Origin of the sequence: Labrys miyagiensis (assembly GCF_030160835.1) — a bacterium.
Classification (GTDB): Bacteria; Pseudomonadota; Alphaproteobacteria; order Rhizobiales; family Labraceae; genus Labrys; species Labrys miyagiensis.
The window spans coordinates 1-54,170 of record NZ_BSPC01000027.1 but is presented as its reverse complement, the minus strand read 5'-3'; the positions used below and the strand labels follow the sequence as shown (position 1 = coordinate 54,170).

63 protein-coding genes, 1 tRNA gene and 3 pseudogenes are annotated in these 54,170 nt (G+C 58.1%); 34 read left to right on the top strand and 33 right to left on the bottom strand.

What is annotated here, in order from left to right; all coding sequences use genetic code 11:
• Positions 1-34: 34 nt before the first annotated feature.
• The 3 genes and pseudogenes from QQL24_RS36660 to QQL24_RS15965 all read left to right on the top strand — a co-directional run bounded on the left by QQL24_RS36660 (position 35) and on the right by QQL24_RS15965 (position 3,041).
• Complete coding sequence (locus QQL24_RS36660; RefSeq protein ID WP_431310693.1) at positions 35-295, top strand: DUF982 domain-containing protein; 261 nt, start codon at positions 35-37, stop codon at positions 293-295.
• Between the two features lie 1,489 nt (positions 296-1,784).
• A pseudogene (locus tag QQL24_RS36655) lies at positions 1,785-1,871 on the top strand (hypothetical protein); the annotation flags it as partial.
• A gap of 930 nt (positions 1,872-2,801) precedes the next feature.
• Positions 2,802-3,041: a hypothetical protein gene (locus QQL24_RS15965; RefSeq protein WP_284313279.1), complete on the top strand. Its 240-nt coding sequence runs from the start codon at positions 2,802-2,804 to the stop codon at positions 3,039-3,041.
• A 360-nt stretch (positions 3,042-3,401) separates the two neighbouring features.
• On the opposite strand, the gene QQL24_RS15960 is transcribed toward QQL24_RS15965, so the two are convergent.
• Positions 3,402-3,734 carry a hypothetical protein gene (locus QQL24_RS15960; RefSeq protein WP_284313277.1) on the bottom strand — a complete coding sequence of 111 codons (333 nt, stop codon included), beginning with the start codon at positions 3,732-3,734 and terminating at the stop codon, positions 3,402-3,404.
• Positions 3,735-3,912: 178 nt separating this feature from the next.
• On the opposite strand from QQL24_RS15960, the gene QQL24_RS15955 reads away from it, so the two are divergent.
• From QQL24_RS15955 to QQL24_RS15935, 5 genes are all read left to right on the top strand, one after another.
• Positions 3,913-4,962, top strand: coding sequence for a zinc metalloprotease (locus QQL24_RS15955; protein WP_284313275.1), 1,050 nt, complete (start codon positions 3,913-3,915; stop codon positions 4,960-4,962).
• A gap of 8 nt (positions 4,963-4,970) precedes the next feature.
• On the top strand, positions 4,971-5,393 hold the full coding sequence (locus QQL24_RS15950) for a peptidoglycan-binding domain-containing protein (RefSeq protein ID WP_284313273.1): 423 nt from the start codon (positions 4,971-4,973) through the stop codon (positions 5,391-5,393).
• A gap of 520 nt (positions 5,394-5,913) precedes the next feature.
• A complete protein-coding gene (locus tag QQL24_RS15945) occupies positions 5,914-6,150 on the top strand; it encodes a hypothetical protein (protein ID WP_284313271.1) in 237 nt (78 codons plus the stop codon).
• Between the two features lie 16 nt (positions 6,151-6,166).
• Positions 6,167-6,352: a hypothetical protein gene (locus QQL24_RS15940; RefSeq protein WP_284313269.1), complete on the top strand. Its 186-nt coding sequence runs from the start codon at positions 6,167-6,169 to the stop codon at positions 6,350-6,352.
• Positions 6,353-7,600: 1,248 nt separating this feature from the next.
• Positions 7,601-7,771 carry a hypothetical protein gene (locus QQL24_RS15935; RefSeq protein WP_284313267.1) on the top strand — a complete coding sequence of 57 codons (171 nt, stop codon included), beginning with the start codon at positions 7,601-7,603 and terminating at the stop codon, positions 7,769-7,771.
• Positions 7,772-7,800: 29 nt separating this feature from the next.
• Here QQL24_RS15935 and QQL24_RS15930 read toward each other — a convergent pair whose 3' ends face one another.
• A complete protein-coding gene (locus QQL24_RS15930) occupies positions 7,801-8,340 on the bottom strand; it encodes a recombinase family protein (protein ID WP_284313265.1) in 540 nt (179 codons plus the stop codon).
• Between the two features lie 151 nt (positions 8,341-8,491).
• Here QQL24_RS15930 and QQL24_RS15925 point away from each other — a divergent pair, with 151 nt between their 5' ends.
• Positions 8,492-8,866, top strand: a complete 375-nt coding sequence (locus tag QQL24_RS15925) for a hypothetical protein (RefSeq protein ID WP_284313263.1) — start codon at positions 8,492-8,494, stop codon at positions 8,864-8,866.
• 149 nt (positions 8,867-9,015) lie between these two features.
• A tRNA-OTHER gene (locus tag QQL24_RS15920) sits at positions 9,016-9,097 on the top strand.
• A 374-nt stretch (positions 9,098-9,471) separates the two neighbouring features.
• Here the strand turns inward: QQL24_RS15920 and QQL24_RS15915 are convergent.
• The 5 genes from QQL24_RS15915 to QQL24_RS15895 all read right to left on the bottom strand — a co-directional run bounded on the left by QQL24_RS15915 (position 9,472) and on the right by QQL24_RS15895 (position 13,023).
• Positions 9,472-9,696: a hypothetical protein gene (locus QQL24_RS15915; protein ID WP_284313262.1), complete on the bottom strand. Its 225-nt coding sequence runs from the start codon at positions 9,694-9,696 to the stop codon at positions 9,472-9,474.
• Between the two features lie 1,094 nt (positions 9,697-10,790).
• Positions 10,791-10,967: a hypothetical protein gene (locus tag QQL24_RS15910; RefSeq protein WP_284313260.1), complete on the bottom strand. Its 177-nt coding sequence runs from the start codon at positions 10,965-10,967 to the stop codon at positions 10,791-10,793.
• Between the two features lie 601 nt (positions 10,968-11,568).
• The gene (locus tag QQL24_RS15905) at positions 11,569-11,874 is read right to left on the bottom strand and encodes a hypothetical protein (RefSeq protein WP_284313258.1); all 306 of its coding nucleotides are present in this window, start codon (positions 11,872-11,874) and stop codon (positions 11,569-11,571) included.
• 364 nt (positions 11,875-12,238) lie between these two features.
• On the bottom strand, positions 12,239-12,493 hold the full coding sequence (locus tag QQL24_RS15900) for a hypothetical protein (RefSeq protein ID WP_284313256.1): 255 nt from the start codon (positions 12,491-12,493) through the stop codon (positions 12,239-12,241).
• Complete coding sequence (locus tag QQL24_RS15895; protein WP_284313255.1) at positions 12,493-13,023, bottom strand: hypothetical protein; 531 nt, start codon at positions 13,021-13,023, stop codon at positions 12,493-12,495. Before QQL24_RS15895 ends, QQL24_RS15900 begins: the two co-directional genes overlap by 1 nt.
• 398 nt (positions 13,024-13,421) lie before the next feature.
• Between QQL24_RS15895 and QQL24_RS15890 the strand changes: the two genes are divergently transcribed.
• Positions 13,422-14,153, top strand: a complete 732-nt coding sequence (locus QQL24_RS15890) for an SOS response-associated peptidase (RefSeq protein WP_284313254.1) — start codon at positions 13,422-13,424, stop codon at positions 14,151-14,153.
• 56 nt (positions 14,154-14,209) lie between these two features.
• A complete protein-coding gene (locus QQL24_RS15885; RefSeq protein ID WP_284313253.1) occupies positions 14,210-14,449 on the top strand; it encodes a hypothetical protein in 240 nt (79 codons plus the stop codon).
• Positions 14,450-14,507: 58 nt separating this feature from the next.
• Here QQL24_RS15885 and QQL24_RS15880 read toward each other — a convergent pair whose 3' ends face one another.
• Both QQL24_RS15880 and QQL24_RS15875 read right to left on the bottom strand, forming a co-directional pair.
• Complete coding sequence (locus tag QQL24_RS15880) at positions 14,508-15,011, bottom strand: hypothetical protein (RefSeq protein WP_284313251.1); 504 nt, start codon at positions 15,009-15,011, stop codon at positions 14,508-14,510.
• Positions 15,004-15,240 (bottom strand): hypothetical protein, encoded by a 237-nt coding sequence (locus QQL24_RS15875; protein WP_284313250.1) that lies wholly within the window; start codon positions 15,238-15,240, stop codon positions 15,004-15,006. The genes QQL24_RS15880 and QQL24_RS15875 overlap by 8 nt, the downstream gene beginning before the upstream one ends.
• Before the next feature lie 284 nt (positions 15,241-15,524).
• Here QQL24_RS15875 and QQL24_RS15870 point away from each other — a divergent pair, with 284 nt between their 5' ends.
• A complete protein-coding gene (locus QQL24_RS15870) occupies positions 15,525-15,770 on the top strand; it encodes a DUF982 domain-containing protein (RefSeq protein WP_284313248.1) in 246 nt (81 codons plus the stop codon).
• Between the two features lie 69 nt (positions 15,771-15,839).
• Here the strand turns inward: QQL24_RS15870 and QQL24_RS15865 are convergent, their stop codons facing one another.
• Positions 15,840-16,031, bottom strand: coding sequence for a CsbD family protein (locus QQL24_RS15865; RefSeq protein WP_284313247.1), 192 nt, complete (start codon positions 16,029-16,031; stop codon positions 15,840-15,842).
• Between the two features lie 120 nt (positions 16,032-16,151).
• Between QQL24_RS15865 and QQL24_RS15860 the strand changes: the two genes are divergently transcribed.
• Complete coding sequence (locus QQL24_RS15860; RefSeq protein ID WP_284313246.1) at positions 16,152-16,550, top strand: response regulator; 399 nt, start codon at positions 16,152-16,154, stop codon at positions 16,548-16,550.
• Between the two features lie 123 nt (positions 16,551-16,673).
• Positions 16,674-16,886 (top strand): hypothetical protein, encoded by a 213-nt coding sequence (locus QQL24_RS15855; RefSeq protein ID WP_284313245.1) that lies wholly within the window; start codon positions 16,674-16,676, stop codon positions 16,884-16,886.
• 141 nt (positions 16,887-17,027) lie between these two features.
• On the opposite strand, the gene QQL24_RS15850 is transcribed toward QQL24_RS15855, so the two are convergent.
• On the bottom strand, positions 17,028-17,234 hold the full coding sequence (locus tag QQL24_RS15850; protein WP_284313243.1) for a hypothetical protein: 207 nt from the start codon (positions 17,232-17,234) through the stop codon (positions 17,028-17,030).
• Positions 17,235-17,599: 365 nt separating this feature from the next.
• On the opposite strand from QQL24_RS15850, the gene QQL24_RS15845 reads away from it, so the two are divergent.
• Positions 17,600-17,914: a hypothetical protein gene (locus tag QQL24_RS15845; protein ID WP_284313242.1), complete on the top strand. Its 315-nt coding sequence runs from the start codon at positions 17,600-17,602 to the stop codon at positions 17,912-17,914.
• A gap of 479 nt (positions 17,915-18,393) precedes the next feature.
• Entirely contained in the window at positions 18,394-18,756 is a 363-nt protein-coding gene (locus QQL24_RS15840; RefSeq protein WP_284313241.1) for a hypothetical protein, read from the top strand.
• A 253-nt stretch (positions 18,757-19,009) separates the two neighbouring features.
• Here the strand turns inward: QQL24_RS15840 and QQL24_RS15835 are convergent, their stop codons facing one another.
• Entirely contained in the window at positions 19,010-19,186 is a 177-nt protein-coding gene (locus tag QQL24_RS15835) for a hypothetical protein (RefSeq protein ID WP_284313240.1), read from the bottom strand.
• Positions 19,187-19,693: 507 nt separating this feature from the next.
• Between QQL24_RS15835 and QQL24_RS15830 the strand changes: the two genes are divergently transcribed.
• Positions 19,694-19,924, top strand: a complete 231-nt coding sequence (locus tag QQL24_RS15830) for a helix-turn-helix domain-containing protein (protein ID WP_284313239.1) — start codon at positions 19,694-19,696, stop codon at positions 19,922-19,924.
• A gap of 92 nt (positions 19,925-20,016) precedes the next feature.
• Here the strand turns inward: QQL24_RS15830 and QQL24_RS15825 are convergent, their stop codons facing one another.
• A complete protein-coding gene (locus QQL24_RS15825; protein WP_284313237.1) occupies positions 20,017-21,162 on the bottom strand; it encodes a hypothetical protein in 1,146 nt (381 codons plus the stop codon).
• Between the two features lie 669 nt (positions 21,163-21,831).
• Between QQL24_RS15825 and QQL24_RS15820 the strand changes: the two genes are divergently transcribed.
• On the top strand, positions 21,832-22,068 hold the full coding sequence (locus QQL24_RS15820; RefSeq protein ID WP_284313236.1) for a hypothetical protein: 237 nt from the start codon (positions 21,832-21,834) through the stop codon (positions 22,066-22,068).
• Here the strand turns inward: QQL24_RS15820 and QQL24_RS15815 are convergent.
• Complete coding sequence (locus tag QQL24_RS15815) at positions 22,065-22,586, bottom strand: hypothetical protein (protein ID WP_284313235.1); 522 nt, start codon at positions 22,584-22,586, stop codon at positions 22,065-22,067. The two genes, QQL24_RS15820 and QQL24_RS15815, sit on opposite strands and share 4 nt — an antisense overlap.
• A gap of 739 nt (positions 22,587-23,325) precedes the next feature.
• Between QQL24_RS15815 and QQL24_RS15810 the strand changes: the two genes are divergently transcribed.
• Entirely contained in the window at positions 23,326-23,709 is a 384-nt protein-coding gene (locus QQL24_RS15810; protein ID WP_284313234.1) for a c-type cytochrome, read from the top strand.
• Positions 23,710-23,859: 150 nt separating this feature from the next.
• A complete protein-coding gene (gene cyoE, locus QQL24_RS15805) occupies positions 23,860-24,795 on the top strand; it encodes a heme o synthase (RefSeq protein ID WP_284313346.1) in 936 nt (311 codons plus the stop codon).
• Here cyoE and QQL24_RS15800 read toward each other — a convergent pair.
• Positions 24,776-24,961: a hypothetical protein gene (locus tag QQL24_RS15800; RefSeq protein ID WP_284313233.1), complete on the bottom strand. Its 186-nt coding sequence runs from the start codon at positions 24,959-24,961 to the stop codon at positions 24,776-24,778. The two genes, cyoE and QQL24_RS15800, sit on opposite strands and share 20 nt — an antisense overlap.
• 363 nt (positions 24,962-25,324) lie before the next feature.
• Between QQL24_RS15800 and QQL24_RS15795 the strand changes: the two are divergent.
• Positions 25,325-26,082: pseudogene (locus tag QQL24_RS15795) on the top strand (DUF2189 domain-containing protein).
• Between the two features lie 140 nt (positions 26,083-26,222).
• Here the strand turns inward: QQL24_RS15795 and QQL24_RS15790 are convergent.
• Genes QQL24_RS15790 through QQL24_RS15770 form a run of 5 tightly spaced genes read right to left on the bottom strand, consistent with a single transcriptional unit; the run spans position 26,223 to position 30,743 of the window.
• Positions 26,223-26,624 carry a cytochrome C oxidase subunit IV family protein gene (locus QQL24_RS15790; RefSeq protein WP_284313232.1) on the bottom strand — a complete coding sequence of 134 codons (402 nt, stop codon included), beginning with the start codon at positions 26,622-26,624 and terminating at the stop codon, positions 26,223-26,225.
• Between the two features lie 9 nt (positions 26,625-26,633).
• The gene (locus QQL24_RS15785; RefSeq protein ID WP_284313231.1) at positions 26,634-27,353 is read right to left on the bottom strand and encodes a heme-copper oxidase subunit III family protein; all 720 of its coding nucleotides are present in this window, start codon (positions 27,351-27,353) and stop codon (positions 26,634-26,636) included.
• A 13-nt stretch (positions 27,354-27,366) separates the two neighbouring features.
• Positions 27,367-28,071, bottom strand: coding sequence for a cytochrome c oxidase subunit 3 (locus QQL24_RS15780; protein ID WP_284313230.1), 705 nt, complete (start codon positions 28,069-28,071; stop codon positions 27,367-27,369).
• Complete coding sequence (locus QQL24_RS15775) at positions 28,068-29,837, bottom strand: cbb3-type cytochrome c oxidase subunit I (protein ID WP_284313228.1); 1,770 nt, start codon at positions 29,835-29,837, stop codon at positions 28,068-28,070. The genes QQL24_RS15780 and QQL24_RS15775 overlap by 4 nt, the downstream gene beginning before the upstream one ends.
• A 21-nt stretch (positions 29,838-29,858) precedes the next feature.
• Positions 29,859-30,743: a cytochrome c oxidase subunit II gene (locus QQL24_RS15770; protein ID WP_284313226.1), complete on the bottom strand. Its 885-nt coding sequence runs from the start codon at positions 30,741-30,743 to the stop codon at positions 29,859-29,861.
• Between the two features lie 246 nt (positions 30,744-30,989).
• Between QQL24_RS15770 and QQL24_RS15765 the strand changes: the two genes are divergently transcribed.
• Positions 30,990-32,348, top strand: a complete 1,359-nt coding sequence (locus QQL24_RS15765; RefSeq protein ID WP_284313224.1) for a transposase — start codon at positions 30,990-30,992, stop codon at positions 32,346-32,348.
• 364 nt (positions 32,349-32,712) lie between these two features.
• Here QQL24_RS15765 and QQL24_RS15760 read toward each other — a convergent pair whose 3' ends face one another.
• The 4 genes and pseudogenes from QQL24_RS15760 to QQL24_RS15750 form a co-directional block, all read right to left on the bottom strand.
• Complete coding sequence (locus QQL24_RS15760) at positions 32,713-33,573, bottom strand: DUF2189 domain-containing protein (protein WP_284313223.1); 861 nt, start codon at positions 33,571-33,573, stop codon at positions 32,713-32,715.
• A 222-nt stretch (positions 33,574-33,795) separates the two neighbouring features.
• Positions 33,796-34,491, bottom strand: coding sequence for an IS6 family transposase (locus QQL24_RS15755; RefSeq protein WP_284313345.1), 696 nt, complete (start codon positions 34,489-34,491; stop codon positions 33,796-33,798).
• Between the two features lie 54 nt (positions 34,492-34,545).
• Positions 34,546-34,821: pseudogene (locus tag QQL24_RS36650) on the bottom strand (cation transporter); the annotation flags it as partial.
• A 62-nt stretch (positions 34,822-34,883) separates the two neighbouring features.
• Entirely contained in the window at positions 34,884-35,264 is a 381-nt protein-coding gene (locus QQL24_RS15750; RefSeq protein ID WP_284313222.1) for a carboxymuconolactone decarboxylase family protein, read from the bottom strand.
• A 1,472-nt stretch (positions 35,265-36,736) separates the two neighbouring features.
• Here QQL24_RS15750 and QQL24_RS15745 point away from each other — a divergent pair.
• The gene (locus tag QQL24_RS15745; RefSeq protein ID WP_284313221.1) at positions 36,737-36,859 is read left to right on the top strand and encodes a hypothetical protein; all 123 of its coding nucleotides are present in this window, start codon (positions 36,737-36,739) and stop codon (positions 36,857-36,859) included.
• A gap of 399 nt (positions 36,860-37,258) precedes the next feature.
• Here QQL24_RS15745 and QQL24_RS15740 read toward each other — a convergent pair whose 3' ends face one another.
• Positions 37,259-38,215, bottom strand: coding sequence for a hypothetical protein (locus tag QQL24_RS15740; protein ID WP_284313220.1), 957 nt, complete (start codon positions 38,213-38,215; stop codon positions 37,259-37,261).
• A gap of 2,472 nt (positions 38,216-40,687) precedes the next feature.
• Between QQL24_RS15740 and QQL24_RS15735 the strand changes: the two genes are divergently transcribed.
• Positions 40,688-40,945: a hypothetical protein gene (locus QQL24_RS15735; protein ID WP_284313219.1), complete on the top strand. Its 258-nt coding sequence runs from the start codon at positions 40,688-40,690 to the stop codon at positions 40,943-40,945.
• 216 nt (positions 40,946-41,161) lie between these two features.
• Here the strand turns inward: QQL24_RS15735 and QQL24_RS15730 are convergent, their stop codons facing one another.
• Entirely contained in the window at positions 41,162-41,404 is a 243-nt protein-coding gene (locus tag QQL24_RS15730; RefSeq protein ID WP_284313218.1) for a hypothetical protein, read from the bottom strand.
• Positions 41,405-42,119: 715 nt separating this feature from the next.
• Between QQL24_RS15730 and QQL24_RS15725 the strand changes: the two genes are divergently transcribed.
• From QQL24_RS15725 to QQL24_RS15710, 4 genes are all read left to right on the top strand, one after another.
• Entirely contained in the window at positions 42,120-42,431 is a 312-nt protein-coding gene (locus tag QQL24_RS15725; protein WP_284313217.1) for a DUF736 domain-containing protein, read from the top strand.
• A gap of 835 nt (positions 42,432-43,266) precedes the next feature.
• Entirely contained in the window at positions 43,267-44,121 is an 855-nt protein-coding gene (locus tag QQL24_RS15720) for a DUF932 domain-containing protein (RefSeq protein WP_284313216.1), read from the top strand.
• 309 nt (positions 44,122-44,430) lie between these two features.
• On the top strand, positions 44,431-44,610 hold the full coding sequence (locus tag QQL24_RS15715; RefSeq protein WP_284313215.1) for a type II toxin-antitoxin system RelE/ParE family toxin: 180 nt from the start codon (positions 44,431-44,433) through the stop codon (positions 44,608-44,610).
• A complete protein-coding gene (locus QQL24_RS15710) occupies positions 44,607-44,918 on the top strand; it encodes a helix-turn-helix domain-containing protein (RefSeq protein ID WP_284313214.1) in 312 nt (103 codons plus the stop codon). The genes QQL24_RS15715 and QQL24_RS15710 overlap by 4 nt, the downstream gene beginning before the upstream one ends.
• Here QQL24_RS15710 and QQL24_RS15705 read toward each other — a convergent pair.
• The 3 genes from QQL24_RS15705 to QQL24_RS15695 all read right to left on the bottom strand — a co-directional run bounded on the left by QQL24_RS15705 (position 44,878) and on the right by QQL24_RS15695 (position 46,504).
• Positions 44,878-45,306, bottom strand: a complete 429-nt coding sequence (locus tag QQL24_RS15705; RefSeq protein WP_284313212.1) for a DUF2312 domain-containing protein — start codon at positions 45,304-45,306, stop codon at positions 44,878-44,880. The two genes, QQL24_RS15710 and QQL24_RS15705, sit on opposite strands and share 41 nt — an antisense overlap.
• A gap of 69 nt (positions 45,307-45,375) precedes the next feature.
• Positions 45,376-45,834 (bottom strand): hypothetical protein, encoded by a 459-nt coding sequence (locus QQL24_RS15700; protein ID WP_284313210.1) that lies wholly within the window; start codon positions 45,832-45,834, stop codon positions 45,376-45,378.
• On the bottom strand, positions 45,827-46,504 hold the full coding sequence (locus QQL24_RS15695; protein WP_284313209.1) for a ParA family protein: 678 nt from the start codon (positions 46,502-46,504) through the stop codon (positions 45,827-45,829). Before QQL24_RS15695 ends, QQL24_RS15700 begins: the two co-directional genes overlap by 8 nt.
• 407 nt (positions 46,505-46,911) lie before the next feature.
• Here QQL24_RS15695 and QQL24_RS15690 point away from each other — a divergent pair, with 407 nt between their 5' ends.
• From QQL24_RS15690 to QQL24_RS15680, 3 genes are read left to right on the top strand one after another with little or no spacing between them, the layout of a single operon-like run.
• The gene (locus QQL24_RS15690; protein WP_284313208.1) at positions 46,912-47,280 is read left to right on the top strand and encodes a hypothetical protein; all 369 of its coding nucleotides are present in this window, start codon (positions 46,912-46,914) and stop codon (positions 47,278-47,280) included.
• Complete coding sequence (locus tag QQL24_RS15685) at positions 47,270-50,953, top strand: LPD7 domain-containing protein (protein ID WP_284313207.1); 3,684 nt, start codon at positions 47,270-47,272, stop codon at positions 50,951-50,953. The genes QQL24_RS15690 and QQL24_RS15685 overlap by 11 nt, the downstream gene beginning before the upstream one ends.
• Positions 50,954-50,955: 2 nt before the next feature.
• Positions 50,956-51,513, top strand: coding sequence for a phospholipase D-like domain-containing protein (locus QQL24_RS15680; protein WP_284313206.1), 558 nt, complete (start codon positions 50,956-50,958; stop codon positions 51,511-51,513).
• Between the two features lie 137 nt (positions 51,514-51,650).
• Here QQL24_RS15680 and QQL24_RS15675 read toward each other — a convergent pair whose 3' ends face one another.
• Entirely contained in the window at positions 51,651-52,076 is a 426-nt protein-coding gene (locus tag QQL24_RS15675) for a type II toxin-antitoxin system VapC family toxin (protein ID WP_284313205.1), read from the bottom strand.
• Complete coding sequence (locus tag QQL24_RS15670) at positions 52,073-52,327, bottom strand: FitA-like ribbon-helix-helix domain-containing protein (RefSeq protein WP_284313204.1); 255 nt, start codon at positions 52,325-52,327, stop codon at positions 52,073-52,075. Before QQL24_RS15670 ends, QQL24_RS15675 begins: the two co-directional genes overlap by 4 nt.
• Positions 52,328-52,330: 3 nt before the next feature.
• Between QQL24_RS15670 and QQL24_RS15665 the strand changes: the two genes are divergently transcribed.
• Entirely contained in the window at positions 52,331-52,549 is a 219-nt protein-coding gene (locus QQL24_RS15665) for a hypothetical protein (RefSeq protein WP_284313203.1), read from the top strand.
• 69 nt (positions 52,550-52,618) lie between these two features.
• Positions 52,619-53,095, top strand: coding sequence for a hypothetical protein (locus QQL24_RS15660; protein ID WP_284313201.1), 477 nt, complete (start codon positions 52,619-52,621; stop codon positions 53,093-53,095).
• Between the two features lie 66 nt (positions 53,096-53,161).
• Here the strand turns inward: QQL24_RS15660 and QQL24_RS36645 are convergent, their stop codons facing one another.
• Positions 53,162-53,755 carry an AprI/Inh family metalloprotease inhibitor gene (locus QQL24_RS36645; protein WP_431310695.1) on the bottom strand — a complete coding sequence of 198 codons (594 nt, stop codon included), beginning with the start codon at positions 53,753-53,755 and terminating at the stop codon, positions 53,162-53,164.
• 17 nt (positions 53,756-53,772) lie between these two features.
• Positions 53,773-54,170, bottom strand: a 398-nt coding sequence (locus QQL24_RS15655) for a hypothetical protein (RefSeq protein ID WP_284313200.1), incomplete at its 5' end; no start/stop codon positions are given.

The following is a 54,170-nucleotide window of genomic DNA, read 5'->3' as shown; positions in this document are numbered from 1 at the left end:
GAACCGGGAACCACGTCGAGCGTTGAAGTCTGCTATGTTTCGATCGATGCAGAAGTTGCCGTTCGAAAGGCCGGTGTATTTCACACGGCAGGGCAGCCTTGTTGAGCGCGTGAGCAGCGTCGATGAGGCTGCATATTATCTCCTGCATCGCTGGCCAAATCCCTCCGGCACTGCACATGAGGCGGCCCGTCGGAAATGTCGCGAAGTCCTGGCGAAAACCTGCGGAGAAGGAGCTGCGCGGGAGGCCTTTATTGTAGCGGTCGCCGAAGCCGGCATGACCATAGTGGAGCGATGACGGAGCTAGTTATTAGTGAGAGATGGCGTCATCCAGCGCCTTGAGCTTATCGCTGGTGTTGGATCCAGTGAGCCCGCACAGAACGCGAGTTTCGCCGTGCTTGTGTTCTGGCGTTTGGGGTAAGTGTTACTGGTGAGTGGCGCCGTGCCCAAGAGAATGGCGCCTTTGACACTGTCCCATTGACACAACCCCAATCTGTCCGGCCTCCGGTGCCCGTCTGCCCATAATCCACTTGGCGTTTGGTGGGAGCGCACCAGAGAGCTCCAACTCGATGCGCTCCCGGACTAGGCTGAGGTCTCGTCCCTCGCCGGTGTTCACGGCAATGAACAGAGGCAGAGGGGACTTTCCATGAATAGGCGCCCAAGGTTTCCCATGACTGACAGCCTGTCGGGCGGATCAACGTTTCATACCAGCTATCGGTTCCATATCGAGTATGGAAAGAACAACGGCTAGTGTCCGCAAACTCCATCTCCCGTGAAGATCCTACGCGCCCAGAGGCGGTCATTTTGACACCATCCGCCCAAAAACTAAGGCGCAACGATGCTGGCGCGACCATTTCCTATCTCTTTCGTGCCGTGACGGATTCCTTTGGCGAATTCCCGGGAAACGGACGCGATGGCGCCTTGGCGGATCTTCGCACTTGCCTGTTCGTATGTGCCAAGATTGGTGCCGCACCTGCATAAGATCGTGTCGTCAGGCAAAGGCTGCTCTGGCAGGTTGATGTCACCGCTCCCACACCGGCGACAAACGAGTTTAAGGTACACGATTAAATTGTCGGACATGTTGCGCTCTCTCGATTTTTATTCTTGTGGATAGATGGTTGCATAGACAGCTTGGCCTTGACAATTCATCCTTTTTTGTAGGCTGAGGGCACCTAAACGTTTTCAGGAGGTAAGTCTATGGAACGACCTTTTGATCAGTGGCTACTTGACCGCGCCAAACAGGCAGACACCACTATTGTTGGTTGCCTCCACCAGATCATTAGTGCCTACTGCGCCGAAAGAACGCTTAGACCGAATGAAGAGATCAACCGAGTTGTCCTAGCGTGTAGAGATGCCTCACCGAATACCAACTTGGCAAACCAAGCCTTCAATGAATTGGAAGCTATTTTCTTCAGCCAACACGAGAGATAGCTGGATACATCTGACGCCGGCAAAGCTGGAGGAGAATAGTGCCGGCTCCGCTCAAGCCCCAGCCTGTTGAGACGGTGAGCGGGGGCAGGGGGCGAGGATGCGGACGTCAGCGCCGACGAGGCGTTTGACGAATAGTTTACAGGGTAGGGCGGTCTCTCTCCGCCCTACAATCGCTGTCCGCTCTGATCTCACCCGCAGCGGGCAGACGACTTAGCTAGATGCGGAGTTTTGCGGCTATTTTCTCAATCTCGCTCGGCTGATCGCAAACAGCTATATTTGGGATATGTGTTAGCTGACTATCTGGAGAAGCCATGAAGACCTTTAGCTTGACCGATCTTGGTAACAAGTCAGGGTAAATTGCGGCGGCAGCGAACATAGAGCCGGTCGCGATCGCAAGCCGGGGCGTTCGAAAGTATGTCTTGATCCCGGCAGATCAATACGACCGCCTTTCGCAGAGCCCAATGAAGCGGCGTGTCGTGAATATGGACGACCTGTCCGACGAAGGCCGGGGATTTTACATCGAGGCACTGACCGCAACCCTCGCGAAGCTTGGGGACGAGAAATGAGCATCGAAGACATCAAGACCGGTTCCGTCATCCGCTATTCCTACCTCCGGGCACGCGACACGGATCGTGGGGAAACAGAGGGGCGGAAGGACCGCCTGTTTGAGTGATGCTCGTTATTGCGCGCGAAAGGCGAGAAATAGCAATGTTGTATCCGATCACGAGTCAAGCCCCGACAGGCAAGACCCGTGCCCTGGCCATCCCACAGATCGAGGCTCGCAGTGTCGGTTTGGAGATCCCAGCGTGGATCGTCAGCGAGCAGAATGAAGACTATTTGCCGAAGTCCTACTCTCTCATTTCCAGGGAGCCGCTCGGGCGATTCTCGAAGAAATTGACGCAATCGATTGTCATTACGGCCCGGGCCTGCCTGAGGGAAGGAGGGCATCGCCGCATTGGTCGCAGTTAAGTGTAAGATATCATTGATTGAACCAAGTGAAATAGACTACATAGTAGTGCTCTTTAGATTGGCCGCGAGTGTTGCATACATCCAACTCGTGAAGTGTATTTCGGAAGTGAGAATATGATTTCGACAGGTGGCAAGATGTTACTGCAGCGAACGAAACGGGGCCGCGCCGCGGGGAACATTTATAAATCGGGGCGGTGTGTTTTCGCCGAGGACAGCCCGTACTTCTGCGCCTTCTGAAATCCTACAGCCCTTGTTGTTCTAGCGAATTCCGGCTCAGCCGATGTTCCTTTGCAAAGGCAGACCCGTCGCTTGGATGCGGGCGCGTTAAGCAAATATTGATGGAAGATATTTGACCATGACGACTTGCCTTTTCCAACCGAAGTGCCTCTTCGAGAAGTGAGACTATGAGCGCAGACGATGACCAGGAGCGGATCTACCAGGCGCTGCAAAAGATCCTCGAGGGCTTCTTCGAGGGTCAGAACGTCCAGGGCGACGAGCGGCTTGAGTATCTGCGACGGCTGAGTAGATCCTGGGTGGCGCGGCCGCCAACGGCTGCCCCGTCGCGGGTAAAGATCGGCAGCGAGGCCGATATCAATCGGATGTGGGCAGCCCACGAGAAGGCCCAACGCAAGCCCAAGAAATAGCCCGGAACCGTCACGGCGGCGGCTCGGACTCTTCTTTTGGATGTGAGGGCGAGATGCCGGACGAGGCGGATGTGATGGGCTAGGGCGCGAACCGGTAGTTGAGGCCCAGCCGCACTATGTGGCTTGCGAATTTTGTCGAGGCATTTGAAGAAACCTTCCAAGCAACCAATCCTCCGCCGCTGGTTCAAGCGCCAAAAGTGGCCCGACTTCCGCGGAAGCTAAAGCCGGGCCTGGCCGCTGATTGGAAAGGCGAAGTAAGCAGCGGTTGTGTCGGCCATAAGACAGAAGTTGGGCTGAAGAATTAGGGAGAGATGGGACATAAGGTCCCGAGAAATCTCCGAGCTAGCTTATGGCGTGTTGTCAGCCGTCCAGGTCGAGTTGCGTCATGCTATAAAGTTCACGCCAGATCTGCGTTGTTATGTTCGGGTGAAAACCATGGCCCGCATCACCTACTATGTCGTCGTCCCCTTCATCCGTATGCCCGACGGCGAATTGCTTGGCCTGCAGGCCGAAGATGCGCCATCCCAAGCCCACGCAGAGATGCGGGCGTTTAGTCGAACTGGTGCACTGAGAGGTGTTGATACGATCGTAGGCGCCGTTGCCTTCTCCAGATCCGGCGATCCTAGCACCGGTCGTTTCGAAGACGCTGTAATCCTCGCGCGTTACGGCGAGACCCCCGAAGATCTGCAGCAAGGCGGTTGGTGATCCAAGCTCGTTGTCGCGAGACGCCAGATAAGGTGGGCGGACAGCAAGCAGGCATCAACGATCTGAGTACCTTTTTAATGAGCTCGAATAGTGCTTTTGATGAATTACCCGCTCACCGGCTTCACATGCAATATATCGCGGCTGGCTGATTGGGAGGGTGGCGCTCATGGGCGTCTCCTCGACGAAGCCGAACAAGGCCTCCGGTGAGGAGAATGGGATCATGACGCTCATAGTCGACAAGATCGGGGCGGCGTTCCCCCTCGACGGCTATGACAACGGGCCTGATTACGGCAAGTATCAGATGGTTCCGCTCGACGGCACCCGAACGCTCACCATCAAGACCGACAAGCTTCCCGTCGATGTCGAGGTTTCGAAAAGCAATGCGCGGGCGATCCTGATCGGCAGGTTTCGCAAAAAGGATGGCAGCCCGATACCGGGGATCGAACCGTCGCGCATGGCGAACGATACCGTGTTTAGAATTCCGGCCGGCACCGAAGCGCAATTTGACGTCAAAGGCCAAGCTTTCGCCAACGCCTTTATCTCCGTCAACGAGGTCAGCGGCGGCGATGACATCACCTTTTCGGACGGCATCATCATCGGCGTCAAACCGAAGATCACCAAGAAAGTGGCGTTTGTTTATTTCTCCGACATGCGGGGCGACGTGAAGAGCCTGTTCACCGCCAAGGGCATCAATCCGCGCGATGTCATGGCCAAGGCGAACACCTCGTTTCTCAGCCAGTTGAATTTGGAGCTCCAGGAACTCGAACCGGGCAAACCTATCGACGAAGTCAAATCGGCGCGCGACTTTGGCAGCCCCATCAACGTCGACGCGATCATGGCCCCCGAGAAGGATAAAGCCTCATTTGTGATGACCTCGGAAGTATTCACAAATTTTCCAAGGCTATTTCCCAGAACGCATTTCGTATTTCTGCTGACGAGACCAGTCACCAGCAAGTCTCAGTCGGATGTCATCGACGTCAACATCAGATTTGCGACCAATACGAATGTGATCTTCTTTACACCTTCCACCTCGAACGTGGACGAGACCATGAAGGCGTTCATGCATGAAACGGGCCATGCTTGCGGCGCCCAGCATGTCACCGCCCGGGCGTCCATCATGTTTCCTCACCTCGGACCTTCCCTGACCATGCGGTTTCTCGGCGAACATATCGAGTCGGTCCACAATGTTGGGCCCGTGTTTCCTCTGGCGATATGAGGTCGGCCATGGCGCTTCGTGCTTACATTTTCCAGGGCGATATGGCTCTCGAGGCGGCAGCCGTCGCCAATCCATCTCATATCCTGGAAGGTCATGCTGGCGAGCATGTCGGCAAGATCCAGGAGGCGCTCATCATGCTCGACGGCGCCGTCATCGCCGATGCCGAGCGGCTCACGAAGTTCTACGGCCCTACGACGTCGAAGGCGGTGCTCAACTACAAGACCAAGCGAGGCATCATCAACAGGTCCTACCAGAATGCCGCGGACGCCATTGTCGGCATCATGACGATGAAGGCGCTGGACGACGAACTCTTTCAATTCCAGCAATCTGCCGATTTCAGTGACAACGGCTGCAAGATCTGCGGCCTGCACGGCAGCCACCGCAACGTCCTGGCCGTCAATGTCCTGAAGCGCATCAGCGCCCAGGCGTGATGGGGCTGACCGCGCGGGATAGCATTCCATTCGGACAAACCATCAATGGCGCATCCGCATCGTTTGGGCGGAAGCTGGCTCCGAGCCGGGTTTTGGTCTTGTGCAGGATACTGCTCTGTTTGAGGGATAATCCGGCAGCGCAGAAGGGGATATGTTTGCGCAATCGATGGCCTCGCCAACCAAGGTCATTGTTCTGGAGCGAGATGGACTTGCCCAACCCGGTTCGCTGCACGCGAGCCGGGTTTTTGTTGCGGACGGTGCCGAGGAGATTGGCAGGCCGTTTCAGAATGGAGACTGCTGCACAGATATGCCTTGGCCTCGAGCCTTATGGTTTGACATCCTTACATTGAGAAGCCACGAGCTGCTGTCCCGCTGACCGATCGCGCAGATCACCAAGTGGATTTGCGGGGCGGATGCAATTGCAGACCTTAGCTGGCAGGTTAAGAAAATATTGGTGGAAGATATTTGACCATGACGACTTGCGTTTTCCAACCGAAGTGCCTCTTCAAGAAGTGAGACTATGAGCGCAGACGATGACCAGGAGCGGATCTACCAGGCTCTGCAAAAAATCCTCGAGGGCTTCTTCGAGGGTCACAACGTCGAGGGCGACGAGCGGCTTGAATATCTGAGACGGCTGAGTAGATCCTGGGTGGCGCGGCCGCCAGCGGCCGCACCGTCGCGGGTAAAGATCGGCAGTGAGGCCGACATCAATCGCATGTGGGCCGCTCACGAGAAGAAGCAACGCAAGTCCAAGTAGCTCGAAGGATGGAGAAATGATGGGTTTGTGGAACGAGCTCTACCAGCTCTCGATCGCGCCGCTCCCGACGGGCGTGTTTGTGTTCTTCGCGCTCACCACCCTCGTCGAGCAGGTGCGCATCAATCGGCTGGAGAAGGTCCGAGACGACCTCGGGCGGCGGCTGTACGAACTCGAGGAGAAACTCGGCATCGACCGCCGCTAGGATGGAACCGATAGCCGGCGCAAGGGTTAGACCTTCGATGGGTCGCCATCATGGGAAACCCGATGTCGGCATGGGAGCGCGGCAACAACGCTCTTTGCGAACCGTCGACACCGGCATTCCTAGAAGTCTCCTCTGCCACCGTGTTCCGTGCTTTGAGCGCCGGCAAGAGACGAGATGGCATAGCCTGTCAGGGGAGTCCGCTCACGCCCTTCCGACACCCTGCGGGCTCCCCACCCTATCTGGGTCATTTCCCCCGGTTAGGGGACTCGCCCGCTCCGAGGGCAGACCTCCCTGGCGAGTCCCCTTCCTGGTAACGAAAGGTCCGATGTAGTTTGAGGACTTCTCACCAAACGATCACGACACCTCGCGCTCCTCAACGCGCTGTCGAAGCCCCGCTGACAGCAGGAGGTGGCCCGACTTCCGCGAAAGCTAAAGCCGGGCCTGGCCGCTGGCTGAAATGGTGAAGTATCCAGCGGTTGTGTCGGCGATAACACAGAAGCTGGGCTGGAGAATTAGGGAAGAATGGAACAGGACGCAGCTGCTACTTCCACCGCACCATCTCGGTAGTATTGTGAGGTGTACACAATTTAACCGTGTAACACTTGGGTAACGGTTCACCGTGCATATTCGCCTGCGACGGCTCGCCAGGTCGTCTATCTGGCAAATAAGGTTTTGCCTAACTCGGCTCACCTAAGAGCCGGGTTTTTCTTTTTTCCCTGTCCACGGTCATGGGCTCGTGGGATCGCAGGACGGCAGCTACCCTGGCTCGTCCACGACCAAGTCTGCATCGTTCTGCACCGTCCACTGCACCTGGCGGTCCGTGGGACTGGGCTCACACTTGAGCCGAGCTTCAATCAAAGTCGCCGCATCCAAGCCAATTTATCGAAAATTCAGGCACGGGCCACTTCTCCCCAAATCTGCAATAGCCTCCCCACACATCCAGCTTGCAGCCGTTCGTCCCAAGCGTGCCGACGATCGGTTCCCCTTGACCTATGTCAAGGCGGGGTCTTGCTCGATAAGCCACCTTCTCCTCAGCGTCTCGTTTTTTGCAGCCGAGCTGAAAGGAGCGACGTAGGACTATGCCGATCGCAGACATTTTCATGCTGTTGTTGATCGTTGGAGGGACGGCAATCTTTGGCGTGACCCTCTCAATCACAGGCTGGCGCAACTGACGGCGAAAGGGCTCAGTTTCCGTGGGAGATCGACGAAGCACTGAATGTGTCGCCAATTACCTGCAAAGGAGGCGATATGGAGCAAGCAACAAACGACGCCTTCTGCGATGGCGAGATTGCTCGTTGGACGGGATATTCGGAAGACGCGAATCCGTGCGATCCAGATATCGATCGAGGCCACTATCGGCGCTGGAGTGAGGGTTGGCACAGCGCAGACAACGATCTGGACGACGCCGACGGCGATTAACGGAGCGGCCTGGGTTTCGAGGCGCAGGGCTAGCCCACAACGCGGTATACACTCGCCCTCCCAATCCCAAGCCGCTTCGCAATCTCCGTGGCGCCGAGCCCGCTATTCTGCAGGTCTTTCACCTTCGCCGTATCGATGCTCGGCTTGCGCCCCTTGTACACCCCAGCAGCCTTCGCCTTGGCGATGCCCTCCATCTGGCGCTCCTTGCGCAGGTTCGTTTCGAACTCCGCGAAGACGCCAAGCATATCCAGGAAAGCCTTGCCCGCGGCCGTGCTGGTGTCGATCGGCTGCTCAGTGGCCTTGAGCGCCACACCCTTAGCCCTCAGCGCGTGAACGATATCCTGCAGGTCGCCGATGCTGCGCGCCAGGCGATCGATGCGCGTAACCATCAGCGTGTCGCCTGAACGGAGAAAGGTGAGAAGCGTATCGAGCTCCGTTCTGCCCTCCCGGGTCGTACCGGAGCGCTTCTCCTCCCGGATGACTTCGCAACCGTTTTTGCGGAGGGCCTCGATCTGAATTGTCAGATCCTGATCAATGGTACTGACGCGTGCATAGCCATACGTGGTCATTCGCTGGCATCCGTCTCGTTTGATTCCAGACCCTTTCTCCATGCCGTCTCGTAATACAAAAGTAAACCCAAATGAGACGCAGAAAGTGTCTCATCTGATTGTCTCGCTGGGGTATACTCATAAGAGATGGATCCAATAGCACGTGTGGCTATTGAGCAGCGATGCGGAATGGGCTCGATACTGCAGCGATGACGCGGAAGAAGATCCCGATAAGAGGCAAATGTCAGTTCTGCGAAGCTATGATGGGGTGAAAGGCATGGCCCGCATAACGTATTACGTTGTTGTTCCCTTCGTCCGTATGCCCGATGGTGGGTTGCTTGGTCTCAATGCCGAGGAAGCGCCATCACAAGCGCACGCAGAGATAAGGGCGTTCACTCGGATTGGCGCCTTGCGGGGCGTTGATACTATCGTCGGCGCCATTGCCTTCTCGCGGTCCGGTGATCCCCCAACCGGTCATTTCGAAGATGCCGTAATCCTGGCGCGTTATGGCGAGACGCCTGATGATCTGGAGCGAGGCGGCTGGTGACGGATCTTTTTGGTGAGACGCCAGAAAAGAGGTAGGGCCTGCAACCGGGCAGTAGCGATGCGAATATCCTTATAATCACAGCAAATAGTTCTTTTGAACAATTGCGCCCTTCCAAGCTTTGAATGCAATATTCCGCTACTGATTGGTTGGGAGGGTGGCGCTCAAGGTGAGCATACGGTACAAACCGTGCCCCGGAAACGGTGATGTGTTCGATTCCATCACCCTCCGCCAACAGCTTTTTGTCGAAATCATATTGCCTCGAACTACGGCGCCTCTAGACAGTCCTATTTTTGCTCGATAGGAATTCAGTGTGTTCGGATCGAGCTAAGATTGTATAACCAAAGCAGAAACCAATGGCCCATTGCCCTCCAGACAGTGAGGCTACCGCCCGGCCCCGAGCCGGGTTTTATTTTGATGCAAGGGCTTGTCCGAGCCGTTCCTCCGCCTGACGCCGCGCCTTGTCCGTCGGTTCGATCCTGTGGCGACCGCCAAAGGTCGGCGCGCGGGCGGAGGAGCGCCTGCGCGCCACCCCATAACGACTAAAACGTCGATCGGGCCGCTGGTCGAGATCATCGTAGGGCTGAGATAAAGACCCAACTATTAGCCTACCGCCACCGTGCCTCGGAGAGGCCTTCATCCGAGTGGAATACCAGCGCGCGCAAGCTGCCGAGCGGGATCTCAAGGACAGGCTCCTCGCGCCGGTAGGCCTGGAGTGGTGGGCCTATCACCAGCCAGCGCCCGCGCAAATGGGAGTTCCAGATCTCGGGGAAGTCCATGCCGTTGCGCAGCATATCATTGCATTGGTCGGCCAAGGCCGTCACCTCTTTCATCGGTCGTCTCCGTGCCCTGACCTAGAAGGATGCGACGAAGGCGTCCCGACTGCTTGATCTATATCAAAAATAGATTATCGCCCTTGGCAGACGCGTCCTTGGGCGCACCGCCTTGGTCATTCTGCGGAGGTCGCGATGATTGGGTCATGCCTTCGAAAACACGGTCATTGATTTTGAAGGCGATAAGTTCTTTTCTATATGACAAAGTCGCAGCAACGGCGATCTAAGCTAAAGGCGACATGCACATGCATGTATTTTGGGCAAACGCTGTCAAATACTGGCCCAGAGATGTCGAATTGATCGAAGAGGTTTCGTTACAGCAATTTTCGGAGTGGTTGTTGCTGCGCGTTGAGAGGTTGCCCGATCACCTTTTGCAGCGAATTCGAGATTTAGAAAGTCTGAAAGGCGGTCTCACCCCGATCCTCAGCGAAATGCGGGGAGGCGATAGCCTCTGGCTTTGTCAAAGCCGGCTTCGAGAACCACTTCAGGGTCACGAGGGCGTAGCTCTGGTTCGGGATGATCAACCGGTGGTCTACATCCGCGTGCTGAATTATTAGGATCAACGGAACGAAAGCCGAGGAGAAGCGCCGATGCGATTTTGACTAGCCAGGCAGCCAAGACTGGCCAGGCGACTGATGTCCCAGCAGGCACCCCAACAGGGCGCTGAATTTGGTGATCATTCGCACCTTGTCGACGCCGCGTGCTCGGTACGCAGCCGCTCCTCTGCCTTGCGACGCGCCTTCTCGGTGGGCTCGATCCTGAAGCCGCCGAACTGGTCCTCGAAGGTCTGCGCCGCTTCAAAACCTCTGCGTGGACGCAGCGACCTCAGGGATAGCGGGAGGAAATTGCCCCTCCTTCGGGAAGGTGCCGCCACCAGTCCCTTGTGCAGGCTGTGGCTCCCGATAGCCTGCCTCATGTATGCTTGCCTTTATGACTCTAGCAACTATCCGCCGACTTGGTACTTGTTCACCTTGAGAGCAGAAAGTACGTTTTCTCTGAGCCAAAAATGGCTCTTGCCCAAGGATGAAAGAAGTATGCTCAAGAATATTATTGTGGCGGGTGCAGTGGCCCTCGGTATCCTCGGCCTCGGCTTCTCAGCAACGGCCGCCCAAGCGGCCCCCAAGCCCCACCACCACGGTGGACATCACCATCATGGTGGTCACCACCATCATCACGGTCATCACGGTCATCACGGTCATCACCATCACGGTCATCACCATCACGGACATCACCACCATCATGGTGGTCATCACCACCACCATGGTAGTCATCACCACCACCACAAGGGGAAGTAATCTGTATGGCGCGGCTCGTGATGTGTGGGAGATTGCGCAGCACGAGCATCTTCAAACATTGTCCCGCTCCTAGCGGTGATCGCCATCCCCCCGCCCGCCGTGGGGTGAAACTACGGCCAGAGTTGGCCGCGGCAACCGCACTAAGCCCGCGCGGCACTCCCCGGCGCCCCGGCCGCTCTTCCGGAAAATCACGGCCGGAGCTGGCCGCCGACTTTGAATGACGAAGTAGCTGACGGTTGGGCTAGCTTAGCACTCCGGCGCCACTCCCTCCCCATTTCTTGCGATAGACGCCCTCCCATCGAACTGGCAACATTCCTTGCCAGGAGGATTGGCCATGCAGCTGTACGTGCCAGGGCTCTATGAAGCCCTTATCGAAATGCTGGCGGCTGGCAGGGCTGCAGAGGCCGAAGAGTGTCGACAAAGAGATCCTTGTTCAGCTGAGAGCGTGGGAGAATGACGCCTTGGTGCTGGGGCCAGACCTTGCGGCGTTGCTATTGGCACTCGATGGCCCCTCGGAAAAGCGGCCGGACTTCCGCGGGAGCTGGGATTAGCCCTGGCAACTCAAATTGAGAATTGCTCAATGGACACCTGAGCCGAACTTTGCTGCCAACCTTTCGACATGCTCGCGAGCCATAACCGCTATGCCGAGCACGGCGTTCGCATTATTCAACCAACTCGTCCAGGCAGCATCGTCACGTGTGAGAGCGAGGACCTTCGGATCGAGGAAGATAGACTCCACATCATCAAGTTTAGCAGATGCGATGTCGAGTTCGCTTCGAAGCCCTTCACCTAGTTTAGCTTTTAACTCAGCAATCTTTTCTCGCTCGGAAGCGCAAAGAGATCGAAGCGTGTCGATATGCAGTTGAATAGGCGCCGCTGACATAAATGGCTTTCCATGATTGGCGCTCGGGTAGAATTATCACCTCAGCATAACTGAAATATTGGCGCTCGTGGTGCTGCCTTCGTGCGGCGGCTATCCCATATAGTCCTCTGGCCACATCTGCACCCCCGCACTGAGGTCAAGCCAACTCGGCATCTGGATCGAGCAGCCCTTGTGCCCGCACCGGCAACGCAATGCCCGGCGTAGCCTGTTGCTCGAGGCGCCCGGTCCCCACCGGATGACGTACGGCGCGATGGCTATTGGCCGACGGTGCCCGCAGTGGTCGCACGTCGCCCACACCCAACCGCCATTGCGACGCTGAAAGTAGCTGAGATTTGGAACCGCCTGGTCGCTCAGGTTTTCCCACTCACGGACCATCTGGCAGCGCCACCTTCGTTCGGGTGAGGTATCGCTCCCGCCGCCCGCGCGAGTAGCCGCGGGAGACGTCGACGGCGAGCCTGGCTATTTCGGCGGCCAAGTCGTTGATCTCGGTTTGCTGGTGATGCATCGCCAGGAGCAGCACGCGTACAGCCGCACGTGCATCGCCGTCACAGGCAGCGATTGCCTCATCCGTCATGTTTTCGAGATCAGCGGGCGCCGGCTCTTGGGCCGGCTTGGCCATTACTTCACGACACGAATATACTTGCCTTGGGACGGGCGCGTAGGGTCGCGCCAGTCGCGCGGCCGCGGGCCTACCGGCTCGTCGGGAGGGCCATTCTCCCATGCGGCTTCATCTTCCCAGAAGCCCGGGGGAGTCGGCTCAAAGTGGAATTCGCGCTTCATCCGTTCGATCGATTTTTCCAGCCGGTACTGCAATTCGGCTACATCCTCCTCGATCATTGGCGAGTTGTCAGGATCCAGCTTATGAAGGTCAAGCATCAACCGATCGAGAGCATCATCTTTTTCCATAGCCCGTCTTACGAGCAACCGCAGAGCGATCAGCGGATCACCCCCGGCTTGATCAAGGCGCTCCCGCACGATGTCCTCGAAGCTCATGCCGGGATTGTATTTGTCCAACGCAGCAACATCGTTCCCGCTGAGCAAATCGCCCTTTCGAGCCTTATATTGCGCAAGCGTTTCCCCAGGATTGATATCGCTGGGGGATTCCGGAATAGGCTCCGGCCTTTCGGGGATAGCTACCTTCGCCGCCATGTTCGCCTCCATAGCAAATCCATTTTCGCGGAGGCTAAACCCGACTGCCCATCCGAGTCGAGTCTTTTGTTCTTTTTTTGTTCACGGTGCGGGGGCTTGCGGAACGCGGTGCGTTCGTGCTTACGGCCCTAACATTAGCTGGTTTGCCGGCCGCTCCTAGCGCCTCATCTGCCACAGACGTTCGGCTGCGGCACCTAGGCCCACCAAAAGGCTAAGGACCCAATCCACTCTCACTTGATGAAAAACCATCGCAAACAGAAGCTGCCCAATCAGGGCGCCAATGAGTCCGGTGCAGAAGTAGGACAAAACGGATTTCACAGTCCGCGAATTCATAGCCGTTGCTTCCGCTTTAGAGACCAAGATAGTCTCCCATCACAATAATGGTGGGAGATCGAGCAATGTGCAATCTCTTCGGCCAGCGGATGACACAGGCGGAAATCCGCCTCTTGGGAGACGTGATCCGCGACACGATCAACTGGCCTGATGCGGTCGACATCTACCCCGATTACCCATCGCCGATCGTGCGGACGGGTGCCGATGGCGTGCGGGAACTGGTGACAGCGCGCTGGGGCATGCCCTCACCGAATTTCCTCTTGGAAGCCAGCGTTCTGGCCCGGGCCAAAAAACTGGCTGCCCAGGGTAAGCCCGTCAATATGGAGGAACTGCGACGGCTGGAACCAGATGGGGGCGTGACGAACATCCGGAATCTTGCCTCACCTCATTGGCGTCGCTGGCAGAGCGTTGAAAATCGCTGCCTGGTGCCGATGACGTCCTTCTCCGAATATTCGGACATCGAGACCAACGAGAAGGGCCGCAAGGCGCTGAAGTGGTTCGCACTCGACGAGACCCAGCCTCTCGCCTTCTTTGCCGGCATCTGGACGAACTGGACCAGCGTGCGGAAGGTCAAAGAGGGGCCGGTTACGATCGACATCTTCGGCTTCCTGACGACCGATGCCAACGCCGTTGTGAAGCCGCACCACGCCAAGGCGATGCCAGTCATTCTGCGCGACAAGGAAGAATTCGAGGTGTGGATGCGGGCGCCATGGGGTGAGGCAAAGGCACTGCAGCGGCCGTTGCCGGATGATGCGCTGGTGGTGTTGCCTTCTCGCGCGGTGGTGAGTGGGGCTTGATCTGGCCGTGGCCTAGGCTTGCTGGAGGCCTAGTTTAAACTAGACTGGGGGTAGAAATGTTTTTCCTGAAAACGTGTCGCATAGTCGCCATCCTCGCTTTGGCGTTCGGATGTCTTCAGTTCGCCTGGGCGCTCTCGCTCGTGACAGGGGTGCTTTTGCCCGACCCGAACGTCCCCCACCCACCTATGGGGCAGGTACTCGACAGATCGGTCTACATGATATTGTTCAGCTTCGTGCTGGGAGCACTGGCTGAGATGGGTATGGCAATCGTCAGCATGGAGCGTGGCAAAGGTTAATCTCAGGAGATTGCTTTAACTTTCCTAGGCCTGATGGAGGGCTTGGTGGAGGCCTAGTTTAAACTGGACCAGGCTTCTTTATATAGTCGAGAAATTCGTCAACCTGCTTAGGTCCCCGTTTATAATCCTGCACGGCTGGGGAAGGGGGCGGCCCACTACCACCACCACCACCACCTCCTCCTCCTGCTCCTCCTACTCTTTGGGCCAGGCTGAAATTAGTTTCGGCGTCTTGGATAATTAGAATTCCCTGCTTAAGAAGGGTTTGTGCCTGATTCGATCTGTAGACCTTCTCATAGGTCGTTAGGGTCGTTATGAGCTGCTGGCAATCTTCTTCACTTTGCGGTTTAGCCGCCCCATCGATGTAGCCCGAGATGCGCGCTCGAACCTCCTTGACCTCGTCCTCCATTACCTGATCTTGCGCTGCCCAACTCGCTTTGGCGTACTCGGTGAGAATGCCTCCTCCGAGCCCGGCCAAGAAGCTGATGGTGGCGATCATAGCGCTCAGCTTCGTTATCTTAGGTTCCGGGGCGTTGGTCCGGGATTTGGCCTTGGGCTCAGCCATTGCTTCTCCCCCTCCCCATGGCTCTTTTGATGGCTGCGTCCATCGCGGCGTTGCACTGGGTGGCGATCAGTCGGTTGTCTGCGAGCTCCTGGAGAGCCAGGCACACCTCTGCCTCTGTCCAGCCGACGCGCATAGCGGTCTCGATGACGATGGTGGTCGCAGCCTCCATGTCCTCCTGGCATTCGAGGAGGCGATCGGAGATAGCCGTCTCTCGCTTGGGTCCACGCATGGCCTGCCGCCACTGCTAGGCTATTCCTAGTCTCTGCGCGCTATAATAGCGCATGGCAGAGCCCCGCGCATCACGCTCTCTTTCTCTCCAAATCTGTCCTACGCCCAGTCCCCTCAACTAGCCGCCTGTTCCACCCCAAGGGGTCTAGTGCAGGCAGCGCGTTGATGCTTGGCGCAGCGCTCGCCAGCGCTCCGGCGCCCTTTTCAGAATTACCGCCGGAGTTGGCCGGCAGCGCTGAGAGGAACCGAAAAGCTCAGGCGCCGTTGAGTCTTCGGAGGCGTGAGATGAATGCAAAGCCGTTCGATCACCCGGTGAAGTTCATGGCAACCAATTCGCTTGTCAGGCACATCACGAGCACCGACGGGGCTCTGTATTTCCTTGAGCACAAATGGCCATACGTGGAGGGCCAGGCCCACCAGCGTGCCGTTCAGATCTGCCGAGAAGTGCTTGGGGGACGAGGCGGCGCGGAGAAAGCCAAGCAGGCCTTCCTGCGTGCGCTCGAGGAGGGGCAATTCGATCTGGTGGAGTGATGGGGCCGCAGGGCACGGCCCGCAAACGAAAGCCCCGGCCGGTTAACGGTCGGGGCTTGCACGTACAGCTTAGGCCTTGTCGACAACATCCTTGACGGCGTCTTTGACCTTGCCAACGGCTTCTTGAGCCTTGCCCTTAGCTTTCTGCGCTGCGCCCTCGGCTTCCAAATCTTTCCGATCCGTTGCTGCGCCAACGCCCTTCTTGACGCTGCCGGCTACCTGGTTGGCAACGCCTTTGATTTTATCGGTGGTACTGCTCATGTTTAGACCTCGTAAAATTACGGCACGGCCAACAACCTAGGCTGGTGGCCTTTGTTCCCACCTGCGCCAGTAAAATCAAACTCTTATGGAACGACTTCATCCCCTACGGGTTTGCCTTCCATGGCTGAGAAAGCGACCCAAGCAGAACACGTTGTTTTGCTCGTCGAGGATGAGCCGATCGTTCGTGCCGTTATGGTGGAATTCCTCTCTGAGCAAGGCGTCGAAGTGGTGGAAGCTGAGAACGCCGATAAGGCCCTCGAGGTTTTGAATCGCCGCTCTGATATCAAATTGCTATTCACCGACATCACCATGCCAGGCAGTATGGACGGCGTAGCTCTTGCGAGAGAAGTACACCGGCGTTGGCCGGAAATGCTGCTTATGTTGACATCCGGCGGCGCCAGCGTAACCAGAAATGAGATGCCGGCGGCCAGCGAATTTATCCCTAAACCGTATGACTTCGACAAGCTTGCAGAGCGAATTTATGCCCTGATGCGAAAAATTCCGCGCTCAGAAAATTGAGAAAAGATAGACGAATGTTTGCGGAAAAAATCTGCCTTCAGACCCTCTTGTCAAACTCGCGATTTTGAGGAATCAAATCTGCTTGTCAGCCAATTGAAAGGTCCGTTGACGAGAGGTGCAGCGATGAACGCAGATCATCCGATTCAACAATCGAGCATCCTAATTTACAAAGAGGCCGGCGAATGGTGGGTGTGTGTGAGCGAGGCAGGCCAAGAGCCCTATAGCCAAGAGTTCCACAGTCCCGAATTCGCCGCCAATTATGCCGAAGGCCAGCGCATACGGCTTGGGCTGGACAAGGTTGAAGATCCCGCTCCAGATGATCGAATGCCACTCTAGGCTTTGAGACTTTCACTGCAAATGCTGGCTTCGACGACAGCCACTTAGCATCGCTGAGGCCTGAAATTTCTTATGCATATGCACCCTGCGCCGTAGCGCAGCCCTGCCCCGGTTTAATCGGCCGGGGCTCCGCCTGATCATTCACAGACCAAATGATTGCTCGCTCTTGACCCAGCGCGTGATCACATCGACGTCGGTCAGACTCACATCGGGATGGGCCTTGCGAAACTGGATCTCCGCTGCCTTCGAGAATTCGTTGACCTGGGCCGCGGGCGCGGCTTCCGGTAGTTTGATCGTCGAGGTGAAGATTAGCGTCCCAGCTTTGAACACTTGAAATTCCATGTGCATCGATGCCGCCTCCTCGGGCCTCAAAGAAATGGGTCGCGCCTGCGCCACCGAGCCACAGCTTGTTTGATAGCCTCGGCGATGTCGCTGTTTGCCTGGGAAGAAAGGATCTTATGATCGGCGAGTTCCACGAGCGCCAGACAAATCTCAAGCTCTGTCCAGCCGGCGCTCTTGGCAACCTCCACAATGTGGTGAACTGCGGGCACCCATTGCGAGGATGTCGACGACGACAGCGCAGCCGATGACTTTCCATGCGACGGGGAAGACGACGGCGAGCCTGGGTATGTGCCGCCGGAGTGGCCGGCGACGCTGGAAGAGGTTACGATGTGCGGCTTTGGCGCCCCCAGGTCCGAGAAGGTGCAAGCAAGATGAACAGCTCCCAAAACTCCGCAGAAGCCGCCGACACCAGCTATGCCGACACACAGCGTGCTTTGGCTTGTGCTGCTCGCATCACGCCATTCGATGCCGCCGCCTTCCTCGCCATGCATCGCGCTGTCAACGAGACTGTCACGGTCGACGGCGAGGACGCCATCTACATCTACATGGGCGAAGCGACGGGTGCGCCCAACCTCATCGAGATGTGGGCGGCGCACGACTGGAAGGAGCGTACGCCGGATTGGGTGGAGCAGGTCCGGGTGCTCCTTGATAAGGAGAAGAGCGCCAAGGTAATCGAAGGCTCCTAATGAAACCCGGACGCGGACTTCCACGGCTTGCGCCGCTGCCTTCGGGCGGCGGCTTCTTGTATTCGGAGGTCGGGCAAAGGACGCGATTGGCCTCGTCGCATCGTCTCCTAAATCGTTGGCCATCTCACAGACGGCGACCGTCGCTCAAGTAAATATCTCCAGATATTTCATTGTGTTGTGAGCTCTGACCTATCAGATAGCCATACCACTCCGAATACAGAATCGAATGGTTATCGAAATCTGATGGTTTAAGGGGAGGTGACTTACTAATTTTAAAAGACTCCTTTCAGATAGATATGCCGCCCATTTTTCAGATATCTGATTTTTTATTTTCAAATTAATCGTCCTTTATTTTTTGATGGATCGCCAATAACACGTTTTATTGGTCAGAACGGCATTATCTGTCGGAACTTTTCCTTCCCCTGGGCATTTACCTCTTGCACCCTATGCGGGTGCCCGCTCCAAGAAGGGAGGCGAACATGTCTCGATTACTGCAGGTTGGCATTCTGTCCGCAGGCTTGGTCCTTACGACCTCTGCATTAGCAGCCCCAGCCGCTCCGATTACGCCCTCTGGCTCGAATTCAACCATCTCGATCCGATATCACGGCGGCTACTGCCCTCCAGGTTCTAAGCTGACCAGCCAGGGCGGCTGCAAGGTTACGGATTGGACCAGGCATCATCCGGCGCAGAACCCGAACCGCTATAACCGCTATAACTACGGCAACGGTTATTACGACGAAAACCGCTATAACTATGGCAACGGTTCTTACGACGAACAGAGGCTACCGCTGCGTGCCTTCGGGTTCAGGCGCTCCGAACCAGATTACGGTTACGATCAATAAAGGCCCTTCAGCTCACGCTCTGAGCACAAAACATCACCTTGGATAACGGAAGTATCAGCTTCCGTTATCGAAATCGGCTGGCTCTCTATTTTCAGATCGCTTCTCTCGGCACTCCGCACGACGAGCCGAGCTAGCTTGGCTGAATCACCAATCGAGACGGCCCGACCAGTTGGTGGCACTGCCGACCTGGAGCCGTCACTCGGCTGGACCGGGCTGGAGGCAGCCGATGGCAGGTGCCGCCACTGCTTGGACGTCAATCAAGCTCTGAGGAACCATGCACGCCGCCCATAACCGGAACATCTGTCGGTTCGACTGGGTATTGATCCTCAAGCCATATTTTAACGCGCTGGGCGCGGGCAAAGCCGAAGGCAAAATCTTTGCTGTCGAAGGTGTGGACGCTGACAGGACCACATTCGTCATCGACGGCCACAATCCATCGCCCTGCTTCCTCCTGGACTGAGACAGAATTTCCGAGCTGTTCTGAGTTTGTGGCTGTCATAGGATCGTGAGTACCCGTCGCTAGGAACTGCGGCCTAAGTATCTCAGACAGACCTGAAAAAACAGTTAGGCAGAGGGATACTGCTCGACGCGCCGCAATGCCTCAAACCCCCGTCGGAGTTACGATCCCGTCACGATGCGGTGGCGCTTGGTACGCTGCGACTTTCTCCTTTTGGCAGCCTCTGGCTATTGACTACCTCGAATTAGTCAGCCTCGTGGCTCAGGCGGGCAGCGTGGACGGTCATTATCGATTGGGTGGATAGCATCGACAGTGGGAGGCACAGATCATCTGTGAGCGCGATGAAGACCTCACCTTTTCGCGGGATATGTTAAAGCAGTCCTTGCCAGATAATAGTTTGCCCCTCTTGCAACCTTATGTAGGAAATTCTGTTATCCAGGCAGCGAACAATTCCTTCGCAGAGGCAAGATCGACGTACCCATGCCAGAAAGCCAACCTCATATAAACCAGCTATCGGTTGTCGTGAGCGTTCATAGCAAGCTCAACGGCGAAGGTTTAACTACGCGTGATCTAGCAGCAGCGACTGATATCCCCGCTGCCATGCTCCATCGTCTTTTTGCAGGCTTTGAATGCCCAAAAGAGGCCTATTTGGCGTTGTGCAAATGGTTAGAAAAAGATCCCTCGGATTTCTTCGAACGACAGGATGAATGAATTAGCTGGCGGGCCTTAGCTTACTGAATGCACTGCCTTAAAAAAGCTTTGGGACTTTGCGAATGCTCAAAGTGATTATTGCATCGTTCGTATCAAAGAGGTCGATAGCGCTTGCGGTCACGTTTCGTCATGCTTCGTTCATGCACGTGCTTCGAACGTAACTCATCGAGCGAGTAATCATGAAAACGCAATTGCGCGCTCGGCGGTCTTAAATGTTCATCGACTACAACGAGGTCGTGGAGCTCATTGCTCCTGGCCAGGATGAGGGTGGCCCCGAACGTTGGGGTGACATGCGGTGGGGAGGAACAGTCGAAGAAATGCCAATGTGGCGTGCCGTACTCACTGTCATCGTCGATTGGGCAGGCTCCCATCGACAACTGGAGGCCCAGATTGTTGGCACACAAGGAAATTCGTTGATGAACCTTGCGGCGATCCAGGCCACCTACGATCGGGACGATTTCCCAGTGAAACCAAATTTGGTTCGATCTGACGCCTAGTTTGGCGGCCATGACATTGTGACGCTTGCTAAACTGGTGACACACTGCAGCTGTGATGCCCCAAATGTCGCCACAGGCGCGGGGATCCGTGGCCGGATTAGAAGCCGGTCGGAGGCCCGTCTCCTCCTCATACGTCAGCCGATCGCCATAGGTCAGACCGTCGGTGCCCGGCACCGGTGCGTCAAGAGACACGCTTCCAAATTGGTCGAACATGAGGTTATGGGCGCGAAGGAAAGCCTTGGCCTCCACTTTAATCCGATCGACGCTAAGTGTCCCCTCCAGCACGGCGAGAAGGATTTCGGCAATCACGTCGTCACGCACAAAATCCGGCAAGCCGCGGCTCACAGCCGCATTCACCCTCGCGTAGACAGCATTCTGGTTTAGCTTTGCCGGCCCTTCGCCGAATGCCTTATTAGCAGCCGCCCTGTTCTTAATGACCCAATATAGCTTTCTGCGCTCGACGTTGATGGCCTCTTTATGCGCATCCCACCAGGCTTTGTGCGATGCCTTGTTGGCTCTGTTCCATCGCGTTTTGGCCTCTCTTACCTTGTCAGGATTGGCATCCTTCCAGAGCTTACGCCGCACATTCTCTCGTTCGATGTTTAGTTGCCCCCAGCGACGTTGGTATTCTTTCATGCGCTCTGGATTTCTGGCCCTCCAAGCTGCATTTCGGGCCAGCCGCTTAGTCCGCCTTGCCTCGAACTCCTCAGGGGTTATCTCTGATCGTTTCTTTGTGGCCATACTGCGCTCCTTTTTGGATTGCGCACAGAGCTCACCGATTACGCTGGTGTCGAAGCTTTCTCGGAAAGGCCTCCGAATCACGCGTGTGAGCGTGCGCCAGAATTCATCAGTATTCATAGGAGTGCGTGAGCAATCAAAGGCAAAATGCGCTAGTTATGCACCGAATTCGCTGAGAAATTCGAACCAGTCAGAGTCGATTTGGTTGAGCCCCGTGCACGCTATAGCGTGCAAGTTTGAACTCAACGACAAACCAAGACAGCCATCATTATTTTTAGCTGTGCGCCATTTACGTTGCTCTATCTAAAACACAATCAGGAAATTAAGGTCGACAGCCTCCCTGATGGAGCAATCTGATCCCTTATGATCCGCGTAATGTCTTGAAATGGAAGTCATCTAACGATGAGCTAATTCAAGGGTTGCTGAATTTACATGCTTCCTCGGTAATGCTGAATTCCCTGGAAGCAGGAGGCCCGGCCCCCGCGTTCCAACGGGAGCCCCCCAGGTCTAGCCGGGTCTCCTCTTTTTCCTGATGACTCCGGCCGGAGTGGCGCGGAACGCGTGGGAATGACGCGACGAGTCGCAGTCTCCATAAATAATCACGCGGAGGTTACTGCACGCCGTCTTGTTGCAATCAGAGCTTGCTACTACTTTCGAGGCATGCCCGATTCTATGACTGAATTCGGCATTGATGTTGCGCGGGGTTACTGGCGCAAGATCATCGCATCGACGCCCATCTTCCTGTCAATAAATCACGAAGCAAATGCATATACTGTTTCTCAGATCGCCGCAGATGCCCCTGCCCCGTTGATGGAGAAGGAACGTTATCCATATGGTGTCAGGAAGGGATATGCCCAGGAAGTATTCCGATTTCCTCAAAATCGCGCTCCGACAGCCGGCAGCTCTTAGGAGAGTGTAAGCGCTGCCCCCTGCGTCCAAATCGCATCAGCCTGGGCACTCGTCATGCTGTTCGCGTGCAGGAAGGCTTCAACGAACGGGTGGTGTCGGTGAAACTCCTGCGTACCAGTCAGCAGCATGGTGGCGGGAAACTGCTGATCTGCTGGCATGGAGGCGATAAAGGCCGTGAACTTCGCCGGCATTGTGCCGGTCAGCGCCGCTTGGGCCTCCTGCTGCGTGATGATTCCGTTCAGAGCAGCCACCGCGAAAAACTGCCAGCGCGTCAGGATTTCGGGAGGGCCGGGCGTCAGGAACGTAATAACCGCAGGATCATCGGGCGCGAGCCACTCTTTGGCATAGCCAACCTGCAGGTTGGCATAGACGCCGGTTATTGCGCCGGCGCTGTTCCTCTGAACGTAGGGCATTAGTTCTTGCCCCTCGTATCGACCCAACCATAGGTCGGAAATGCCGACCGTCGTTGAGGTCGCGGCACTATTTCTGATGCGTATCTGGCTTGATGTATTGGTCATGATTGCAAGTCTTGCCGGAACACGGTTGGCGCCGCTTTGAGCTACCGTCGTATACCCTACTGAGAGCCATCGCGGACCGCCGGTTGTCGGAGGACATCTAGCTGTGAGAATCTGAACTGAGCGATATCAACGAGTTAAGCAAAAACAGGTAATTTGAGAAAATCCATTTAATCTGAGAAAGAGCTTGGCTAAGGACATCTTATCTGAGAATCAGGACACCTCACGAAATTGGCCGATCCGATGTTTCTGTGGAATGTCGGGCAGGATAATGTGTCCGCCGCTTTAAAGTGCTGGGCTGAAATGATGCCGCTTCATCAGCTCTCCGGAGCCTTAATCAAGGCCAAGAAGCCAGTTTAAGGCACAATATCGTCGGTAAGCTTTCTGAACTCCGTGCCGATAGAATTCTCAAATATACAGGATATCTGAGAAGACGCTCGCTTACAGATTCTCAGATTTGATGGATTTTTCGTGACATCACTTCGGGATTCTCGCGGCTAGATGTCCTCTGACACAGATTGCCGGCACCTGCAACGCGGATGTACCTCGAGCCGGCGCTAACCACCTAAACCTTTGTACGGTCGACCTCTTCTACCTGCCGGCCAGATTCCGTGGTATATAGGTGCCGCAATTCCGTATGGGGAGAAGCGGATAATCTGTTCTGCCGTGCAAGGCGCATTGCTGGTGGAACCGGCATGCGCAGATCGTCTCAGGCACATTTGACGATCAGGGAGGAAAAGTCATGCGCTTGGTCGCGTTTTTCGCCGTCGTGTCTGTTGTTGCAACCTTCGCCGCCAATCCATCGCAGGCTCAGGATACTGCGGCTGGCGAGAAGGTCTTCACCAAATGCAAGGTCTGCCACATCGCGGACGAAGACAAGAACAAGATCGGTCCATCGCTGCACGGCGTCATCGGCCGCACCGCCGGTACGCATCCGGATTTCAATTATTCCGATGCCATGATTGCGGCTGGCAAATCCGGCGTCAAATGGGACGAACCAACACTGACGACCTACCTTCACGATCCCAAGGCCATGGTCAAAGGGACCAAGATGACGTTTCCCGGCCTCAAGAACGATGCAGACGTGGCCAACGTCATCACCTATCTGAAAACGTTCTCCAAGTGACATGGCTCCTCCGCCATGCGTCTAACCTCTTGTTTTACCGTGATCTTATCCGAACCAAGGGCCGCGTGAGCAAAAACCGGGTTTCAGTTTTCGCTCGTGCGCCTTCAGTTCGGGATCATGGCCCAGGTTGCCAGCTTCCATCGGTCCGAGATGTCGACTAGGGGAAACCGCCTCAAGGATACCGGCATCCGCCTCTCGGAAGCGACGGCGGGTGATTTCTTCGCGCTTTTGAAGCCGCGGGTTATGGCGCTTGCCGTATTCACTGCTTTCGTCGGCCTGATGGTGGCACCTGGCGCGATGAATCCGGTCATCGCCGTGATTGCAATCGGTGCGATTGCGATCGGAGCGGGAGCGGCCGGGGCCCTCAACATGTGGTATGACGCGGACATCGACGCGCTGATGTCGCGCACGTCAAAGCGGCCGGTTCCGTCGGGCCGCATCACGCCGGGTGAAGCTCTCGGCTTCGGCCTGGTGCTTTCCGCGCTTTCGGTCATGACGCTCGGCGTGCTGGTGGGCTGGCTTGCCGCATCGCTGCTGGCCTTCACCATCTTCTTCTACGTCGTCATCTATACGATGTGGCTGAAGCGCTCGACGCCGCAGAACATCGTCATCGGCGGCGCGGCGGGTGCCCTTCCTCCTGTCATTGGCTGGGCTGCCGCCACTGGCGCCATCGGCATTGAAAGCGTCCTCCTGTTCCTGATCATCTTTCTGTGGACGCCGCCGCATTTCTGGGCGCTCGCGCTGTTCAAGGTCGGCGACTACGCAGCCGCCGGCATCCCGATGATGCCGAACGTGGCCGGTCCGGCCTCGACCAGAAGACAGATACTCGCCTATTCACTGCTCCTGGCGCCAATCGGCGTGCTGCCCTGGGCGTTCGGATTCACGAGCGGGTTCTATGGAATTGTTTCGGCTGCATTGGGCGCGGGTTTCATCTGGCACGCCCGGAAGGTCCTAGTCGTTCCAGACAAGGAGATGAAGCCTGCAAAGGCGCTGTTTGCCTTCTCGATTTTCTATCTTTTCGCGATCTTTGCCATACTGCTTGCCGACACCATCGCAATGCGAGCGTTCATGTCAACCGGAGGGTGACGGCATGACCGCTGTTGTCGGAATACTCGCCGGGTCGAGACGGCCGGTCTGTAATTGCTGCATTGAAGACGATGCAGACCAGGATCGGCTCGAACATCACGATGGCATTGCAGATCGGCAGGGCGACTATGCCAAGGCCGAGTATGAGAAGCGTCCTTCCGTCCATGACCTTCACCTTTGACCAGGCGCATGACCCCAAAAATCGGGATCGATTTTCGGACAGGATCGTGCGCCAATCAATGTGGTACAGCGTCCTTTGCGCGCCCAAAAGGGGCGTGCGGCGCTGTACGAGAATATCGAAAAAAAGACCACCAGAGCTAGCCAGACCGCCGGAGTTCTTCCGACAAAGGGCGACAAGTCTCTGGCAAGAGAGTATGTTGGTTGCGGTGCAGGTCGCGGTTTTGCATGGCCAGTCATGCAGAACCGCGGCACAGCGAACCCGCGACCTTACCGGACTTTGTCTGGAGGAACGGTCATGGCAAGCTTTCATGTGATAGCAGGCGCCAGCGAGACGCCGTAACATACCAATATTCGAAGAATCGGTGTTTCCGACCTTTTCGACGCGCTCAAGCGGGGCGTCGACGATTTGATGGTCAAACCGCCGCACATCGTCTTTCTCTGCCTGATCTATCCGCTCGTGGGCGTCGTGCTCGCCGCCTGGACTTCGGGCGGTAATGCGTTGCCGTTGTTGTTTCCACTGGTCCCTGGTTTTGCGCTGATTGGCCCATTCGCGGCGATAGGCCTCTACGAAATCAGCCGCAGACGGGAAGCCGGACTCGACACCTCCTGGAGGCACGCTTTCGACGTCAGGAATTCTCCGGCGCTGCCGGCCATCGCGGCGGTCGGGAACATGCTGTTTGCAATCTTCATCACCTGGCTTTTGACGGCGCAGCTATTTTACCAATATCTCTTCGGCCCAGCGCCACCGGAATCGACATCCGGCTTCATAAACGAAATATTCGCCACCGGACGCGGCTGGACGCTGATTATCCTGGGCCACGCCATCGGCTTCGTCTTCGCTGTGGTGGTGTTGTGCACGATGGTCGTCGCCTTCCACTTGTTGCTCGACCGCGACGTCGGCGCCTACGAAGCCAGCCACACTCGGTGCGTGCGGTGCTGGCGAACCCGATCACCATGGCTGTCTGGGGACTGATTGTCGCCGTCGCCCTGATCATCGGCTCGCTGCCGGTGTTCGCCGGGCTGGCCGTCATGTTGCCGATCCTCAGTCACGCCACCTCGCATGTCTACCGCAAGGTCGTGGAGCCGCCCGCCAGATCGGTGAGTTGAGGAGTTCTGCCCACCGCACCGGCGAGGGTGCCGTTGCCAGCTGCCGATGGTTTCGAGGCGCGACCGGCCAGGGCCGGACGGCAAGCAGCACCACCGGCTATTGACTTGAGATGCCGTTGACAAAGTCCGCGGATTGCGAGTCAGGGTCCGGCTCCGAAAAACGCCAGCCGGGTGAAAAGTGTGTAATCCGCTTCGAGGACCATCATTGTCACGAACACCAGCACCAGTATCGGCGGCAGGATGATCGCATAGGCCAGCGCCAGCCGTTCCCAGGCCATGTGCATGAAGACGGCGACGATCAGCCCTGCCTTTAGGATCATGAAGATCAGAATCAGCGACCATCTGAGATAGCCGTGAAGGCCGAAATAGTCGACCAGGTAGGAGCATGTGCTGAGGATGAACAGCCATGCCCAGACCACCAGATAGAGCTTGATCGGATGCTCCTGGTGCACGTCGGCATGGGTGGCGGCGGCCGGCGCTTCATGTGCATGACCAGCATGACGTGCGTGTTGTCCGCCGCCGTTTGCGGTTGCTTCAGCCATGTCTGCCTCTCACCAAAGATAGAAGAATGCGAAGATGAACACCCAGACCAGATCGACGAAGTGCCAGTACAGCCCCATGATCTCGACATTCTCGTAGCGGCCCGTGCGGCTGGTGAAGAAGCCGCGCCGTCCGGTGTCGAAATCTCCGCGCCAGACCTTGCGCGCCATGATGACCAGGAAGATCACCCCGATCGTCACATGGGTGCCGTGGAAACCGGTGATCATGAAGAACGACGAACCGAATTGTGCCGCGCCCCAAGGGTTGCCCCAGGGCCGCACCCCTTCAGTGATCAGCTTGGTCCATTCGAAGGCTTGCATGCCGACAAAGGTCGCGCCGAGTGCCGCGGTCAGAAGCATGAGGATTGCGGTCTTGCGACGGTCGCGGCGATAGCCGAAATTGACCGCCATGGCCATTGTTCCGCTGCTTGAGATCAGCACGAAGGTCATGATGGCAATAAGGATCAGCGGGATATCCGAGCCGCCGATACGGAGTGCAAAGACCTCGCTCGGATTGGGCCACGGCTCGCGTGTCGAAATGCGCGCGGTCATGTAGGAGAGCAGGAAGCAGCCGAAGATGAAGGTATCGCTGAGCAGGAAGATCCACATCATGGCCTTGCCCCAGGACACGTTCTTGAACGCGCGCTGATCCGAGGACCAGTCGGCGGCAATGCCATGCCAGCCTGCGGGCCGTGGCTCTGTCTGACCGATATGCGTGGGCGTCTCTGCCATCCGCTTGATCCCCTTAGGTCAGCAACTGTCGGCAAATGTCGATGTACGTCGCGGCCCAACCGGCCAGCAGGGCGAAGACGGCGAGCCAGACGAAGAGCAGGAAATGCCAGTACATGGCGCACAATTCGACGCCGAGGCGAAGCCGCTCCGGCCGTGCTCCCTTCCATGCGCCCATGGTGGTCCTGCCCAGACCCACCAGCCCACCCAGTATGTGCAGGCCATGCATGCCGGTTATCAGGTAAAAGAAACTGTTGGCCGGATTGGAAGTCAGAAAATAGCCGTCGGCGGCCAGCTCCCGCCATGCCATGAGCTGTCCGATCAGGAAGGCGAGCGCAGTGAGCCCGGCCGTGGCAAGGCCGAGCCTGACCGTGTCAATCTGGCCCCTGCGCGCCGCGACCGAAGCGCATTGCAGGGCTATGCTGCTCAGGACCAGCACGCCGGTGTTGAGCCAGAGCTGCCGCGGCAGCGGCAGCGGCTGCCAGTCCGACACCGCCATCCGCGTGAAATAGGCGCTGGTGAAGAGCGCGAACAGGCAGCCGACGACGGCGAGGAAGACACCGAGGCCGATCTTGGCGGCTGGCAGCGCTGACCGGTCGAGGGCGACAAAATCGCCGGCCAGACCTTGCTCGAGCCATGGCCTCGACATCAGCCCCTGATGTGAAAGCCACCATCCGGCAAAGCCGGCGATGACGAACAGGAAGACCAGGATGACGCTCATGCCGGCTCCCTCGAGGGGCCGAAGGAGCCCGGCATGTTCTGCGGGATGAAATCCTCCTTGGCGCCCGGAACGCTATAGTCATAGGCCCAGCGATAGACGATCGGCAGGTCCTTGCCGAAATTGCCGTGGGCCGGCGGTGTTTGTGGCGTCTGCCATTCGAGGGTCGTGGCCCGCCACGGATTGCCGCCGGCCTCGCGGCCATGGCGGATGCTCCAGATCAGATTGAACAGGAACACCATCTGGGCAAAGCCGACGATGAAGGCCATGATGCTGATGAACGAGTTCAGGTGGTGGGCCGACTCCGTCATGATAGTCATGTCGGTCAGTTCAGCGTAGCGCCGCGGCACGCCCATCAGGCCGAGGTAGTGCATGGGGAAGAAAATCAGGTAGGCGCCGAGGAACGTGACCCAGAAATGGAACCGGCCCAACGTCTCGTCGAGCATCCGGCCGGTGACCTTCGGGTACCAATGGTAGATCGCGCCAAAAACCACGAGGATGGGGGCGACACCCATGACCATATGGAAATGGGCGACGACGAACATCGTGGCGGCCAGCGGAACGTCGACGACGACATTGCCGAGAAACAACCCGGTCAGCCCGCCGTTTACAAAGGTGACGATGAAGGCCAGGGCAAAGAGCATGGGTATGGTGAGATGGATGTCGCCACGCCATAGGGTCAGCACCCAATTGTAGACCTTGATGGCGGTCGGAATGGCGATGATCAGCGTCGTGGTGGCGAAGAAGAAGCCAAAATAGGGGTTCATGCCGCTGACATACATGTGGTGCGCCCAGACCAGGAAGCTCAGCGCGCCAATGCCGACGATGGCCCAGACCATCATCCTGTAGCCGAAGATGTTCTTGCGTGCATGGGTGCTGATCAGGTCGGATACGATGCCGAACGCCGGCAGCGCCACGATGTAGACCTCGGGGTGGCCGAAGAACCAGAACAGGTGCTGGAACAGGATCGGGCTGCCGCCATTGTGCGGCAGCTGCTGGCCCATCTCGGAGATCGCCGGCATGAAGAAGCTGGTGCCGAGGACGCGGTCAAGCAGCATCATCACGCTGGCGACGAACAGCGCCGGAAAGGCGAGCAGCGCCATGACGGTCGCGGTGAAGATGCCCCAGACGGTCAGCGGCAGGCGCATCATTGTCATGCCGCGCGTGCGGCCTTGCAGCACCGTCACCACATAGTTCAGGCCGCCCATAGTGAAGCCGATGATGAACAGGATCAGCGAGGAGAGCATCAGGATGATGCCCCAGTCCTGGCCGCCTGGTGTGCCGCTCATGATGGCTTGCGGCGGGTAGAGCGTCCAGCCGGCCCCCGTCGGTCCGCCGGGCGCAAAGAAACTCGACACCAGAACCAGCACGGCCAGCAGGTAGACCCAGTAGCTCAGCATGTTGACATAGGGAAAGACCATGTCGCGCGCGCCGACCATCAATGGGATCAGATAGTTGCCAAAGCCGCCGAGGAAGAGGGCGGTGAGCAGGTAGATCACCATGATCATGCCGTGCATGGTGATGAACTGGTAGTAGGCTTCCGTAGTGATGAAGTTGAACGTACCGGGGAAGCCGAGCTGCAGCCGCATCAGCCAGGATAGCACCAGGGCGACCAGGCCGATTCCCGTTGCCGTCACCGAATACTGGATGGCGATGACCTTGGCGTCCTGCGAGAAGACGTATTTCGTCCACCAGCTGTGCGGATGGTAGAGTTCCATTTCCGCGACTTCGGCCGGCGGGATACCATCAACAGGCGTGATATCGACCATAGGAACACCTCCGTGTTCTTTTCAGCGAGACCCGACCGTTTCGAGCTTTGGCGCAATTTTCAAACCTGACGCCATCGTCTTGTCCGGCGTCTGGTCTGCCGAGCCTGTTTTCTGAGGTGCCGACAATTGCGCGAAAGTCTGCTGCTGGCCGAGCCAGGTCAGGTAATCTTGCTCCGTGTCGACCACGACCACGCCGTGCATCAATGGATGCCCCTGGCCGCAAAGTTGGGAACACAGGACCTGAAAAGTTCCGGTCCTGGTCGGGGTGAACCAGAAATAGCTGACCGAGCCCGGGACCATGTCCATCTTGGCGCGGAATTCCGGCACATAGAAATCATGCAGCACATCGATCGAGCGGAGCAGCATCTTGACCGGTTTGCCGACCGGCAGATGCAGATCGGCCGCTTCGACCACGATATCGTCCTGGCCATTGGGATCGCTGGCGATCACGCCCAGCGGATTTTCAGCGGTGACGTCGCGGGTGTCGGATCTACCGAGCTTGCCGTCTTTGCCGGGCAGGCGGAAACTCCACTGCCATTGTTGGCCGACAATTTCGACCTCGGCTGCGTCGCTTGGGACGTTGACGAACTGGCTCCAGACGAACAGGCCGGGAATCAGCAACGCCGTGACCCCGACCGCGGTGAAGATCGTCAGCCACGATTCGAGCCGCTTGTTCTCCGGTTCGTAGGCAGCTCGGTTCCCTTCCCGATGACGGAAGCGGAAGACACAATAGGCCATGAAAAGAACCACGGCGGCGAAGACGACGCCGGTAATCCAAAAGGTGATGATGATGGTGTTGTCGATATAGCCCCAGTTCGAGGCAATCGGCGTCCACCACCACGGGCTCAGGAAGTGGAACAACACCGAGCCCACAACGATCAAAACGAGCACAAGCGCTACGGCCATGTCCCGTTCCTCCCGGCATTCGAGCGCGCGCGAAGCGTCCGAGCGAATGCCAAGCACATCTTAGCTCTTTTTGCGGTTTTGCGGTCGAAATTCTAGAGCCGACTATCTTGACGGGAAGAATGCCGCCTTTTTGCCGCCGCGCCCCTTCGAGAAGGGCCGTTCCTAGCAGCCTGTCGAACTTAGCGGATGGCCGGATATCGGCTAAGATCAAGGCGTTGATTCTGCTTCATTTGTGCCGGCGGTGCGATGACCAACTTCCGCATGGTCGATCGTGAGACCGGCTTTCTTCTGCCGCCTTCGGTGGATGAGTGGCTGCCCGAGCGGCACTTGGCGCGGTTTGTCGTGGAAGTGATCGAGGGGCTGGACTTGCGGGCGATGAGCGGCAGCTATCGCGGCTCGGGTTCGGCGTCTTATCACCCGAAGGTGTTGCTGGACCTCCTGGTTTATGGCTACGCGACGGGTGTGTTTTTGAGCCGCAAGCTGGAGCGGGCGACGTATGTCTCGGTGGCCTTCCGGTTCATTGCGGCGAACGATCATTCCGATCACGATAAGCTGGCCGCGTTCCGGCGGCGCTTTCTCGATGAGATCAAGGGCCTGTTCGAACAGGTGCTGCTGCTGGCGCGCGAGATGGGCGTTCTGAAGCTGGGGACGGTGGCGCTCGACGGGACCAAGATCCAAGCCAATGCCAGCCGGCAAAGCGCGCTGTCCTATGAGCATGCCGGCAAGATCGAAGCGCAGTTGAAGGCGGAAGTGGTCGCCCTGATGGCGAAGGCCGAAGCTGCGGATCAGGCCGATCTTCCCGATGGCTTTTCGATCCCCGAAGAACTGGCGCGGCGGGAGGAGCGGTTGGGCAAGCTGGCCGAGGCGCAGGCGAAGATCGAGGCGCGTGCCAAGGAGCGCCATGCCCGTGAGCAGGCGGACTATGAGGCCAAGCTTGCGGCGCGACAGGCCAAGGAGAAGAAGACCGGCAAGAAGCCGGGCGGCAAGCCGCCGTCCCCGCCGGCCGCGGAGCCGTCGCCCACCGATCAGATCAATCTGACCGACGAGGCCTCGCGCATCATGCCGGTGGCCGGCGGCGGGTTCGAGCAATGCTACAATGCGCAGGCCGTGGTCGCCGCCGGCAGCCTGCTGGTGGTGGCGGCCGAAGTGGTGCAAGCGCCCAACGACAAGCAGCAGCTTGGACCGATGATCGTCCAGCTATCGGCGTTGCCGGCAGACCTGGGACGGCCCCAGACGCTGTTGGCCGACAGCGGGTATTTCAGCGGCACCAATGTCGATGCCTGCGGGACTGCCGGCCTCGAGCCGCTGATCGCCCAGGGGCGCCAGACCCATTACCCGCCGCTCAGCGAACGCTTGGCCGAAGTGCCGCCGCCTCCGGCCGAGCCGACCCCCGTCGAGGCCATGGCCCACCGCCTGCAGACATCCAAAGGCAAGAGGCTCCATGCCCTGCGCAAGCAGACAGTCGAGCCGATGTTCGGCATCATCAAGTCCGTGCTGGGCTTCCGGCAGTTCTCGATGCGCGGCCTCGACAAGGTTCGCGGCGAGTGGACCCTCGTGACCATGGCCTGCAGCCTCAAGCGCATGTTCGTCCTGCGGCCCGCCTGATCCGGCATCTCATTCGGGTATGGCCGATGAGCGGCTCCGACAGCCCCGAAAATCGCGCTTTACCCCCGCACGCGCCGATTCTCGGTCAATTTCTTCCCGCACCACGAGAGCGGGCTGGCCACCTCGTCATCGACAAGGTCAGTCCGAGAGGCTGCTAGGGACATATGCCGACAACTTGCTCCACAAGGCCTCAGCCGACCTCGATTGCCCATGCCACCCTGCCCGAAGTGGGGGAGGGATCGGGTCGCGCTTTACGCCAACGCCCTTCGCAATCTCGGCAACGAGCACGATATGTGATTGCGACGGCAAAGCGGGAGCGAGGCCGCGCTTAACATCCTCGAGCAAGTCGGGTCTCGGCCCTTTCTCACTCCACCGTGCGGCGGTAGAGATGCCAGGTCGCGTGACCGAGCACCGGCATCACCACGATCAGGCCGAGGAGCAGGGGCAGCGAGCCGAGCACCAGACCGCAGGCGACGATGAAGCCCCAGGCGAGCATCGGGCCGGGATTGGCCTTCACCGCGTCCACCGACGTGTGCACCGCGGTGCTGACCCTGACTTTCCTGTCGAGCAGCATTGGGAAGGAGACGACGCTGATCGCCAGCACCACCAGGGCGAACAGAAAGCCAATTCCGACGCCTAGGATGATCATCGCCCGGCCGGCGCCGGTGGTGAAGACGTCGGAGATGAAGGCTCCGACGGAGACGGGTATGCCGGGACCGAGGGTGAAGCGGTAGATCAGCGCCGCCACGCCGAGCCACAGCACGAAGATGACCGCCAGAATGGCGGTCAGGCCCAGAATGGCGCCGAAATTCGGCGAGCGGATCACATCGAGCGAATGGGCCCAAGTAACTTCAAGCCCTTTTTCGCGCCGGCGGCTCATCTCATAGAGCCCAATGGCGGCGACCGGGCCGAGTAGGGCGAAGCCCGAGACGAGGGGGAAAATCATCGGCAGCATGTCGTTGCCGAAGGCGAGCTGGCCGAGCACCAGGCCTGCCAGCGGGTAGATCAGGCCGATGAATATGACGTCTGTCCTATAGGCGCCGAAGTCCTCGAATCCTTTCGTAAGGGCCGCCCTGAGGTCGGAAAAACCGATTCGGCGGACGACCGGCGCGGTCTTCTCGAATTCCGCCGCAGGGCGATGCAGTGTGTGGCCGATCTCGCCAACGCCATGGACGGTGACCTTGACGAGATCAATGCCCCATTCGACAGGATTTCTGATCGTCATATCCCCACTCCCGAACTTGTTTCGAGAGGCCGCGGCCGTGAGGGGCGCTCAAAAGGTGCCAGCCACGGTTGGACGCGGCCCATTCAGGCTGCGACTGTACGCCACACCAGGATGAATGTCAGCCGGCGATAACGGGATGCCGCTGGCCGAATCTTCCCGGGATGATCGGCATTGTCACGTTGCTAACGAAAAATGCGCGAAGAGGCAGCGGCTCTTGTAATTTCAAGCAGCCATCTCCGCCTCGCGCCACGTTCTCATCGCCGCAGCGCGCAAGACGCGGTGCGTTGGGGCAGAGGTGAGGTGGCGCTGGACGTTAAAGGTGCTGAAGACGGCGGCGTGAGCGGAGAGAAATCTTTGTGCTGAGCCCGGGCTCTTGAAGCGCTGCATCTTGCGCTCCCTTCGGCGGGTTGGCTGATGCGAATTCTCGGCTCGGTTGTTCTGCCACCGACCGCTCGCATGGCGGTTGCTAATCCCGAGATCGTGGGCGGCGGCTCCATAGGAGCGCAAACCCTCGGTGATCAACCGATCGGGGACGAAGCCATATTTCTTCAGAAGCTTGCGCATCAGTTTAAGGGCGGCATGCTTGTTTCGTTTGAACTGCACCAATACGTCGAGCACCTCACCCTCGGCGTCGATAGCGCGCCACAGATAGACCGTACGGCCGGCAATCTTCAGATAGACCTCGTCTAAGTGCCAGGTGGTGCAAGGCTTGGGGCGGCGTTTGCGCAGATCCGCGGCGATCATCGGCCCGAAGTGGTTCACCCAGCGCCGGACCGTCTCATAAGAAACCGTTATTCCGCGCTCCGCCAACAAATCTTCGACGTCGCGAAAGCTCAAAGTGAATCGGAAATACAGCCAGATCGACTGCTGGATGATCTCGGGCGGGAAGCGATACCCCCTGTAGCTGATTTTATGCATCGTTTTGGCGACCGAGCCGTCATCGAGATCGCAAGTCCGAAGCTGGCGTGACAATGCCGTCCAGAGGGTTGCGAGGCCGGGCACGAGCAGTATGCCTGAGAGCACCATACCGATTCTTGCCCGATTGCGAGCCGTCCAACCCAAGGCGAAAATGATCAAGAGATTGATCGAGGCATCTTCGAGAAAGTCGATACTGTCTGCGAATAGCGACACCGAGCCGATGGCGAGCGCCACGCCCAATTCTATCCCAAAATAACCAAGATTGAGGAGTGCCACCAAACCGACGGTGCGAGGCAAGGCGCCGTTGTCCGGAGCTTCGTTAGTCACCATCCTATCTGAGCCTCACTTTGCCGTACGCAATCATTTAATGGCCGTAGAGGAGCCGCAAGTCGTCACTCCTTTGAACGCTTCAGGGCGTCGTGCGCTGCCAAGAATGCTTGACGACCTGCGGGTGTGCCGCAGTAGACGGTAATCTGAACCAACACCTCCTTGATTTCATCGACCGTTGCACCGCTGGCAAGCGCCGCATTTATGTAAATGCCAAGCTCTTGAAAACGGCCGAGCCCTCCGAGAATTCCAAGTGTCAGAAGACTGCGAGTTTTCTGGTCAAGGCCGGGACGACTCCACGCGTAACCCCAAGCCAATTCGGTAACGGCCCGTTGAAACGTCATCATGAACTCATCAGAACTGGCGAGATTTGCATCAACATACTTCTCGCCGAGCACCTGCTTCCGCTTCTTGAGACCCCTCTTAAACAAATCGCTATCCGCCATAGCCGATTCCTTCTCTGCCGAAGATTTTTGAAGTGACGGTCGAGCGTAGCGATTCTTGAAGGATAAGACCAAGAGGTCTGTCACCACTTTGGGTCATTCGCGACGCCGCGTAGGGGTGTCCGCACGCTCGTCAGGCTGCCTATCTGGCAAATAAGCTTTGCCCAACCCAGCTCGCCCCATGCGAGCGGGGTTTTTCGTTGCCGACAGTAGCTAGCTAAGGCTTTTCTGCAGCCTCCTGTTCTGCCTTCAACCACTCCTCCGCGCACCGGCGCGCCTTCTCGGTCGGCTCGATCCTGAAGCCGCCGAAGCGTTCCTGGAAGGCCTGCGCCGCCTCTTCCGTCTTGAAGCCGAAAATGCTGTGCTCGGTAACGCCTTAACCAATGCTGTGCTGCCTCTGCCATAAAATGGTTTGATCATCGTCGCCGCGGGCGTCAGTTTGAAGAAGTCGACTGGGGTTCCCTCATGAGAAATCTGGTGATCGCCGTCCTACTAGTTTGCCTTTGCTTCGTTTGCTATCAGCTCGCGATTGTCGAGGATGAGCGATATGCCCGCCAGATGGGGCTATGCGATCCATACACGGCTAGGATGTGCCCCGTTGCCCGCACCTCACTGCTCTGGGATCTTTATTGGGGCCTCCGACACAAAAAACCAATGGCCGGAGGGGAGGCATAGGAAGGGCGGAAGAGGTGGTGGTATCGACAGCGGCGGCTGAAGGAAAAACAACAATTAGGCCGTGGGTGGCCAGCCACACGGCCAGGGTTTTGGTAATCGGCAGGCGCCCATCCAGGCCTAAAGCTGGCCATTTTTGTTTGGTTGTGGGGTAAATTCGTCAACTTCTCACTTCACCCTGAAGTAAAGTGTGATGGGGGTCATACAAATTGCCCCTCATGACCTGCCAGAGATCATGCGCCCGAGATGGGCACCCCCGGCCTTCGCCCGATAGGCCGGGGGGTTTTTGTCTCATTGCAGTTGTCGCCCGCTATGGACGCACGCCAGTCCGGGGGTTAGGGCGTCTGTTGGGGAGAGGCACTAGCTCAAATAAACGCGTGGATCTTTATTCATCCACAAACACACGACCATGAATAATTCCGCCAAACAATGAGCACCGCTAGGAAGTCGGCTGAGATTTGAATGCGTCGTCTCAAGCTGCGCCGCCAGCTCGCGAAGCTTCAGTCCGCTTGAAGCAAGTTTGGAGTCAAAATCGGCAGCCAATGCTCCCCATCCTATTGACACGCGAGGTCGTAATCAAGTTTTTGAAACAAACTGGGTTAGATCAATACCCGTATATAATTGCGCCCCACTTGTGAGAGCGGGCATTCGCTGCCCACCTCGCAGACACCCACTCGGTTGGCGCGAGCATGAGCTGTTTGGCCTGCACCCGATGGACCCGTTGGCACGCTATGATGTGGTGGGTTTTCGTGCGGCTCAAAGCCTAGAAGGTCACGATTAATCGGTAGTCGATGGAGGTCACCATGAAGCTCATCACAGTGCTCGGCATCGCCATCGTCTTGCCTGGCTGTGCGAACTTTCAGAAGGCGACGCCGGACCATCTATCGCCACCACCAGGCATCGGGGCGCCAGCCGCAGCCCAATAGACGCATTCCAAACACGTCGAAAGCACCCCTCCAGCCCGAAGGCCCGATCGCTGATGCTACTCTGAGCGGATTCCTTCGACCGATCTGCCTATTCGTTCCTGAGAGAGCGCTCCCTTCACGCGGGAGGGACCGTAGGTTCATGGCGGTGTGGCCGATATCGAGGAAGGTGAGCAGCCCAGGCTACAATGTGCCGGATGTGGCGGATCCGATCGACGAGCCTGGAATACGGTCATCATCAGAGGATGGTTTTGCGGATGAGCCGGATCTAATTTGAACGAGGCGAAGGCCCTGCGGCGGCCGTTGCCGGATGTTGCGCTCGTGGTCTTGCCCTCCCCAGAGGCAATCGGCGCGGCGACGGCAGTATGACGACAAGACGCTGAGCGTAAACCGGGCCTGCTTTTACAGATGTGCCTTTTTCGCAATCTCTATTGCGGAGTCTTCCATCAATTTCTTTAGCTGCATTTCTGCTTGATTGTAGGCCATATCCGGGAATTCTGTGCCGTTAAGATGGTACCAGGGCCAATAAGGACCCAAAGTATCCCCACCTTCCCTAGGTATAATCTGATATCCGAATTGTACGATAGCGACGTCCACAATCTCGGCAGACCCATACGGCGGAGTTACATTTCGAGGTGACATGACCAGACAGTGCCTTCCGACCTTCTGGACTGTGAAGTTACGAGATACTTGCGTACCCGTTCTTACAGCATTCTTTGTTTCTTCCTTGGTGTATTTTTTATGCCCAGTTTTGACACCTGCCTTTAGGTCAATTGTAAGTACATCGAGCACGGGAATCTTTCCGCCCACGTCCGCTGAAATGTAGACGTCGACATAATTTTCCGTGCCTTGGGCTGTGCTCTCTTCCTTAAAGATTTGATATGTATAGGTGTGTAATACCCCGCTATCGACCCAAGTGGCGGTAAGGGGGATTACGACGGTACCGTTTTGCGGCTTCCACACTGGGAATTTGGGCAACTCAGGACTTGTATTGTCCCAATGTATCGCATTCAATGAGCTGGCTGAGCTAACTTCGAGAGGTAAATCGTCGTATTGACCTAATGTCAAAACGGTCCACTCCACTCGCTCAAGTAATTCATCGTCTCCGTCAAACTGCTCGATAAAAGCAGTTGTACCCCCGAAGGGCTGCCCAAGGCTGTACATGAACTCGTTGCGAACGGGATGCTGCAGCGGCTTGACGATAACCGATGACGCGTCCACGGCTATATTCCATAGCTTGCTCCCGAGTATGAACGTTTTGTCAGGCGGAGTTGCGCGCAGTTCGTGAACGAAGGCTTGGGCTTTACTCTTCGCGTTACCTACGGTCGAACGCGCGGTCATGTCAGATATGTCGACCATCGCTCTCTCCTGTAAAAGCTTTCATACAGGCCACATGCCGCCTTATTTGGTCGTGACCTTCTCGAGTTTGCGCCCATGTACTTCTAGCGCGGCTGGAACCGACCAAGACCAACTAGAAAGACGATGTTCGAGTGACCAACCATAGTCCTTATCTTGGCGCGGCTAATCCCCAGAAAAGAGGATGAGGATTAGCGGTGGCCGAAAATCTACGATTGAGTGGTTGCGGGCCTGAGCAAGGCTGCAAGCAGCGCCGAAGCGGTAAGGGCCAGGAGGCCGCAAACGATCAATGGGAGCTGAACGGCAGCTGAGGCCAGCGCACCCGCGACAATACCGGAGAGCGCTTCAGCTCCGACCTGTAACCCCTGATTGGTTCGCATGACTCGGCCTTGCTCGTCCGCCAACGATCGAGCGGAGTGAGCTGTGATTTTGGGTGTTGAGCTAGTATCGAGGAGCGCGATTCCGCATTACCATGCGAAATAAGTCATATTTTACAGTAATTTAGAAATTCACCGAGACCAACACCCTTACATTCGCCCCTATAGCGAGGTCATTATCGCCCAGTTTTGCCCCTACCATCTCGGGGAAGGTACGCTCAGTGACGATGGACCAGAGGCGTAACCGCATCAATCAGCCAGTCGACAACATCATTTGTAATGATTGAGAGATCGATAGCGACAAGCTTTTGGCCGGCTGGATAGCGGGTGAAATGGCTTGCATGGATCTCGTGCAAGATTGGTGGGTCGGACTCGGCGGTGGCAGCCAAGAGGGCCTGAAGTAGGCTGGGTATGCCTGTTCGGCGACTGCAAGATTGCATGTCGGCCCTTGCAGATTGCTGCGAAACAAAAGGCGCCACTATGCATTGTAGCCGCGTCGGTAGATTGACCTCGCCCGACCAGGCCTGGCGGTTTTCGTGAGCGCTCAGCCGATCACCGCCAGGCCGCCGCAAGAGTGGGAGGTTGTGAATTAGAGGGCATCCAATGATTTTCTCCGGCCTGATTCTGCTGCCCCTCCGATGGCACGAGAAGCGCGTGGCGCGAAGCCGCTTGCGGCGGGCATTTATTGCTCGCACCGCCCGGAAACAGCCGTGGATGTGGTGGAAATAGTCGCCCATGCCGCGCACAGTCGAACGCATCGCAAGCAAAGGCGAAAAGCTTGGCCTGTGCCGCACGAAGAAGCGGCACTAAGGGCAAAACGAGCAGGAACCGATAGCCGGCTTATGCGTTCACAGGCGCGACGGGCTGTCAGTCATGGGAAACCTTGGGCGCCAACTCCTAGAAAGTCCCTCTGCAACTGTTCATTGCCGTGAACGCACGTCAAGGGACGGGACCTCAGCCTAGTCCGGGAGCGCATCGAGCTCGACCCCTCTGGTGCGCTCCCACCAATTCCAGTTAGATGTAGGGCAGACGGACCCCTGGGCAGTACATTTGGAAGCCAGTGCGAGGAGCATCCCCGCTCCTGGCAAGACACGCTGCTTTCACGTCGAGATACCCGTGCAGGGCAAGACCACACATGATAGCCGTGGCCAGTATCAGCGCGGCAAAGATTATAACGTTCCTACGCATCTTCGGCCCAACCAGGATGGATCAAAGCTAGCCCACCCTCTTTTTTCTGGCTAGGTCACCGACAGGGCTTCCTGGAGTTTATAGGATGAGACTTGTCTGGATCGTTGCGTCGCTAATCTTGGTAGCGGCGTCGGCATTTGCACAAACCTTGCAGACTGCGCGCGCGCCCTTGACGCCTGAGCAAGCGGCCAAACAAAAGGCCGCTTTGAAGGCGGTGGACGCGCTTCTTAAAGCTCTAGAGGACGATTATATCGCTGACTGTATAGCCAAGCGGAACGCACCGCCTCTTCGCTCGGCTGATCTGGCAAAAAGGTTTGCAGAATGCAAAAGGCTTTATGCCGCGCAACAGAGCAAGGCAGCGCCAAAGAAAGCTTGGGGGCAGACGGGTGCCGGGCCTCGGGGGGATTAAGGACAGGTCACCAGGCGCGTTTGATATCTGCAGTGGATTTACCTTCTCGAAGCGACATCTGCTCCAACTTGGCCCCGGTTTGCTCCCCCGCAGAGCCGGGCTCTCTTGGGCGCCGCGGACACCAGCACGGCTGAGCGCCTGATCAAGGCATAGGCTGGTAACTCACGAACATGGTGGAGGATCTGCGCGACGGAGCAAAGGTCTGCGCCTGACTATTAGGCAGACGGTGCCTAAGAGCCTGGGCGCGGTCAGCATTACCCTCTTGTGCCGCTTGCGAGGTGTCCGTCCCTCCGCCACGGCGCCCATATACCACTCGAAACCACTTTTACCACTCAGACATTGCGACAATCGCCTCAGATTATTTGCGACGAGCTCAACATAATGAGACTGTGGGCAGTGTGTCGCGAAACCCGTGCGCACAAGTAGGGCTGTTGAAGAAAATCCGATGAAAGTGACAGCCCTCTTAATTATGTGGCCTGGCGTCGGTAAAAACGAATTCACATGAAAGTCTCTGATATGCCAGTAAGTCTTAGGAGAGTTCTCTCCAATGTAATCTTCTGGATTTCTGCATTTCTTATCTTTATTACTGCCTATTTAGATACCCGTACAGGCCTTGGCATGTCATCTGCCATTGTTGGGGTATCTCCATCAGCTTTTTTCCCGAACCAGTTTCAATCTGATTTGAGAATTATGGGGTATGAGTTTATGTTAGTTGGCGTTATATATTTTGTATTATCCATTCTTTTGGCATGGTTGTGAAAATGGCAAATTGTTGCTGCTATATCGCTGGTTCTGCTGTTAGAATTTCTGCTGTTCCCGCTTTCTGGACATATATCTCCACCCGCATGTGTGGGAACTTTGCTTGCGGTTGTTGGCGTTACTATTAAGCCGTGGCACAAGACGGGCAAATCATAGGATATGAAACCCGGCGTCTTGCTGCGCTGCCCTTCCGATTGGGTTGAGGCCATCAACTGGTCAGGCGTCGGCCGCGGCAACAATGGCACGGCCCTCATCGGTGATGACGAAGATCTTTGGCTTACTCTCGCTCATTGGCTCAACAAGACCGCGCTTCCGGAGAGGGGCGAGCACATGGTTGCGAACGAACGCATATTTGACCAAGTCTCGGTTGTACCCGCAAATCCTTGCAAGCGCTTTGGCTGTCCATCCACGATTGTCGCCCAGGCATTTTAGAAGGAGCAGCTCCAGCTCAGTTACCATCTCCCACCCCAACGCTCCTCGTTACAAGTCCTTCGGCAATCACCGTTATCTCGCGTGAATGTTGCGCGATGATTAGGGCAAACGAACGCCCCGCATGTGCGAGGCGCCGACGACGCCGGAATTCACAGCCGGCCAGGCGAAGTGAGGTCCTCGTCAGCCTCTTCGATGGGTTGAATCGGCGCTTAGGAGGGCAGGACGGATCGTCCAGTTTCACCAAGGCAATCGGTCGGCCGAGCAGGCGAGGGGGCCAGCCGGCGCCGAACTCGGCATGCCCGGATTACGAGCTGTGCTAGGCCCGGCAGGGCCCTTCTTCTCGATTCGGGCGATGCTACTCTTCCGCGAGCAACCTGAGCCAGGAGCGAGCCGCGGAATTCGTTGCCGGAAGTTCCGCGCGCGCCGATCGTGGACACGGTGTTCTCTCCTATCTTGTGTCTCGAGCCGAACCCAAAACTGCCTCTTATGGGCTGATCTAACCGCCGGCACGGCGCAGGCAGGCCGCATCGCTTCCGATGCAACCTTCCTTCACCTCGATCGGCCAGCAACGGCCACCGGCAACTATTTTCCCCGGCCTGCGGCCTCCTCGCGAGGCAAAATAGCCGTCGCCTGCCGCTCTTCGCTGCGCTTCGACCGCAAGCGGTGCAAGCCGATCGTCCCCCGGTCCAACGATCGCCATCGAGGCTGCATTGGGCGGCACTCGAAAAAAGGAGAGAACACCATGTCCACGATCGGCACCTTCACCAAGAACGGCAACGAATTCCGCGGCTCGCTCCAGACCCTCACCGTCAACGTCGCGCTCCGCATTACCCCAGTCGAGAAGAAGACCGAAGCGGCCCCCGACTTCCGCCTCTTCGCCGGGCGTGCCGAGATCGGCGCCGGCTGGACCAAGACCGCCCAGGACACCGGCATGGAATACGTCTCGGTGAAACTGGACGATCCGTCCCTCCCGGCCTCCATCTTCGCCAACCTGGTAGAAGACGGCGACACCGGATCCTACAACCTCATCTGGTCTCGCCCGACCCGGGCGTGACCACGACGCCCCGCGCAAGCGGGGCGTTTCGCTTGCCTGAAGCCCCCGAGGGTCCTGCCGGCGCAACTGCGTCATCTCTGCAGGATCCTCGCAGCATTTCGTAAGATCCCGTTTCGGCGGACAGGACAGGGGAGTTGGGCGCGCCCTTCGGGCCAGGCTCTATTCGCTGTGCTCACGGAGCTCCTGCGGATCTCCGCCCATGCGGGTGACGATCCCTCGCGGGGCCGCTTCGCTTTTGCGGCCGCAGCTGCGCAGCGTAACTGTTTCCCACAGCCCGGCCGGCCTCGCTACGGCGCTATATGGGGAGCGCGTTCGGCCGGCCCTGTCTGCTGCGCGTGCAGGCTCCTTGAGGCCCTGCTTCACTCCGTCCGCCAGCACATCGCTCACGCTCGGCCGTCAAATGGAAAACCACCTTGCCTGAATGCCCTAGCCGCGCCGGCGCACCTTGATTGGGATCGTTGAAGCACATCCAGGGAGCTTGATGCGGCCCGCGGCGGTCTCGGCCTTGGGGCCGATCCCAGCGCGATTTTCACAAGTGACCTCGCTGCGATCGGCAGGCCGATCGCGCTCCGGACATCCTCAAGCTCGCCCGCAGGCGAGGCGCAGTGCCCCAGGCGCCCGCCGGCGTCAAGGACGCTCGCAGTGCTCGCCATGCTCGGCACGCCTGCGCGTGGCTGCGCGCTGCTCCGCGCCGCCTGCGGCGGGAGCTTCGCTCTCCTTTGACGCCATCGGACCCCAGGGGAATTCGGCTGCCATCCGAATTTAAGGACGCGCACCCGCGCTTCGCTTGGGGCGCTCCTTAAACCCGGATGTCACAAATTGAGGAGTAAGGACCATGACTGCTTACACGAAGACCGCCCGCTTCGATCACGCCCGCGCGCTGACCGAAGATGAAATGTTCAAGCTGGCGCCGTCGATTTTCGCGACCACGGCCCATGAAAGCCGGTCCGAGCGATTCCAGCCGATCCCGACGATTGAGATCCTGCGCGGCCTCATCAGCGAAGGGTTTGCCCCCGTGGGGGTCAAACAGTCTGTGGCCCGTGACGAAGGCAAGGCATCGTTCACGAAGCACCTTATTCGCCTGCGTCGCATCGATGAGGACAGCAAATACAAAGTGGGCGACACGGTTTGCGAAATCCTGTTGAAGAACGCCAACGATGGAACGTCGGCCTATGACCTCATGGCGGGGTTGTTCCGGATTTGCTGCCTCAATAGCCTTGTTACACAGACGGGCACCATCGACAGCGTCAAGGTGCGCCACAGCGGCGACGTCAATGCCAAGGTGATCGAGGGCACATATCGTGTCCTCGGCGAGGCGCAGAAGGCGCTTGTTGCTCCGGCCGACTGGTCGGCGCTGAATCTTGCAAGGGAGGAACGGGTTGTGTTCGCCAGGGCGGCCCATGTGCTGCGGTTTGGTGACGCCGACGGCGAGGTGACGACTCCGATCACCCCGGAGCAGCTCTTGACGCCCAAGCGCTACGAGGATCGCGGTGGCGATCTCTGGACGACCTTCAACGTCACGCAGGAAAACGTCATCCGTGGCGGGCTGCATGGCTGGGCCGTCGGTGACGACAATCGTCGCCGCCGTGTTACCACCCGCCCGCTCAAGGGGATTGATCAGGATGTGAAGTTGAACAAGGCCCTTTGGGTTCTGGCCGAGGAAATGGCGAAGCTGAAAATGGCAGCATAAATTGGGCAGGCAGGCCGAACGGCCTGCCCTCAATCCCCTATCCCGACCTCACCCGCGGCGGGGTCGGCATCGACGTCATATGGAATGAATGTGCGCTGTTTGCTGATTCAGTTGTACCACTATGCCAATATGGATATATTTGCGTCATGGCCCGACCACCCAAGCCGTTGAGATTTCGGGGTGACTCGCGCGAGGTCATCAGCAAGTTTCCCAACCTTGTAAAGGAAGATGCGGGCGAGGCGCTTTGGATGGTTCAGCGTGGCATGGAACCTCCGGATTTCAAGCCCATGCCCAGGGTTGGGATCAGGCGTGAACGAATTGCGGTTGAGAGATACGGACAACATATTCCGTGTCTTCTACATCGCGAAGCTGGCGGATGCAGTCTATGTCCCGCACTGCTTTCAGAAGAAAACACAGCAGACCGACCAGCGTGACATCGAGATCGGCAAGAAGCGCTTGGGCGAATTGTTGACGGAGAAACGCGCATGACCGAGACGGAACAGACCTTCGCGACCGCCTTTGACGCCATCGCGTCGTCGCCTGAGGAAGCGGCCCATTTGCTTGCCCGCTCCAATCTCATGGATGCCCTGCAGCAGCATATCAAAAAACAGAAGTGGACACAGGTCGAGGCCGCCGTGCAGCTTGGCGTGACACAGCCACGCATTTCCGATCTGTTTCGCCACAAACTCAGCCGGTTCAGCCTTGACCATCTGGTGACTATGCTCGCCCGTGCCGGCATTGGCGTCGACGTCCGGATCAAGAAAACTGCCAAGCGCAAGGAGAAGCAGGCGGCCTAACTTGCAGCACGCCGCGCGCTCCCGCCTTACCCGCATCGAGCGGGCTGCGGCGCGATGCGAGAGGGGTTCCGCCCCCTCTCGCGCTCTCCACGAGACAGGCCAGGCCTGTCAACCCGCGCGCTTCGTGCTTTTTTCTCCCGTAAAGCTTCGCCGCCAAGCGAACGCCACGCCCGCACCGGGCGCTTTGAATAAGCGTGCTTTCTTCCTCCCGCTTCGCGGGATCCATGCGACGCTCACTGATGATCTTCTTTAGAGCCTTGATGTTGTAGCCGGCGCCTTTCGCCTCTTGATAAATTTGCAGCTTCGATTTGTTGCTGGTCTTAATCTCCTCTTCGATCGTTTCCACACGCTCGACGAAGCTTCTCAGCTGACTTTCGCTCTTCGACATAGAAAACTTTTGTGGCCAATTGCTATCACGGCGCTGCCTTCGCGCGCACGTACGGGCGTGCGCGTGAGACTAGGCCCTCGCGCGGGCCGCCAGTTCCTTTGCTATGGCCCTCTCCAGGAACTCGCGGATGGTACTGCGATCGGCGACCACGGCGTGTTTCATCTCGGCGACCATATTGCGGGGCAACTCGGCTGTGACCCGATCGCGCTCGATGGTGGCGTCGGACACGCTGCCCGCACCTTGCTGCCGATCGCGGCGCATGGGCGCGGGCGCCCTCATCGGCGCGACAGGACTATGAAGGGCGGGGACGGCCGCAGGCGCGTCGCCCGTTGCTGCCAATACGACGGCAGGCGCCTCGACGTTAACCGGCTCACTTATCGTGGGCGCAACTCGCTCTGCATATTCCCTCGGCACCATTCCCGCCTTCACCGCAGCGTCATTGCCGAGCTTTGTCAGCTCGTCGAGATCCAGTTCCAACGGGTCGCGCGACTTCTTGAAATTCAGCTTGCGCTTGCCATCGTCAGCCATCAACCAACACTCCGGCATGCTCGTAAATTTCATCGAGAAGGCGGGCAATGTTGTCGCGAGCTTTCTTGACCTGTTCGACGCGGTCGGGGGTCGAAGCTAGGGATTCAAGCGTACCGCCCTCATGGGCGAATTCGGCATAAATGGGCCGCTGCATAATGGGCGTCTTGAAGAGCGGTAGCTTGTGGCGGACCAGTTCGCCTACGGCTTCCTTGAATGCTTGAGTGGCGCGATCAATGCCGGAAATGGCGTTTATCACAACCATCAGTTTCGCCCGTTTGAGGCTGGCCGCGTATTCGAAGATTCTCACGACTTCGCGCGCATCATCCATGGTTGCGCGACAGGGGACGATACACAGGTCGGACGCTGCGATCGCAAAATTCAGCGCTTGGCTATAGGCCCCCTGGACGTCGATCAGCGTAATATCAACGTCGCCGGGATCGGTCAGACGCTGTTTGAAAACGGCGTCTTCGTCAATCCGTTCAACAGTGAGATTGTCGGGAAGAGTCCCCTTGCGGCGAGCCGCCTGCGACCATTGCCACGTGGTGTGCTGGGGATCCACGCACAGAATTTTTGCCCGTGCACCGTGGACGGCCATCTCCGTGCCCACCAATCGGGTGAGCAAGGATTTGCCGGATCCTCCCTTCGTTGTTGCGAACGAGACAATCGTCACCGGCTCATGCCTCCTGAACGCTAATCATGACGCATTATATATCTCGATAAATCTATACAGCGCAAGCTGGGTCGCAAAAGTACATCGGCGGATCCCCACATTTGCGCGAGCGCGCAAATTCCCAAATGGGGATATTTGAGAATGAGGGCTGTTACATTTCAGCAAATGATAAAGTACACATTTTCTGAAATGAAAGTATGTTAAAAGTATAAAATGAGCATGACGAGGAGAGATCGAAGAAAGTCGAAGATTTGAATGGCAGGATAGCAAATTTCGTGATACGAAATTTGCATGTGTCCTCGCCGAGCAGCCGTTGATGGTTTCGGCAGCCCCGCGTAGCGCGACCGAAACCATGTTGAGGTTGGAAGACAGTGGCTCGTTTACGCAAAGTCGTCCGAAATAAAGTCGTGCACGTCCGCCTGACGGAGGACGATTTCGCGGCGATGGAGGAGACGGCCGAAGGCCTTGGGATCTCAAACAGCGACCTGCTTCGGCGTGGCGCCCGGCTGGTGAGTGGGCTCGGCCCCACCTTCGACGGCGAGACACGGGCCGCCATTTCCAGGATGGCCAGCCAGATCCGCAGCATAGGTGTCAACATCAACCAGGCGGTGCGCGCAATGAATGCGGGCCTGGTACCGTCGAACAAGGAGCTGCAGGACGCATTTGGGCAGCTGACGTTTCTGCTTCACGAGACGCGGGAGGCCTATCTTTCACTATGCTCGGATGGCCGGGCCCGCGCCCTCCTCGCCATGAGCGAGGATCCGCGTGGCGAGTGATCGCGAGATCTTCGCGGGCCTCGACGAAATGTCGGGACTGGGTCTGGCCCTCGAGCGCAAGCGGCGGGCGCAGGCGGCCATGCTTGCGCTCATGGGCTTGGCCACTCCGCAGAAAGATGACGACGATCGGAAGAAGTGGAAGAAGCCAAGGCAGCCGGCGGCGTCCGGTGCTCAGCCTGTGCCGCGGCCGAGGCAGACGCCGCGGGCGCCGACCGCGTCAAGCCTGCTGGCGCCGAGAGCCAACGACCAAGTGAAGCAGGGCTTGGCGCTGAAATCACAATCGGCCGTGGTCAAGCTGGCGTCCTATGCGAGTGGCGCAAGTCGGCTCGGTGCGCTGACTTCGTATTTGAGCCACCAGGGTGAAATCGCATTGGAGCGGGAGGACGGCTCGAAGGTGCAGGGCATCGGGGAGGTGAGGGGCCTTGCGTTGCAATGGGCGGAGGACGCGCCCGAGCGGGAACCGAGCAAGGATATCCTGATGTTCCATGTCGAGGTGAAAGGACAGAAGGACCGGGAGGCGATCGGTGCCTCGCTTGCCGAGGCTTTGTCTGGTCACAAGTTTGCCTGGCGTTCCGAGCAAACCGCGGAGGGCGTCCATATCGAAGTAGCGACGGTCGCGGCCAGCTCGCAGAAAAACGCGAGTGGCAAGGCCGAACGCCTGTATGCGACGCAAAAGTCTCTTAGCGGTTTGGAACGACGCCTTGATACCGCCTTTGGAGCCGAGACCTCATTCGAGGATCGCGGATGGTCGCACGGCGTAGAGGGCGCGGCGCGCTATCTCTCACGGCTTACGCGAGACGGGCAGCAGGAAGCTCAGCTTTCAACTGGAAAGGTTTTGTCCGGACACCAGGCGAATCTTGCGGTTGCAAAGGAATGGAAGCGCTCGATGCGCTCGCGCGAGCAACGAGACTGCGCTCACGTCATTCTCAGCGTCAGGCCCGGGACGGACAAGGAGGCGTTCGTTGCGGCGGCGCGCGCGACCTTGCATCGGGCCTTTGAAGGCCACGAGTTCGTCTTTGCCATGCATGAGAACCGACAGCATCTGCATGTCCATGCCGTTGTGAAAATGGAGGCGAAGACCGGGGAGCGGATGCACCCCGGCATCGCCGATTTCACACGCTGGCGCCAGACCCTCGCCGAGGAGGCCAGGGAGCGCAGCATCCTTATGGAGTCGACCTCACGGTTCGAGTCAGCCAACGTACCGGGCTACAAGCTCAAGGATATTCGCCAGGTCGAGCGCGGCATCGCGCCGGAGAATGTTCGCCGGCGCGTCGAAGCCGTCCAGACGAATGCCGTGCACGTCCCGACGCGGGCGGAAGGGCGCGAGCGGGCGAGGGCGGTAGCAGGAGAGTGGCAGGCTTTGGCGCCCCAACTTGCCGGCGATGCTGCGCCCAGGAGAGAGCCGCCGATCGGCGCTGGCATGACGCGCTTGTACCGCTTCGAGCCTGCTGGCGCGCCGGCGTCGTCAGCACCGCTTTTCACCAGTCAGAGAAGTGTTGCTGAGAGCATGGCGGGCGAGGGGAGGGGAGACTTGACTTACATAGACGTGCCTAGGTCAAGACTTTCAGAGCTCACCGCGTCGCGGAAAAATCCGGAGCGGGATTTCGTCGTGCCGGCGGTCTTTGCCCAGACGAGCAAGCCCTTGGGGACCTATCCCGGCGCAATCGTGCTGCACCTTCGAACCCGCACCCTACAGGCCGTCGCCCGGATCGAAGCGCTTGAACGCGCCCAGACGACGGAGCGCGCCAAACCTTCAGAAAAGGTGATGCTAGATATATTGCATAATGATAAATATCATATCAATGTCGACGACAATGCCCCGACGACAGCGTCCGTGGGCCCGCCGACATCAAAGGAAGCACGACCCATGCCAGACGCACAGACCATGGAGATGACGCGCAACGACCTCCGCAAGCAGCTCGATCGCATCGTGGCGGCGACGCCCGTCGAACATCGCGATCGGATGCGCGTCATTTCAAACAAGGTCGCGGACAATTGGGATACCGGCATCGAACAGCAGAAGAAGATCGAGCGACAGATGGGATCTGTTCAGGGCGATCACTATGTCGAGCCGCGGCAAAAGGCATTCGACAACTTCACGGCCTATGTTCCAGAGCAGCGTGGCCAAACGGTGCGCTATGCTCACAAGCTTGATAATGGCAGTGCCGGCCAGGTGGCGTTCCGCGACAACGGCCGTCGCATCGAGGTCGACGATTGGCGACACAAGGAGGCCACCCTCGCAGCCCTGCAGCTCGCCAGCGAGAAGTGGGAAGCCATCACGGTCAAGGGGCCGCCCCGCTACCAGAACATGGTAGTTTCACTGGCGGCCGAACACGGTTTCAAGATCGCCAATCGGGAGCTGCAGGACAGGGTCGAGGAGGAGCGAGCTCGTCTGCAGGTCCAGCGCACGCAACAGCAGGATCAACGCCCTAGCTTGAGTGAGGGCACAACGCCCTTGCAAGTTCCTGATCCCGCCCAAGCCGAACGCCGCGCCGGTGATGCCTATACGGAGGTCTCCGCCTATCGCACCGAGGCGGTGAAACAGTTCATGGATGTGGTCAGGCAGGCTCGTCACGGTGAGGGCGTCGCCGGCAATCAGTTCGAGAAGCCCGAGGCGGCCGAGGTGGCGATTGCGGTCGCTCGCCAGCAGGCTTTGAATTCCCTGGCTGAGTCCGATCGACATCAGTTCGCGGTTGTTTCGAGCCGCTTCGTCGAGGCGAACAATGGGATTTCACACGAACGCCTTGACGCGGCAGAAGAGCGGGTGCGCCGCGGCGAGGAGACGGTGCCGGCGGATGCACTTGCCCTGGGCGGGCAGCAACGCGCGCCATCAGGGGCAGCGCCAGCGCAGCAGGTCCGGAAGGCCCAGGACGCCAATGCCGGGCCGCAGCCGGAGAGCATTACAGGCGAATTCGTGGGGCAGGGAACGTCTCCGTATAAAGGCGAGAGAAATGCAACTCCGTCGCCTCACGCGGACATTCGAACTGAGAACGGCACGATGCGCGTGTGGGGCGTGAACATTCCCGAAGCCATCAATAAGGCCGAGGTGGATCCCGGCGACCGGATCACGCTAGCGATCAGCTCGCGCGAGAGGGTGCAAAAGGATGTGCGCTTCAAGGATGAACAGACCGGCCAGTGGAAGACGGAGACCCGAGACGTCTGGCGTAATAATTGGAGCGCCGAAGTGCACGAGAAGGCAAGGGAGGGGGAGGATCCAGGTCAGACCCAAGCCCAGGCCCCTGCGCAGGCTCAAGCCATAGGCGAGGCGCCGGCCATCCGCTCACAGACCGAGGTCAGCCAGCGGGATGGTGCCGCGCAGGTTCAACCGGTGGGCGGCCGGACAGAGACAGAGCGGCAAGCCGAGCTGCGGATCATTGCCGAGCAGACCAAGCGAGAGGCGGTTCGCGAGACCGTTCAGGCTCATGTCTCGGAGGTGCGGCACGAGACGCCGGCCGACCCCGGTTATCGGTCAGAAGGGCAGGCGGCATCGGCCAGGGCTGCTGAGCGCGCTGTGGAAGAAAGTCCGGCCGCATCAATTCCGGTTACGCCTGAAACCTCGCCCGAGATTGAGCAGCTCGCCGAGCGCCAGGAGGCGGTAAAACAAGAGAGTGCCTTGGCCCAGGCTGAGACGCAGGCGGCAGAGCGGCAACGGCCGCGCGCTCAAAGGATGTAGGCATGAAGTTTCACTTAAGGGTCCTCGCGATTGTCGTGGCGCTAGAAGTTGGCGCCGTCGTGCCGCCGGCGGCAGCCGATGAGATGCCAATCATCTACTATTCGCCCGCAACCATTTTGGAGCGGATTGACTCTGCGATCATCGCTAAGGCCAATAGCACTATAGATATGGCGGCCTTCGTTCTCACAGATCAGGATGTGATTGGCGCGTTGCGCGCCGCCGCCGACCGCGGCGTGGTCGTGCGCATATATCTCGATTCCGATCAGGTCGGGCTGCTCAAGATGAATAAGGTGGGTTACCTAACGGCGCGTCTTGATCAGCTGGCCAGTAGTCCGAATGTGGTGATCAAGACCAGCCAGTCAGGAGCCCCCTGGATGGATCAGAAAGGTTACACCGTCGACGGTCAGGCGCTCAGAACAGGATCCGCAAACTTTTCCTTGAGCGGTGAAAAGTTCGAAGACAACGATTTGATCCTCATCCCGTCGGTGTCAGCCGCCGCGCATTTCACTCAGAACTTCGAAGGCATGTGGTCGCGAGAGGGGAACCGAGACTGGAACTAAATCTCCACCATCCATGCGGAAAACCACTCCTCTGTTATGTGTTCGTCATTCGAGACCAACTAGCGGTACTTACTAAAGCGGTGGGAAGTGTTCTCACCCATATGGCGCATTCCTTTGCGGGTTCCTTATCTGGACGGCTACGGATAAGGCTTCCACGGATTGATCACGCTCAGCCCTGCGGCCTCAAAAGGGCTGGTGTCGCGAGTGGCGATGGCGAAACCGCATGAGGCAGCTATGGCAGCAATGTATCCGTCTTCCTTGCCGATGGCTCGACCAGCAGCCCGTGCGCTCGCCATCAACTCGGCATAAACTTGCGAGGTTTCCAGATCGAAGGCCAACACGCGGCCCTTGAAGGCTGGCAGCACTTCCCGCTCCAAGCGGTCTTGGTAGACCGTCCGGCGCTTGCCGGCCGGCATCGCGGCTATGCCGAAACGCAACTCGGCCACGGTGATAGCGGACAGGTAAAGGCTTTCAACAAGCTGGGCATCAATCCAGGTCAACACATTCGGCTCGGGTACGGGCTTCCACAATTCTGAAAGCACCTTAGTGTCCAGAACGATCATAAGTCGAAGCCCATGGGTTCGGCCGGGGTCTTGTCACGCTCGAAGAGGGCATGCTCTTCACTGGTCAAGCCGCCGGCCTCGCGGGCGATCGATACCAGCAGGGACCCGAGTTTCAGGCGCCCATCTGGCTTGGCAGCTCGCTCTAGGATTTCGCGGATTTCGGCCTCGGTGCTGCGGCCGTGCAGTGCCGCGCGGACGCGGATGGCGCGGTGCACCTCCTCTGGGACATTGCGAATGGTGATGGAGGGCATTGAATGCTCCTGGCAAATTTGATGGCATTGATTGCATATCATATCTTTGCAATCATGACGGCAAGCCCTGCCAAACCAACATTCGTTTTTCCACGTTTCAAATCCGGCTGGGCCGGCTACCTAGCAAGAGCAGATCAAGAGGCCGTCGCGTTCGAGGGTGCGGAGTCTCGTAATGATTGCGAGCGCGTCGCAAAAAATCCGAGCAAGTCTCGCTCAATGTGAGCACTGACCTGCCACCCATCTCGCGGAATTCGAGCAGGATTCGACGATGAAATCGAGCATGGACGCCGATTGCAAGCAGCTACAAATCTCGAAGTTCGAACGAAATCCTGTCTCAGATACCACCGCAATCTGACAGCCTTGTGCGAGATCGCCGGTCCCGGCGTTTCAAAGGTCGTTCTGCAGGCTTCGCCCGAGCACGAGACGCCTGAGTTTTCCGCCCTGGAGGGTGCGGAGCACAATTTACCCTTGGTCGCCGCTTATGCCATGCGTGACTCGGCCGGACGGGTTTTCGACGGCCCGCTTCTGACTGCTGTTCGAAGCACGCGCAACGAAGAGGTTAGGATGCTGCCGGACGAAGCAGCGAAATCGCGAAAGGTTTATATCTACAACGGCAGAGCGCGCTTCACCGCCAGTTTAGGCCCCGAGGATGCCTTCGCCGCGCTGGCGGCCTTTGGCCCCCTGCAACCTTTCACGGAGGCCACCAGACCTTTATATTTCAAACTGCTATCGTCTCTCGCCGAGTCCACCAATCTGCGGCTCAGCTAGAGACCTTTGGGCCAGTAATCTAAATGCGTGTCAGCACCACAGCGTTAGCGTGCTGGCCCCTCCCATCTAGTGATACAATGTCAGCTTGCGACCATCGTCCGTTGTAGTGCTCGTAAATCCGCCTGTCTGATTTTGCTCGAAACGAGCGGGTACATCTCCGCCTTTTTCCAACAGCTCGATCGTTCTCCCGTTTGATCGCCAGCCATTCACATTCTGGAGTGAACTGCCCTGGCAACCCGAAACCGAAGCACGCTTTACGTCCAATAGCCCTCGGCTCGAAAGGTGAATGGTGCACGACACGAGCGTACCTGCCACCTTCCAGCTCCCAACCTGGGAAAGAGGAGGAGGAGCAGCACCGGAGGCCGGCCGAGAGGTGGCACGAGGGGTAAATATGATGTCGCCTTGTCCGATCGGATCGGTCAGAACATGCGGATGGTGCAGCGGCTGTTGCTGCGCCGGCGAGGTGGTTACCAGCTTGTGCTGGCGAGCAGGCTCACGATGAAAGCGACAGGAACATCTGGTCCACCTCGAGCTTGGCGCTGGCGTACCCTCCACGACGAGCTGCGGAATCCGAACACTCTGCAGTGGAATGATCGGGCCGCGCCAGGTCTGCTGCCTATGGTCACAGCTCGCCAGAGCGAGGGCTACCGGAAGAGCCATCCCGATCATGCGTCGTTTCATTCGTCGATCCCTTTGGTGTCGAAGTCGGTGCTGCTGCTTTCGGCCCGCCATTGCAGCGCCGGGACTTGGTTGATCGTCACGGTCATCGGTTCGGGAGGCGTTGTTTCGATCCAGGGCCGAAGACGGCGCTGTCCCGCGCTGGCGCAGGTGCGCAACGCCAGGATCTCGGCCGCCGCGACCTCCAGTGCGCGCTGGAGATCATGATCGGCGGCGTCGAGGCACTGCATGACGACGGCCAGGAGCCGATTTTGGTCTATTTCGCCAGGGGTCATCCCGTCCTCGCAGGTATCATAGTACCTAAAAAATGTTCCATAAGATAGGTTATGCGAATCGAGGCTGTAGAACCCCGTTAGAAAGGTCGCACCTCTCCTCATTAGACATGTCACTTTTTCCT

Bases quoted from the DNA above. Each gene is read 5' to 3' on its own strand.
- QQL24_RS15770 (WP_284313226.1), bottom strand. From the start codon at position 30,743: ATGGCCGTAGCGCTTGTGCTCGTTTTGATCGTTGTGGGCTCGGTGTTG.
- QQL24_RS36645 (WP_431310695.1), bottom strand. From the start codon at position 53,755: ATGGCTCTTCCGGTAGCCCTCGCTCTGGCGAGCTGTGACCATAGGCAG.
- QQL24_RS15880 (WP_284313251.1), bottom strand. From the start codon at position 15,011: ATGGCTGAGCCCAAGGCCAAATCCCGGACCAACGCCCCGGAACCTAAG.
- QQL24_RS15810 (WP_284313234.1), top strand. From the start codon at position 23,326: ATGCGCTTGGTCGCGTTTTTCGCCGTCGTGTCTGTTGTTGCAACCTTC.
- QQL24_RS15665 (WP_284313203.1), top strand. From the start codon at position 52,331: ATGCTCCTGGCAAATTTGATGGCATTGATTGCATATCATATCTTTGCA.
- QQL24_RS15860 (WP_284313246.1), top strand. From the start codon at position 16,152: ATGGCTGAGAAAGCGACCCAAGCAGAACACGTTGTTTTGCTCGTCGAG.
- QQL24_RS15865 (WP_284313247.1), bottom strand. From the start codon at position 16,031: ATGAGCAGTACCACCGATAAAATCAAAGGCGTTGCCAACCAGGTAGCC.
- QQL24_RS15965 (WP_284313279.1), top strand. From the start codon at position 2,802: ATGAGCGCAGACGATGACCAGGAGCGGATCTACCAGGCGCTGCAAAAG.
- QQL24_RS15750 (WP_284313222.1), bottom strand. From the start codon at position 35,264: ATGGCGGATAGCGATTTGTTTAAGAGGGGTCTCAAGAAGCGGAAGCAG.
- QQL24_RS15840 (WP_284313241.1), top strand. From the start codon at position 18,394: ATGTCTCGATTACTGCAGGTTGGCATTCTGTCCGCAGGCTTGGTCCTT.
- QQL24_RS15950 (WP_284313273.1), top strand. From the start codon at position 4,971: ATGGCGCTTCGTGCTTACATTTTCCAGGGCGATATGGCTCTCGAGGCG.
- QQL24_RS15745 (WP_284313221.1), top strand. From the start codon at position 36,737: ATGAAGCTCATCACAGTGCTCGGCATCGCCATCGTCTTGCCTGGCTGT.
- QQL24_RS15730 (WP_284313218.1), bottom strand. From the start codon at position 41,404: ATGGTAACTGAGCTGGAGCTGCTCCTTCTAAAATGCCTGGGCGACAAT.
- QQL24_RS15780 (WP_284313230.1), bottom strand. From the start codon at position 28,071: ATGAGCGTCATCCTGGTCTTCCTGTTCGTCATCGCCGGCTTTGCCGGA.
- QQL24_RS15765 (WP_284313224.1), top strand. From the start codon at position 30,990: ATGACCAACTTCCGCATGGTCGATCGTGAGACCGGCTTTCTTCTGCCG.
- QQL24_RS15710 (WP_284313214.1), top strand. From the start codon at position 44,607: ATGACCGAGACGGAACAGACCTTCGCGACCGCCTTTGACGCCATCGCG.
- QQL24_RS15720 (WP_284313216.1), top strand. From the start codon at position 43,267: ATGACTGCTTACACGAAGACCGCCCGCTTCGATCACGCCCGCGCGCTG.
- QQL24_RS15705 (WP_284313212.1), bottom strand. From the start codon at position 45,306: ATGTCGAAGAGCGAAAGTCAGCTGAGAAGCTTCGTCGAGCGTGTGGAA.
- QQL24_RS15855 (WP_284313245.1), top strand. From the start codon at position 16,674: ATGAACGCAGATCATCCGATTCAACAATCGAGCATCCTAATTTACAAA.
- QQL24_RS15905 (WP_284313258.1), bottom strand. From the start codon at position 11,874: ATGTCAGCGGCGCCTATTCAACTGCATATCGACACGCTTCGATCTCTT.
- QQL24_RS15940 (WP_284313269.1), top strand. From the start codon at position 6,167: ATGATGGGTTTGTGGAACGAGCTCTACCAGCTCTCGATCGCGCCGCTC.
- QQL24_RS15815 (WP_284313235.1), bottom strand. From the start codon at position 22,586: ATGACCAATACATCAAGCCAGATACGCATCAGAAATAGTGCCGCGACC.
- QQL24_RS15900 (WP_284313256.1), bottom strand. From the start codon at position 12,493: ATGGCCAAGCCGGCCCAAGAGCCGGCGCCCGCTGATCTCGAAAACATG.
- QQL24_RS15820 (WP_284313236.1), top strand. From the start codon at position 21,832: ATGACTGAATTCGGCATTGATGTTGCGCGGGGTTACTGGCGCAAGATC.
- QQL24_RS15760 (WP_284313223.1), bottom strand. From the start codon at position 33,573: ATGACGATCAGAAATCCTGTCGAATGGGGCATTGATCTCGTCAAGGTC.
- QQL24_RS15875 (WP_284313250.1), bottom strand. From the start codon at position 15,240: ATGCGTGGACCCAAGCGAGAGACGGCTATCTCCGATCGCCTCCTCGAA.
- QQL24_RS15785 (WP_284313231.1), bottom strand. From the start codon at position 27,353: ATGGCAGAGACGCCCACGCATATCGGTCAGACAGAGCCACGGCCCGCA.
- QQL24_RS15670 (WP_284313204.1), bottom strand. From the start codon at position 52,327: ATGCCCTCCATCACCATTCGCAATGTCCCAGAGGAGGTGCACCGCGCC.
- QQL24_RS15825 (WP_284313237.1), bottom strand. From the start codon at position 21,162: ATGGCCACAAAGAAACGATCAGAGATAACCCCTGAGGAGTTCGAGGCA.
- QQL24_RS15945 (WP_284313271.1), top strand. From the start codon at position 5,914: ATGAGCGCAGACGATGACCAGGAGCGGATCTACCAGGCTCTGCAAAAA.
- QQL24_RS15725 (WP_284313217.1), top strand. From the start codon at position 42,120: ATGTCCACGATCGGCACCTTCACCAAGAACGGCAACGAATTCCGCGGC.
- QQL24_RS15930 (WP_284313265.1), bottom strand. From the start codon at position 8,340: ATGACCACGTATGGCTATGCACGCGTCAGTACCATTGATCAGGATCTG.
- QQL24_RS15830 (WP_284313239.1), top strand. From the start codon at position 19,694: ATGCCAGAAAGCCAACCTCATATAAACCAGCTATCGGTTGTCGTGAGC.
- QQL24_RS36660 (WP_431310693.1), top strand. From the start codon at position 35: ATGTTTCGATCGATGCAGAAGTTGCCGTTCGAAAGGCCGGTGTATTTC.
- QQL24_RS15915 (WP_284313262.1), bottom strand. From the start codon at position 9,696: ATGAAAGAGGTGACGGCCTTGGCCGACCAATGCAATGATATGCTGCGC.
- QQL24_RS15895 (WP_284313255.1), bottom strand. From the start codon at position 13,023: ATGGCGGCGAAGGTAGCTATCCCCGAAAGGCCGGAGCCTATTCCGGAA.
- QQL24_RS15700 (WP_284313210.1), bottom strand. From the start codon at position 45,834: ATGGCTGACGATGGCAAGCGCAAGCTGAATTTCAAGAAGTCGCGCGAC.
- QQL24_RS15845 (WP_284313242.1), top strand. From the start codon at position 17,600: ATGAACAGCTCCCAAAACTCCGCAGAAGCCGCCGACACCAGCTATGCC.
- QQL24_RS15680 (WP_284313206.1), top strand. From the start codon at position 50,956: ATGAAGTTTCACTTAAGGGTCCTCGCGATTGTCGTGGCGCTAGAAGTT.
- QQL24_RS15890 (WP_284313254.1), top strand. From the start codon at position 13,422: ATGTGCAATCTCTTCGGCCAGCGGATGACACAGGCGGAAATCCGCCTC.
- QQL24_RS15675 (WP_284313205.1), bottom strand. From the start codon at position 52,076: ATGATCGTTCTGGACACTAAGGTGCTTTCAGAATTGTGGAAGCCCGTA.
- QQL24_RS15885 (WP_284313253.1), top strand. From the start codon at position 14,210: ATGTTTTTCCTGAAAACGTGTCGCATAGTCGCCATCCTCGCTTTGGCG.
- QQL24_RS15955 (WP_284313275.1), top strand. From the start codon at position 3,913: ATGGGCGTCTCCTCGACGAAGCCGAACAAGGCCTCCGGTGAGGAGAAT.
- QQL24_RS15910 (WP_284313260.1), bottom strand. From the start codon at position 10,967: ATGACTACCATGGTGGTGGTGATGACCACCATGATGGTGGTGATGTCC.
- QQL24_RS15800 (WP_284313233.1), bottom strand. From the start codon at position 24,961: ATGGACGGAAGGACGCTTCTCATACTCGGCCTTGGCATAGTCGCCCTG.
- QQL24_RS15740 (WP_284313220.1), bottom strand. From the start codon at position 38,215: ATGGTCGACATATCTGACATGACCGCGCGTTCGACCGTAGGTAACGCG.
- QQL24_RS15790 (WP_284313232.1), bottom strand. From the start codon at position 26,624: ATGGCTGAAGCAACCGCAAACGGCGGCGGACAACACGCACGTCATGCT.
- QQL24_RS15775 (WP_284313228.1), bottom strand. From the start codon at position 29,837: ATGGTCGATATCACGCCTGTTGATGGTATCCCGCCGGCCGAAGTCGCG.
- QQL24_RS15850 (WP_284313243.1), bottom strand. From the start codon at position 17,234: ATGCACATGGAATTTCAAGTGTTCAAAGCTGGGACGCTAATCTTCACC.
- cyoE (WP_284313346.1), top strand. From the start codon at position 23,860: ATGTCGACTAGGGGAAACCGCCTCAAGGATACCGGCATCCGCCTCTCG.
- QQL24_RS15935 (WP_284313267.1), top strand. From the start codon at position 7,601: ATGGAGCAAGCAACAAACGACGCCTTCTGCGATGGCGAGATTGCTCGT.
- QQL24_RS15735 (WP_284313219.1), top strand. From the start codon at position 40,688: ATGAAAGTCTCTGATATGCCAGTAAGTCTTAGGAGAGTTCTCTCCAAT.
- QQL24_RS15755 (WP_284313345.1), bottom strand. From the start codon at position 34,491: ATGCATAAAATCAGCTACAGGGGGTATCGCTTCCCGCCCGAGATCATC.
- QQL24_RS15870 (WP_284313248.1), top strand. From the start codon at position 15,525: ATGAATGCAAAGCCGTTCGATCACCCGGTGAAGTTCATGGCAACCAAT.